Origin of the sequence: Azohydromonas australica DSM 1124 (assembly GCF_000430725.1) — a bacterium.
Taxonomy (GTDB): Bacteria; Pseudomonadota; Gammaproteobacteria; order Burkholderiales; family Burkholderiaceae_C; genus Azohydromonas; species Azohydromonas australica.
Genome location: NZ_KE387205.1, coordinates 107472 through 160138, shown reverse-complemented (window position 1 = coordinate 160138; position 52667 = coordinate 107472). Strand labels below are relative to the sequence as shown.

Sequence of the window (52667 nt, the reverse complement as noted above, 5' to 3'; positions counted from 1 at the left end):
CTGAGCAGGAGGAAAATTTTTGAACTTCCTCTTGAACGGCGCCTCATAGAGGAAGCTTGGCTGCTAACTGTGCAGCAGTTGGGGACTTTGAGCCAAGCGTTGAATCGGCTGCGGGCGTGATGCCTGCCTGGCCGTACCTGTGGTTGGCGGCGCTCATGCTTTGGATGATTGATGTGGCAACTGTTTGCGCTGATTGCCTGGTCCGTCCATGCATCAACGGATCAGCTTGGTATCCATGCTTGCTGAAGCGCTTGAGCCGTCAAGGAAAACAACGTAATGGACCTATATGGAAACTCTTGAGATATGGCTGGTATTCCTGACAGTGGTGCTGCTTGGCTGCACCGTCCACGCGTGGCGCTTGGGCAACGAAAAGCGTGACGTTGCTTTTCTGGGAGCCACCAGCGTCTTGTGCGGTGCCGGCGCCGCAGCCGTCGTGTTGCTGTGATGCGTGGCCACACGCGAGGGAACGCGCAACAGGCTCCTCTATGGAGCACGATGGTTTTGCCCGCCGGGCACGACGTGCGAGCTGATGTTGTGATATCCGGCATCGGAACCCGAAGCGCATTGCTTGGATGATCGATCGCTGACATGTCGACTCTGTAGAGGCGGCTTTCGGAAGCGATTTCATCGCTACGCGTACAGACGCGCTAATCGTGCATATGTCATATGGCGTTTAGTACGCAACTAAAGCGGCGCCACTGCCTTTTGACCCGCCTCAACGGGTCATGCAACAAGCACCATCAAGCGGCTGCACCTTGACGCGTACAGCACAGGAATTTCCGTGCATCCTGCTCGGTGCCAAAAACATGCGCGGCAGTGCCACGCTGCTGGAAAGCCCGGCCCAGCCTCGCTCGCAAGAACGCGCCTCCTGTGTACCGGGAAACGCTGCTGTAGTGCGCCTGCGCCACCTCGCGTGCCATGTCGACGTAGGCGTCCCATGCGTCAGGCGAAACGCTGAAGCCCTCGTAGTTCACGATGGCGGGAACCTTCTTGCCCAGTGGTGCCAGCCGCTCAAGCAGTGACGCACGGAGCTGCTCGACGTTTTCCAGATGGCGAACGACGCAGCCAGAGAAGTCTGCGAAGAAGATGTCCTGGACGGCATCAAAATAGAAGCGCGCCTCGGGCACCACCAGGAACGCGTCACGACGAGACTGCATGGGCTCAACCTTGTGGCCAATCCGGCTTTCGATGGCGAAAGAGCTGCCCACAGGGCAGGCCGGCCAGGATAACGGCATCGGCTCCCTTGGCTGGGGTCTTGCTGCCATTTCCGAGAAATGCGGTGTGTCTTGAAAGCGCTGCCACCCGGCCATGCGGCACAAGCAAGAGGCCGCGACCAATGCGTTACATGGTCATGGGCTGGCCGAATTGCTGGCGGCGTGATTTGCATCCATGCCTGCAGCCAGCCGACTGATCACGAGCCGGCCATCAATGAGCCTTGCCGCGGTGGGCCGTACGACAGTGTGGGGTCAAGACCATCCGGGTGCTTGTGCAACGGCCGCAGCGGGTGCAGCGGGCAGCGTCAATGGCTGGCAGCAGCGCCCGTGCAGGCCGCACGCGGCGCTGTGCGTCCACAAGGCGCGGGAGCGGCAGGGGCTTCAGGGAGGGTACTGCGCGAATCCATCGCATCGCTGGCTCGCCCCAGGCACGCGCGTGTCAGGCACTTCGTAGCACCACTGTTGCAGCCTGGGCCACCGCCGTATGCAACAAGCCGGGTACGGCAAGGTTCAGATTCAGTGCACCAGCGCGCTGTCGAAAATCTCGACAAGATCCCAGGCCTGGAGGGCTTCGGGCGGAGGCTGTTCAGTGACCGCGATGCCGATGCTGCTCACGCGCGTCATGACGCGCAACTCGCCAATGCCCATGCTCAGCACGATGTTGGCGACCAGGGCGCCGGGGACATCTTCAGGGTCCTGGTCTGTGAGGGCTGACAGCGGCACGAAGCAAGCGATGTCGAAGGTGCCGGGCGCTGCCGTGCTGGGCTCGGCGATGAAGCGCACCTTCTGGATGGGAACATCGCGACCGTGGACTTCCAGTGAGGTGAGCCCGCGTGCCATCGCCTTGGGCGTCGGCGGCGTGAAGGCGCACACCTGAATGCGCGGCGGCATCGCCGGCGCAGCGGCCACGAGTTGCTGCACCGTCTCGATGCCCTCGGGATCGTGGTTGCAGCTGACGGCGATGCGCAGCACGGCACCGTCCTCGGCCGGCACCAGGTCCACCTCGACCGTCAGCAGCGGGTCGATGTCGGCGGCGGCGTGGCGCAGTGTCTGCACGATCCGGTCAATGCGTTGGAGGCCTTGCCGAAGTCCGTGGCCGGTGGGCGTGGCGTCGAGCACCGCGCACAGCTGAGCGCTGTTGTTCAACACCGTTTGCCAGAAGTCGCGTGCCTTGTGCTGGTCCATGGGCTGTTGCCTTGAGGGTTTGGCGCCGAGCAGCAGGTTGCACGCCCGCGGCGGCCATGGTGCCGAACACCTTTCGCGCGCCCGGCGTGCGCCTGCACGGCTACCGGCTCGGGCGCACCCACTTCCGCAGCGAGGGCTGGACCGGGTATCGAGCGCACGGTGCCGAACATGACTTGAGCCGAAAACGTTATCCAGTGCGCCCAGTTCGGTACCGCCCATGCGGAATCCCCAGAGGACTGCCGCTGACCTTTGTGGAGTTGGTTCTGGATTGCTCATCCCTGGAAAGGTGAGTTTGTGGAGCGCAAACTCCATAAAGCTGTATATTCACACAGCACGGTCCACAAATTGATTCGTCATGGAAGAGAAGCAGTCGCGCGTCCGCTGGGACGACCAGGAACTGAGCCAACTGGCCGCCGTCATGGCGCCGCGCCTCCTGGCCGATCCTCAGCTCCATCCCCTGGACGCCGTACGCGCAGCCCAGGACTGCCTGGAGCCGCACCGCCGTCGGGAGCTGAAGGCGTGGTCGCTGGTGGAGGGCCGGCTGCAGCCCAAGCTGGATGAGGCCCTGGCCCGGCTGCGGGCGCTGCCGGCACAGCCTGCTGCTGAGGAGGGCCTGCTGCAGCCGAGCGACGCAGCGTCCGCGGCGGACAAGCCCGTTGATGTCCCTGGTACACCGTCGCTGCCTGCCGTGATCCTGGCAGCAGATGCAGCCGTCCCGGACGCCGGCAGCGCCGATGCCATGCCTGCCAAGGGGGCCGGTGACGAGGTCCTGGTGCACAGCAGCCAAGCGGATGTTGCGCAGCCGGCCACTGTTCAGGAGTCCGGGGACAGCCTGGACCTGTTCGGCCCGCCGGCCGCCCCACACGGTGCAGCGCCTGCGAGCGCCGTCGGTGCGCAGCCGGTGGCTGAACGCGTGAAGGTGAAGGCCTCTGCAGCGACCGGATCCAGTGGCGTCGTGCAGTCCGCTGCTGTGGGACCTGCGCCCGATCAACGCGGCGAGAGGGCACCGGCAGCAGCGTCCGTGACGCTGGATCCTCTCGTGATCGAGGCGGCCCTGGTCGCGGCACTGCAAAGTCCTGCGGTGGAGGAGGCGCTGGTCGAGCTGTTTTCCCGGACGCTGTCGAAGGCGCTCCTGCGCGCAACCGCCGGCGGCGACGCGGGCACGGTCCAGGCCCATCCGCCCCGGCAGGCGTCAGCTCGACGTGTGCTGCTGGCAGGTTTTCCCGAGCCGCAGCAAAAGGCGCTGGCGGACGCGCTCAGCGCCAGTTTCGAGGTGCGGTCGTGGAAGCCGACCAGCGGGGCTCAGCTTTTCCAGACGCTGGCCAGGCTGTGCAAGATCGTCGTCTTCCCGGAGGATGCTGACGAGGAGGTGGATGCGGGGCTCAAGGACATGGATGTGCGCGTGATCCGGCATGCCGGCAACACCAGCCGACTGATCGAGCGCATCGAGGAACTGAGCTGACCCGGCTTCCGAGCCTCGGGATGGTGGAAAGTCCCGCTGCCAGCGAACGACTGGCCTGGTTGGACGCGCTTCAGCATGGCGGCGTTTCGTCCCTCAAGGGCGCCTATCTCTATCGACTGCCGCGAGCACAGCCCGTAGCGCCATGACGTCCACGGGCTTGCTCAGGTGTCCGTGCATCCCGGCAGCCTGCGCCCTGGCGACATCGTTGGCGAAGGCCGCGCCCGTCACGGCCCAGATGGGCGTCGTGCCGGCCGGACCGGGCAGCTCACGAATGCGCCGCGCGGCCTGCAGTCCATCGACGTCCGGCATCTCGACGTCCATCAGCACAAGGTCGATCCCGCCCGCCACGACGCGCTTGACGGCCGCCAAGCCGTTATCCACGACTTCCACGAGCTGACCGTCCTGTTGCAGCAGCTCGCACAACACCTCGCGGTTCATGGCGATGTCGTCGACCACCAGCACCCGCAAGTGGCATGCAGGAGCGGCCGTTTCGGCAGCTGCAACTGCAGTGGACTGCGCAGCGGCCTTGGGGAAGGGGATGCACAGCTGCAAGGTGGTGCCCTGCCCGAGCGTCGAGTCAACGGTGATGTCGCCGCCCATGGCCTGCACCAGCCGGCGGCTGATCCACAGCCCCAGGCCCGTGCCGCCATAGCGGCGCGCGGTGGAGGCATCTGCCTGCTGGAACGGCTTGAAGAGATGGCCCTGCTGCTCGTCCGAGAGCCCGATGCCGGTATCGGACACCTTGATGTCGACCTCCGCCACGCCGCTGGCCGTCTCCAGGAGCGTGACGGCGAGTGCCACCCGGCCTTGCGCGGTGAACTTCACGGCGTTGGACAGCAGGTTGGACAGCACCTGCTGCAGCCGTGGGGCGTCACCCAGCAGCGTTGGCATCGGGACTTCGGGCAGCAAGACCTCCAAGCGCACGCCCTTGGCCGCGGCGGCTGGCGCAAACAGCCCGCGGCATGCGTCAACGACGTTTTCCAGCTGGAAGGGCAGGCGCTCGAGTTCCAGCCGGCCGGCCTCGATCTTGGAAAAGTCGAGCACGTCGTTGAGGATGCGCAGCAGGTTCTGTCCCGCCTGCTGGATGTGGGCCGCAAAGCGACGGTCGTCGTCGCGCTCCAGGCGCATCTCCAGCAGCTTTGCAAAGCCCAGGATGCCGTTGAGCGGCGTGCGCAGCTCATGGCTCATGGTGGCCAGGAAGCGATCCTTGGACAGGTTGGCGCGCTGTGCCTGGGTGCGCGCTTCGACAAGCTCCGTGATGTCGATGGCAAAGCCGTCGAAGATCCGCTCGGCAGCCGTGCCGCCTTCGCGCGGCACCATGGTGGCCTGCAGTGTCCGCCAGCAGCCGTCACCGCCGCGTACGCGGTACGTGTAGGTCAGCGCAGTACCGTCAACGACGGCGCGTGCCAGCAAGGGGCCGTTGTGCCTGGCGTCTTCCTCGTCGACGTTGTGCATCCACAGCACGCCGCTGCGGTCGGCCATCAGCTCGTGGCGGCTCACGCCCAGGTACTGATGGGCCGAATCGCTGAAGAAGCTGTAGCGGGCCTCGGCGCCACGCTGCACGCGCGTGAAGAGGAACCCCGGCATCGTGCGGCCCACGCTCTCGAAGCTGCCGCGCACCTCGTCCAGTGCGTCACGAAGCGCGGACTCCTTCTCGCGCAGTTGGGCCACCAGTTCGAGCACGGCCTCGTGGATCTGCACGAACTCCGCGGGCAGCAGCCGCGGTGGCGGCATGTCCTGGCCACGGGCGATGCCGCGCACGCGCGCCACGAACTGTCGCAGCGGCAGCAGGAACAGCGACGACAACACCCAGGCCAGTGCGGTGCCCACCACGACCGCAAAGGCAGCCGACCCCCATACCCAACCCAGGGACGTGGCATCGACCTGGGGCAGGGGCAAACGTACCAGGGTCACCCAGCCGAAGCCGGGATACGGTGCATGGCCATGGCTGGCGGCCCATGCCGTGACGTAGCGTTGGCCGTCCGGCCAGGCCAGCACGCGCCAGCCCTCCGGCGCCTCCAGCGCCAAGTGGTGCAGCGGCATCGGATCACCGGCGTTTCCGAGCGGGCCCAGGCGCTGGTGACCATCGCGTCCGGTGATGAAAAGCTGTCCTGCGCGTGCCGGTGCCGTTCCGGCGAACATCCGGATGCGCTCCTGCAGCCACGGCCAGGACAGGTGCACGGCCAGCACGCCAGCGGGCCTGCCGCCATCCTGCACCGGGACCGCGATGTCGATGAAGCGCCAGGGCTCGCCGGACTTCAGCGCCGGCAGCAGCGTAGCCAGCAGTCTGGCCTCGTGCACGTCGCCGAAGTGCAGACGCTGCTTCCCCGCGCTCCACCAGTCGCGCTGCGAGACGTCGACACCCACGAGGCGGCCATCGAGTGCCGCCAGGACCTGGCCATGGTCATCCGTGACACCGGCCCATGCATAGCTCGGCTCGGCATACATGTCGTTCATGAAGCCGCGCAGCAGCGACGGCTGCCTCAGCAGGCCCTGGCGCTCGATGAACCTGGCGTGCGTCTGCAACGCGCGGCCGAAACGGGAGAGGTCGGCGTCGATGGCGGCCGACACGCCCGAGGCCTGCTGCAAGGCCCGCACGCCCAGCTCTGCCTGGGCCTGGTGTCCGAGCTGGATGGTGCGCAGTGTCGCCACCACCGTGGCCAGTACCGCGCTCAGCAACAGGGACAGCAACGTGAGGATCGCCCGCAGCTTCAGGCTGCGGGGCGCGCCAGGCTCACTGACATCTGCTCGGGACAGGGAAGCAAGTACCGTGGAGCCGGGCATACGGGGCGTGCGACTTCGGCTCCGGACAGCCTCGTGGACCGCGCTGGCGACAGCAGCAAACGCCGGTGGAGCCTGCCGTGGTCCCGAGGCCGACCGTCGTCGTGGCCAGCAGAGTCAAAAATAGCGCCTTATTGTGCAGCGCGTCATGGGTGACCTCGGTAAGGGTTGGCCCACGCGCAACAGCCGCCGCGTCCAGTCATGCCCACCACGGGATCGCAAGCCGGGCGAAGCGGCGGGCGCAATGCGGTGTCCATTGATGCATCGCTGTCGATGCCGTACATGGCGCCTTGATGTCGGGCGCAGGGTCCATGTGCCAGCAGTAAAGGGCCGGGATCGCTGATTGCATGGCCTCGGACAAGGCGGCGGCGAATCCTTAGCCAGACTGCGCACCACCGGACCCGTCTGCGGTGCAAGCCCGCAAGATCGCCGGTAGGTAAGCCGCGCGGCTGGAGATTCATGGACAGAGGTGCCGAAGGCCGATCCACCGAACACCTAAACCGTCGTGATGCCTACCTTGAAGCCGCTCACGGGCAACGCGTCCGTAAACGTTCACCGGGCGCCTCTCATCCCGGCAGCGCGCTGCCGCATTGAAGAATCCATCTTTCGCAGGACCGGGCCCTTCCATGTTTCGTCGAATTTTCCTGAGCGCGGTTGCAGGCGGTGCAGCCACATGGGGCTGCCGTGCACTGGCGCAGGGCGCTGCGGTCAAGGGCGGCGTGACGCTGCTGGTGCCTTTCCTGCCTGGAGGCTCCTCCGACATGGTAGCGCGCACGCTGTCGGCCAAGTTCCAGGAACAGCTGGGCCAGCCCGTCGTTGTGACGCATGCCGCTGCCGCCGGTGGCGATATCGCCGCAGCGCAGCTCAAGCGCGCCCGGCCTGACGGCCGTACGCTGATGATCGCCTCCGCTGGCATGCTGGCCATAGCGCCCAACCTGCACGGGAGCACCACCTACGATCCCATGCGCGATTTCGACTACATCACGGTGGCGGTGCGGGTGGCCAACGTGCTGGTCGTGCCAGCTTCCTCACCGGTGAAGTCAGTATCCGGCTTGGTGGCTGTGCTGAAGGAGCACCCCGGTATGGTGGCCTTCGGTTCTTCGGGAAGGGGATCGTCGGACCACCTCACGGCGGAGCTGTTCTGGCTGCAGACGGGCACCAAGGGATTGCATATGCCCGACCGCGGTGGGAGGGCCGCCACCGAGGAGCTGCTTGGCGGCACCGTGCATGCGGCCTTCCAGAACGTCAACGTGGTGATCAACCACATTCGCAGCGGCAGGCTGCGGCCGCTGGCAGTGACTGGACATGCCCGCTCAGCGCTGCTGCCGGGTGTGCCGACCCTTGCGGAATGTGGTGTCCAAGGCGTGGAGGTTTATTCGTGGCAGGCAGTCGTCGCCCCGCGAGGGTTAGGTGACCCGGTGAAGAAGGCACTGCATGCTGCCCTGGCTGCCGCACTCAACGAAACAGCGGTGAGATCCCGCTTGGTCGAGCAGGGGTTTGAGATCGTGGCCAGTACACCAAGCCAGGCGGCAAGGCTCCAGGCCACGGAATATGCACGCTGGAAGCAGCTCATCAAGGCGCGAGGGATTTCAGCAAGCTGATGCAGCATGGCCCTGGCGCATGTCGGCAATCGGCGCTTATGTCAAACTGGGTTGCGCAAGCAACTAGAACGCCGCAAGTTTTGATGAATCGGCCCGCAACCTCGCAACGGACGCCGTCAAATTCAGGGATTTTGGCGTGTACAGCCCAAGAATCGGCGCACATCGTGCTCGCTGCCAAAAATATGCGGTGCGACGCCACGCTGATGAAAAGCCCGGCCAAGCCTGGCCCGAAAAAACGCGCCTCCTGTGTACCGGGAAACACTGCTGTAGTGGACCTGCGCCACCTCACGTGCCATGTCGACGTAGGCGTCCCATGCGTCAGGCGAGACGCTGAAGCTCTCGTAGTTTACGATGGCGGGGACCTTCTTCCCTAGTGGTGCGAGCCAGCTGAGAAGCAACGCCCGGATTTGCTCTACATCTCTCAGATGGCGCACGACGCAGCCTGAAAAATCCGCAAAGAAGACTTCCTGGTCAGGGTCGAAGCACAACCGCGGCTCAGGCGTCAGCAGAGACGAATGAAGATGAGATTGCATGGGCTCAACCATGAGGTTTGTCCGGCTCGGAACGCCAGAACCGCTTACGGGGAAGGCGGGCCAGGATACCGGCATCAGTCCATAGCGCCGCATGATTCCTATCATTCCCCAGTAACGCGCTTGCTGTCAGAAACGTCCAGTAAACGCAGATGCTTTCGCGCGTCGGCTGCACTCTCGAAGATGTGTGGCGCGACGCCCCGCTCCAGCAATGCTTCACCAAGCTTCGCACGCAGAAAAGCACTGGTCGTGTAGCGCGTGACGCGCGAGTAGTACCGGGAAGCCACGTCTTGCACCATGTCCGTGTACGCGTTAAGTGCGTCGGGCAGTACCAGGAAATTGTCGTAGTCCACAAGGGCTGGGACCTTGCTACCCAGTGGTGCAAGGCGTAGCTCCAGCGCGGTACGAAGGGCTTGCACATCGCTGGCACTACGTACTGTCAGCCCTTCGAAGTTGGCGAAGAGGACGCCCTGTTCCGGGTCGAACTCGAAGCGCTGTTCCAGTGGCAGCCGCAGCATCTGTTCGCGCAGTCCCATGGGCTGCGGCGCAAAGATGGACCCGTCCATGAGCTTCAGCTGCTGTGCGATGGCGGGCCGGAAGGCCATGCGCGCGAGGATGTCGCGCTCCAGGTCGATGCCCGGTGCGATCTCGGTCAGCTCCAACCCTTGCGGGGTGAGCCGGAACACACAACGCTCCGTCACGTACAGTGCTTCCTGTTCCCGCTGCAGCGCCACCGCGCCGCTGTAGGTGACGTGCTCGACGTGCTCCACGAACTTGGGCGTGCGGCCCTCGCTCCGAATGCGCAGTTGCTCATCCTCCACCGCCACCTCCAGCCCTGAAGCACTGAAGGTTCCGACGAAGACTACTTTCTTCGCGTTCTGGCTGATGTTGATGAAGCCGCCGGCGCCGGCCAGGCGCGGCCCGAACTTGCTGACGTTGAGGTTGCCTTGTGCATCGGCTTGCGCCAGGCCCAGGAAGGCCACGTCAAGCCCGCCGCCGTCGTAGAAGTCGAACTGGTAGGGCTGGTCGATGACGGCCTGCGTGTTCACCGCGGCGCCGAAGTCCAGCCCGCTGGCGGGCTGGCCGCCGATCACGCCGGGCTCGGCCGTGAGCGTGAGCAACTCCGTGATGCGTTCTTCCGCTGCCACCGCGGCGATGCCCTCGGGCATGCCTATCCCCAAGTTCACCACGCTGTTGGCGCGCAGCTCCTGCGCGGCGCGCCGGGCGATGAGTTTGCGCTCGTCCAGCGGCAGCGGCTGCTGGCCTTGCGCCAGCACGCGCATCTCGCCGCTGAAGCCCGGATGGTAGGGCGTGCGGAAGGTCTGCCAATGGTTCTCGGGCGCCGCCACCACCACGCAGTCCACCAGGATGCCGGGCACCTTGACCTGGCGCGGGTTGAGCGTGCCGCGCTCGGCGACGCGCTCCACTTGCGCGATGACGATGCCGCCGCTGTTGTGCGCCGCCGTGGCGATGGACAGCGACTCCAGCGTCAGCGCCTCGCGCTCCATCGTCAGGTTGCCGTCGGGGTCGGCGGTGGTGGCACGGATGATGGCGACGTGGATGGGAAAGGCCTTGTAGAACAGGCTTTCCGAGCCGCCCAGGTGTGCAAGCTCCACCAGCTCTTCGCTGGTGCGCTCGTTCATCCTGCCGCCGCCCAGGCGCGGATCGACGAAGGTGCCCAGGCCGACCTTGCTGAGATGGCCCGGGCGGCCGCCGGCGATGTCGCGGAACAGGCAGGAGATCACGCCCTGCGGCAGGTTGTAGGCCTCCACGCGGTTGTCCATCGCCAGCGCGCCCAGCTTGGGCACCAGGCCCCAGTGCCCGCCCACGACGCGCTTGAGCAGGCCCTCGTGCGCCAGATGGTTCAATCCCTTGTCCCGGCCGTCCCCCTGGCCGGCGGCATAGACCAGCGTCAGCTCGCGCGGCTGTGCCTCGTCCAGGAAGCGCCGCTCCAGCGTAATGGCAATCTCTTCGGCAAAACCGATTCCGACGAAGCCGGACGTGGCAACCGTGTCTCCTGAGCGGATGAGGCGCACGGCATCCGTAGCCGAGACGATCTTGCCGCCATCAGCGGCGAGAGCAGCACGAGGCAACTGCATGGTGATCTCCTGAAGTGTTCAGCGTGCGGTCCAGCCGCCGTCTACCGGCAGCGCCGAGCCTGTGATCGAGGCAGCAGCATCAGAGCAGAGGAAAAGCACCACCTGGGCAAGTTCGTCGAGGGAGACGAAGCGCTTGTTCGGCTGCGAGGCGAGGATCACATGGCGCACCACCTCCTCCTCGCTCATGCCATGCGCTTTGGCTTGGTCCTTGATCTGCCCATGCACAAGTGGCGTGAGCACGTAGCCTGGGCAGACCGCGTTGCAGGTGACCGCCGTCTCTGCAAGTTCCAGGGCCACCGTCTTGGTCAGCCCGATCACGCCATGTTTGGCCGCGACGTAGGCCGACTTGAAGGGCGAAGCCACCAGCCCGTGAGCGGACGCGACGTTGACGATGCGGCCCCGGTTGCGCTGCTTCATGCCGGGCAGCACGGCCTTGATAGCATGGAAGTTCGATGACAGGTTGATGCTGACGATCTGCTCCCACTTGTCGTCAGGAAACTCGTCCACCGGGGCAACAAACTGCACGCCGGCGTTGTTGATCAGGATGTCTACGTGGCCGAAATGTTCTTCGGCCTCTCGCACCATCCTGGCGATCTCTGCGGGGCGGCTCATGTCCGCGCCGCTGTAGGCCACCTGCACCCCGGTGGCCTCTGCAAGCTGGTGTTGCAAAGCGGCTATCGACGCCGGGTCGCCAAACCCGTTGAGCATCACGTCATGGCCGGCGTGGGCCAAAGCCTGCGCGATGGCCCAGCCGATGCCGCTGGTGGAGCCTGTCACAAGCGCTGAGTTGCGTTCAGTCATTGCTAGTCCTTCGGGAGCTGAGCGTTCTCATCGGAACGGCAGCCAAGTCGATGTGTGGGAGCGGACGCGGTACCGCTTCGGTACGGCACTGAGTCCGCGGGATGGGGCCGGCGTGCAGCGGGGAACGGGCCGAAGAAGCGCCTGGCCTGCGGGATATGGCGACGCACGGTGGTCATGGAGGAGGGCCGTACCGCGCTGCCGCCGATCGTGGCAACTCAGAAGGCCTTGCGCAGTCCGACCTGAATTGCACGTTTCTCCTGGATGGAGTCCTTCAGATCGCCGTTGGCCACCGAGGCGGCGGCGTACAGCGTGGTCTGCTTCGACAATCCGTAAGTGGCGCCGACGGCAAACTTGCCCAGGTCGGCACTGAGCGTGTCGCCGACGTTCGAATACTTGACGCGCGTGTACACCGCACCCAACGTCGTCGAACCGATGGGCACGGCGACGCCGACGATATAGCCCTTGAGCTCATCCAACGGGAACGCGCCCGTGGTCGAGTTGGCCGGCACGATGTTGTTGAATGAAGGTACGCCGGAATACGCCATGCCGATGGGCGTCAGTTCCTTGCTGAGTTGGTAGCCTGCAAAGACCTTCGCCATGCCGAAGTCGTAGTTGGCCGCAATGTTCAGAACCTTGTCATGAGTACCGGGGATAGAGCCGTTGCGGTTCTGGTCATAGGAAACCGCCACGTTGATCGGACCCTTGAAATAGCTGAGCTTCACGGCCTCGTAGCGGGGGACTACGCTGTTGGGCGTTGTGATGGTGTTGGCTTGACCTTCACTTGCGGCGACCATGGCCTGCGCACGGAAGCCTGCGAAGGTCGGCGAGATGTATTGCACTGCGTTATCGACGCGCGGCCCGTCTACGAAGAACGGCAGTTTCACGCTGCGGGCCGCGGGGTTGGTGCCCCCGGTACTGACCGGATAGGTGGGGGTGAGCACTGTGGTGCTGCCAAAGGGATTGTTGACGGCGTTCACTTCGTCATGCAAAGCGTACTGGCGGCCCAGCCGAAGCTCGCCCAAGGACGCCGACGCAAGAGAGACGAATGCTTGCCGGCCGAACAGGCGCGAGGCGATGCCCAGGTTCGACGTGCCTTGTGTCTGCGCGCCCGTGTCTGCGCCGAACCCGGACTCCAGTACCACGTTGGCCTTGAGCCCGCTGCCCAGATCCTCGGATACGCGAAGGCCCCAGCGCGAACCCGGGCCGTAGGCCACTCCGTCCAGCAGTTCGGTGACGCTGTTGCCGCCGACACGCGAACCGCCCTTGGTGTTGATGACTGACAGGTCAACCAAACCGTACAGCGTGACTGACGACTGGGCCGAAGCAGTGGTGGCAAATGCAGCCATGACGGTGATGGCAATCAAGGACTTCTTCATTTCGTCTCTCCAAGGTCCACAAGTGGTGTGATGTGTTCCCTCGGTGGCCCGATGCCAGGCGAGGGATGGCTTCTGGCTTGTCAACAAGCCCGAATGGTTGGGCTGATGCAGTGATGGCCTCTGCACCGGCCACGGATGCGCCGCGTCAGGGGTGTGGGTCCGACAGGACCCGAGCTGGCTGGTCTCTTCAAGCGCACAGGCGTGCGGGTGCGCAGGTGCGTTGCGACGCCGCGCTCCTGTTATGCGTCTGGTGCCTGCGTGGCTGTCACTGCGGCCACGACGGCCGTGCCTCAGCTATGTGCTTGGCGACAAGGCCCAGCCGGCTGGAGACCGTGAGCGCGCAGACGAGCACAGGCGCGCGGCTAAGGCGCGACTCATCCAGGTCTGGTGCTCTTGGGTAGTCTTCAGCCCGGCCACGGCCGCGGCGCGTCAGCTACGCAGCTTCGACAAAGCCAAGCCGGCGGGACACCTCGAGCGCGCAGGCGCGCAGAGGCGTTGCCACCTTCCCGTTCCAGTCGTTGTCGAAAGTGGCTTCCGGTCCCATCGCCGTGATGCCGAGCACCATGTTTCCGGCGGAATCGAACACTGGGGCCGAGAAGGCATTGATGCCGGGAATGGGCTGACCGATGGTGCGGGAGATTCCGCGCCGACGTGTTTCGGCAACGGCCTCGTCGACCTCGGCCCGGGTGAGCTGCAAGGGACCGCCGATGCGTCCGCTTTGACGCGCAACGTCTTCCACGATGAGGCGTTCGACCACCTTGGGCGGCAGGAACGCGGCAAACAGCCGCCCAGTGGCCGTGTGGGCCAGTGACATGACGGTGCCGGTGCGCAGGTTCACGTGCAGCGGGTGGATGGGCTCCTCCAGCCTCACGATGGTGGGGCCCAGGTTGCCCCATACCGCGATGGCAATGCTCTGTTCGGTCTCCGCGGCCAGGCCTTCGATCAAGGGCGAAGCCTCCTTCACAGGGTCGAGGCGTTGCAGCCGTGACAGACCGAGCTGAAGCGCCAGCGGGCCCAGTTCGTAGCACCCCGAGGCGTCCTGCGTCACGAAGCCGACCTTGAGGAAGGTCACCAGGTAGGGATGGGCCTTGCCGGCCGACATCCCCGCTGCCTTGGCAATGTCTTTCAACGGCATCGGCGCCACATGGCGCGCCAGCGCCACGAGCAACTGCGTGCCGATCTCGAACGACTGGATGCCGCGGCGCTCCTTCTCTTCCATGCCTGCTTTCAGGGTGACCTGGGACGTCGGAAGTATATCGGCTAGGGTTTCTACTGACATGATCGTACGCATTCGACGATTACAGAAGCCATAAGACTATCAGATGCATTTGACTATGTCGAAGCATATGCCTAGACTTCGCTCCATTGCTTTCATGGAGTCCGGTGATGGATGAACAGAAATTCGATTGCGATGTGCTGGTAGTCGGAACCGGCGCATCGGGCATGGCGACTGCGGTCACTGCGGCTTCGCAAGGCCTGAAGGTCCTGGTCGTCGAGAAAGAGGCCATGTACGGCGGAACGACGGCGCGCTCGGGCGGCTGGCTTTGGATTCCGGGCACCCGGCTGGCGACGGAGCAGGGCATTCAGGAGCCGCAGGGCGCAGCGCGCGCCTACTTGCAGCACGAGGCCACGACGCACTTCGATCCGGAGCGCGTTGATGCCTTCCTGGCCAACGGCCCCAAGGCCATCGACTTCTTCACGAAGCAGACCTGCGTGCAGTTCGACATGCCGCCGGTCTTTCCGGACTACCACGCCGAAGCAGTGGGCGGTCAGCCCGGCGGGCGGTCGATGGTCACGCGCCCGTTCGATGGCCGAGAGCTCGGCCCGCGCATCAAGCAACTGGCACCGCCGCTGCCCGAGCTCACCGTCTTCGGGATGATGTTGGGCTCCGGCAAGGAGATCTGGCACTTCATGCGCGCCTTCAAGTCGCTGGAGTCCTTCGCCTACGTCACCAAGCGCCTGAGCCGGCACATGCTCGATGTGCTGCGCTATGGCCGCGGCATGACGCTGACCAACGGCAACGCCCTGGCCGGCCGTCTGGCCAAGGCAGCCATGGACCACAACATCCCCGTGTGGCTGTCCTCACCGGTGCACAAGCTCGTGGTCGAGGGCGACGAGGTGGTTGGCGCCATCGTGGAGCGCGAGGGCCGACGCACTCGAATCAATGCGCGAGTCGGCGTGGTCCTGGCCTGCGGCGGTTTCCCGCATGACATCCAGCGACGCAAGGCATTGTTCCCGCATGCCCCCACCGGCCGGGAGCACTACACGCCCTCGCCGGAAGCCAATACCGGTGACGGGCTGCGCATGGGCGAAGCCGTTGGCGGCTGGGTCGATCCGACGATTCCGCATGCCGCTGCTTGGGTGCCCACTTCCGTCACGACGCGCAAGGACGGCACCAAGGGCGTGATGCCGCACTTCATTGACCGTGCCAAGCCCGGTGTCATTGCGGTCACGCGCCATGGCAAGCGCTTTACCAACGAAGCCAACTCGTACCACGATTTCGTGCAGGACCTGGTCAAGGCCACGAAGGGCGACAAGGAGATCTTTGCGTGGGAAATCTGCGATCACGCGACGCTGCGCCAGTACGGCATGGGCTGCGTGGCTCCGTTCCCGCTGCCCATCGGCCGCCATCTGCGCACGGGCTACCTGATCAAGGGCAACACGGTCGCTGAGCTGGCCAAGAAGATTGGCGTGGACCCCCAGACGTTCCAAAGCACCGTCGACGTCTTCAACGAGCACGCTCGTACTGGTGACGACCCCGCGTTCGGCAAGGGCAGCAAGGCCTACAACCGCTACCAGGGCGACGCTCAAAACCAGCCCAACCCGTGCGTGAGGCCGCTGGAAACCGGCCCCTTCTATGCCATCAAGCTGGTCGTCGGTGACATCGGCACGTTCGCCGGCTTGGCGACCGATGCACAGACCCGAGTGCTTGACGGCGACAAGAAGCCGGTCAGGGGCCTGTATGCCGTTGGCAACGATGCCGCCAGCATCATGGGTGGCAACTACCCCGGCGCCGGCATCACGCTCGGTCCGGCATTGACCTTCGGGTATGTGGCCGGTATGGCATTGGCGCAGGCAGCCAAGTCGATTTCCGCACCCGTGGGCCATTCTCAACAACTTCAGCGCGTGGCGTGACCATGAGCCAATTCGATCAAATCGTTCCGCGAATTCTTGTTGACCGCCTGGCCTTCATCACGGGGGCTGGTCAGGGCAACGGGCGAGAAATCGCCATTGGTCTTGCCCAGGCCGGTGCCCGTGTCATCGCCACGGACATGAACGAGCAGGCCGTGAACGAAACGGCGCAGGCAATACGCGACCAGGGCGGCACCGCGTGGTCCTTCGCGCTGAACGTCACGCAGCCCGATGCCTGTGAGGCGCTGGCGCAGCGAATCGCCAATGAGATCGGGCAGGTCGATCTGCTCGTCAACAACGCCGGGATCATCATCCGCGAAGGCAGTGACAGCCCGCGCGCGGCCAGCAACTGGCAGCGCACGATGGACGTGAACGTGAATGGCACATTCAACGTCACCCAAGCGTTCCTGGTCGCACTTCGAGCGACGCGCGGCACGGTGCTGAACGTGGCTTCCATCGCCGCTTATGCGGGTCAAGGTGGCAGCCTGGGCTACTCGCCGTCCAAGGGCGCGATCAAGATGTACACGCAGTCGCTCGCGGCCGAACTCGCCAAGGACGGCGTGCGTGTCAACGCGCTGGCTCCCGGCGTGATCGAGACGCCCATGACCGCTGCGACGCGCGAGAACCCCGAGCGGATGGAAAAGTTCATGAGCCGCATCCCAATGGGGCGGGTGGGGCAACCGGGCGAGCTCATCGGCCCCGTGATCTTCCTGTGTTCGCGGATGTCGGAATACGTGACGGGCGTCACCCTGGCCGTAGACGGCGGCTTCCTGGCCATCTGAGCCGCAAGACGACCACAACCTGTGCCGCCGCAGGCGGCAAACAAGCCTTGAAGGAGACAAGCATGAAATTCAATCGCATTTACCAGGCAGCCGTCGCAGTGGCCGCCGCCGTCGGTGCAATGGCCGCCCAGGCCCAGGACATCAAGCTCGGCTACAACGGTGACCTTTCCGCCTCGCCGTCCGCACAGAGCGGTCAGGCGGCCGTGCTGGGCATGCAGGCCGCCATTGAAGACGTCAATGCCGCCGGCGGCGTGCTGGGCAAGAAGCTCACGCTGGTAGTGCGGGACGACACGTCGCAGCCGCCCAAGTCCATCCAGAACATGAGCGACCTGATCGACAACGAAAAGGTTGTCGCCGTGTTCGGGCCGACCAACTCGGGCAATGCGATGGCGTGGAAGCACATCCCGAACCAGAAGAAGGTTCCCGTGATCGGCAACGTCGCCTCCGGTACCGACATCACCAAGCCGATGAGCCCGAGTGCCGACAACTACATGTTCCGCGTGTCCATGGTTGACCGCGAGCAGGTGGCTGCGCTGATGGCCTACGTCAAGAAGAACCCCACTTCCAAAAAAGTGGGCCTGATGGCGGAAACCACCGGCTACGGACAGGGCGGCCTGAAGGACATGGAGGATCTGGCCAAGGTCCAGGGCATCACGCCCGCGGCGGTGGAGCGCTTCGGCGTTGGCGACACCGACGTGACGTCGCAGCTCAACAAGATGAAGGCCGCCGGGGTTGACACGATCGTCGTGTGGGCGCAGGGCACACCCATCGCGCAGGTCATGCGCAGCATGGAGAAGATCAACTACTTCCCCACCACGCTGAGCTCCTGGGCTGCTGACAACGTCACGTTCTTTGACGCAGCCGGCAAGACGCTCGCCGAGAAGCCGTTGTTCATGCGCACGGTCAGTGAGCACCGCACGCCGGGCCAGCAAAAGCTGTTCGATCGCATCGGCTCCAAGCTCAAGGCCCCGAGCGCGTTCTCCTTCGCGCTGCACGGCTATGACTCCGTGCTGGTCGCGGCCCAAGCCATCAAGCAAGCAGGCAAGACCGATGGTCCGGCGCTGAAGGCAGCGCTCGAGGATCTGCAGGCACCCGTGAACGGGCTGCTCAAGACCTACACCAAGCCGTTCTCCAAGACGCAGCACGAGGCGCTCACCGCCAAGGACTTCGTCTGGATCAAGTGGAAGGACGGCAAGCTCAGCCCGTACAGCGACCCCATCATCACCGGCCTCACGGCTGTCGACATCAAGCAGTAATTCATTGGACCGAACGGCGGGCGTTCAGACCCTGCTGCGGTCTTAACGGAGACAGATCATGTCCGAGGCATTACTCCAGGCCCTCCTCAGCGGCCTGGCCGTTGGTGGCGCATACGCCCTTGTTGCACTGGGCTTCAGCATCACGTTCACGACCACGAAGACGTTGAACTTCTCGCATGGCGAGTTCGTGTCAGCGGGAGCCTTCATCGGCATGAGCGTGCTCTTCCTTGCGTTGGGCAAGCCGCTGAGCTCCACGTCCTTCGGCTCAGACGTACCAGGCAGCGGCGGCCAGCTGCTGGCCCTGCTCGTGACGCTGGTCGTCATGGGCGCACTGGGCTGGCTGCTCTACAGACTTGGCGTGCGGCCCTTCGCGGGCCGGCCCGGGATGGCTTGGGTCATGAGCACGCTGGGTTTCGGCGTGATCCTGCAAAGCGTCGGGCTGGCAGTTTGGGGACCGAAGCCGGTTGTCGTGCCGGCACCTGTGGGCGACGAGGTCATGCGCATTGCTGGCGTGGGCGTGCGTCCGCAGGAACTGCTGATGCTTGGGGTGGCCGTGGTCATCATGGTGGTCTTCGACCGCGTGATGCGCACCACCATGCTGGGCAAGGCCATGCGTGCCGTGGCCTTCAGTCCCTCCAACGCCAGCCTGATGGGCATCAACGTCAACCTGGTGATGGTCGGCGCCTTTGTCTTTAGCTCCGCACTGGCTGGACTCTCCGGCTTCTTGCTGGCCCCTATTGCGCAGGCATCTTTGTTCATGGGCCTGTCCGTCGGTCTCAAGGGCTTCTCGGGCGCCATGATCGGTGGCCTGAGCAATCCTCGCGGTTGCGTCATCGGCGGCTTCATCCTCGGGGTCCTCGAGTCGATGGTGAACCTTTGGCAAGCACAGTGGCGTGAAGTCGTGATCTTCGTGCTGGTCATTCTCGTCCTCGCCTTCCGGCCCAACGGGCTGTTCGGCACCAAGCTCGTGGAGAAGGTATGACTTCCGCGCGTCACGTTATCGGCGTTGTCGTGGTCGCTGGCGCCCTGATCGGGCTCACCGGCCAGATCGGCAACGACTACTACCTGCGCATCGCCTTCACGATGTGCACCTACTACCTCTGTGCGGCCGGGATGAACGTGCTCGTCGGCTTCTCAGGCCAGAAGTCGCTGGGCCAGGCCGGGCTTTTTGCGGCCGGTGCCTACGCGGCGGCGCTGCTGTCCACGCACACCGATATCAGCCCCTGGCTGCTGCTGCCGCTGGCCGCGGTGGCGGCCGCCGCCTGCGGCGTGCTCATTGCCCTGCCGTCGCTGCGCGTCAAGGGGCCTTACCTTGCCATGGTCACGCTCGCCTTTGGCGTGGTGATCGAAAAGCTGGTGAGCGAATGGACCGAGGTGTTCGGCGGTGCCCAGGGCCTGTACGGCGTCAAGTCACTGACATGGCAGGGCGAGCCGCTGACCACGTTGCAGTGGGTGTGGTTTTCCATCGGTCTGTCCGCTGTCGTCCATATCCTGCTGCGCAACGTGCTTACCGGCCGCTTCGGGCGTGCATTGCTGTCGCTGCAGGCCGATGAGATTGCGTCGTCCTCGGTAGGCGTGCGTGTCTATCGCGCCAAGGTGATGGCGTTCGTGATCGCCGCCGTGACCTGCGGCATCGCCGGCGCCATGGTGGCCCAGCAGAACCAGTACATCAACTCCGACTTCGTCACCTTCCACCTGTCCATCTTCATCCTGTTGCTGGTGCTGCTGGGCGGGTCAGGCTCGTTGATGGGACCCTTGGTGGGCGCCGTGGTGCTCACGGCAATCGACGCGCTGCTGTCACGCTGGCCGGCTGTCCAGCACTTCGTCTACGGCGCGCTGCTGCTGTTTGCGCTGTACGTGATGCCCAGAGGCGTCACGGGGGTGTTCTCGAAGTGGTTCCGCCGGGATCCCCTGCGCAGCCCGGGTACGGACCGCAGCAGCGTTGCCAACCTGCGCCTGTGCGAGGGTGGGCATGGTGATCTGCTGGAAGTCAAGGGGGTGACCAAGTCGTACGGCGGCGTCAAGCCCGCCCAGGACGTCTCCTTCAAGCTGCGCCGCGGCCACATCCACGCCCTGATCGGTCCGAACGGTGCCGGCAAGAGCACGATGATCAACATGATCACCGGTGTCGTGACGCCGGATGCGGGCTCGATCGTCTTCGCCGGGCAGGAAACCACCCGGCAGCCGGTGCACGCCATCTGCGCGCTGGGCATGGGCCGGACCTTCCAGAACCTGCGCCTGTTCGGGGATCTCTCGGTGCTCGACAACGTGCTGCTGGGTCGCCACACCCGCATGAAGAACGGCTTCTGGGCCTCGCTGTTCGCACTGCCGTCGGCTCGCAAGCAGGAGGCGATGGCACGCGACTACGCGATGAAGATCCTCACGCTGGTGGGCCTGGCAGAGCTGGCTTACCAGCCGGCCGGCAGCCTGCCGTACGGACTGCAGCGGCGTGCCGAGCTGGCGCGTGCCCTGGCGACGCAGCCGCAGCTGTTGCTGCTGGACGAGCCGGCAGCGGGTCTGAATCCGCAGGAAACCGCTGAGCTGGGCAAGCTGCTGTGCGATATCGGCAAGCGCGGCGTGAGCATCCTCATGGTCGAACACCACATGGACTTGGTCATGTCCGTTTCGGATCACGTCATCGTGCTGGACTACGGCGTCAAGATCGCCGAAGGCAAGCCCGCCGACGTTCAAGACAACCCGCGTGTGATCGAAGCCTATCTCGGCGCTGCCGATGAACCGGCGGCCTGCGCCGCCTGACCGCAGGAGCAAACCATGCTGAAACTCAACTCCGTGCGCATTGCCTACGGTGCCATCGAAGCGGTCAAGGGCGTGAGCCTGCAAATCCGCCAAGGCGAAGTTGTGACGATCATTGGTGCCAACGGGGCAGGCAAGACGTCGCTGCTCAAGGGCATCGCCGGGCTGGAACCGCTGGCCGGAGGGACCATCACGTTCGACGGCCAGGACTGCAGCAAGTTGCCGGCGCATCGCCGGGTGGGGATGGGCATCGCCCTGTCGCCCGAAGGACGGGGCGTGTTTGCCGACCAGACGGTGCGCGACAACCTGCTGCTGGGAGCCTACGCCGTCAAGGGACGCGATCCCAAGCGCACCGAAGAGCTGATGGAGCGCGAGTACCGTCGCTTTCCACGGCTGCGCGAGCGCCAGAACCAGTACGCGGGCACCTTGTCCGGCGGCGAGCAGCAGATGCTGGCGATGTCACGCGCGCTGATGAGCGAGCCCAAGATGTTGCTGCTTGACGAGCCTTCGCTGGGGCTGGCACCGCTAATCATCAAGGACATCTTCAAGGCAATCCAGCAGCTGCGCGACGCCGGGCTCACCATTCTGCTGGTCGAGCAGATGGCCATGCAGGCGCTCGGCGTCGCGGATCGTGCCTACGTCCTGGAGACCGGTCGCGTGACACTCGAAGGCACCGGCAAGCAGTTGCTGGATGATCCCAAGGTCCGCGCGGCCTATCTCGGCACGCATTGAATGGCCGTGTCACTACCACGAGGAACTGCTATGACGGGCCACGAGCTGCCGCTCCTGTTCCAGCCGCTGTCCCTTCGGTCGCTGCGGCTGAAGAACCGGATCGTGATCTCTCCCATGATGCAGCACGCCGCCGACAACGGGGCGGCGACCACCTGGCACTTGGTTCATCTGGGCAAGTTCGTGCTGGGCGGCGCCGCGCTGGTGTTCACCGAGAGCACCGCAGTAGCGCCAGAAGGGCGCATCGGCAAGGCGGATCTGGGTCTCTGGTCGGACGCCCATGTGGCGCCGCTCAAGGAAATCGTTGACTTCGCGCACCAGCAGGGCGCGGCCATCGGCGTGCAGCTCGGACATGCCGGCCGCAAGGCGGGAAGCTACCCGCTGTGGGAAGGCGGGGCGGCCTTGACGCTGGAGGAAATGGCACAGGTCGATCCGACCTGGCAACGGTATGGGCCCAGTGCGATCCCGGCTGGCCCTGGCTGGTCCACGCCCATCGAGATGGACCATGCCGCCATTCGCCAAGTCGTGCAGGACTTCGTGTCGGCTGCCCAGCGGGCCGAGCGCGCTGGCTTTGACGCGGTGGAGTTGCACTTCGGCCATGGCTACCTGGTGGCCAGCTTCCTGTCGCCGCATTCGAACCAGCGTACCGACGAGTTCGGCGGCAGCCGCACCGGCCGCATGGCGCTGGCCTTGCAAATCGCCACGGCCGTGCGTGCCACGTGGCCAGCGGCGAAGCCGCTGTTCTGCCGCATCTCCACGGTCGATGGCTCCATCGGCGGTTGGGACGTCGAGGACTCCGTCGCGCTGGCTCACGAGCTCAAGCTCGTCGGCGTCGATGTCATCGACTGTTCCTCCGGCGGCCTGACGGAGCAAACCCGGGCGTTGCCGGTGCCGCGTGGCCTGGGCTTCCAGGTCGGTTTCGCCGAGCGAATCCGCTCGGAGGCCGCAGTCATGACACAGGCCGTCGGGATGATCGTCGAGCCTGAGCAGGCCGAAGCGATTCTCCAGGCGGGCCAGGCCGATCTCATTGCCCTGGGGCGCGAGGCTCTGTTCGACCCCTATTGGCCGCTGCACGCACGCGAAACCCTCGCGCCCGATCCCGCGTTCAGCGACTGGCCGATGCGTCATGGCGTGTGGCTCGCCAAGCGCCAGCCGGCATTGCAGAAGGCGCTGGCAGAGCGCTTCGAATAAACCCCACCGCAGCGTTGGCTCGTGGGCGGTCCAACGTCCCCATTGCTTTCATTCACAGGAGTCATTCCATGAACGCACCCAAGAAGTTTGCTTCTCAAGCCGACCTCGAAGAAAAGAAGGTCAGCTTCACACAGTTGTCCGAGCATGCCTGGGCCTACACGGCCGAAGGCGACCCGAACACCGGGATCATCATTGGCGACGACGCGGTGCTGGTCGCTGACACCCAGGCCACGCCGGCGATGGCGGCCGACGTGATCCGCCGCATCCGCGAAGTGACGGACAAGCCCATCAAGTACGTCGTGCTCACGCATTACCACGCCGTGCGCGTGCTGGGTGCCTCGGCCTACGAGCCGCAGCAGATCCTGGCCAGCCAGGACACCTACGACCTGATTGTCGAGCGTGGCGAGCAGGACAAGGCCAGCGAGATCGGCCGCTTCCCGCGCCTGTTCCGCAACGTGGAGACGGTGCCTGCCGGGCTGACCTGGCCTACGATGACCTTCACGGGGAAGATGACGCTGTGGCTGGGCAAGCTCGAAGTGCAGCTGCTGCAGCTCGGCCGCGGCCACACCAAGGGCGACACCGTCGTGTGGCTGCCCCAGGAGCGCACGCTGCTCTCGGGCGACCTGGTGGAGTTCAATGCCACGCCGTACGCGGGGGACGCCTACTTCAAGGACTGGCCGCAGACGCTGGAAAACGTCGCGGCGTTGAAGCCCAAGGCGTTGGTGCCCGGACGGGGTCCCGCTCTGATCGGTGAGGAGCAGGTTGCCGCCGGCTTGACCGAGACGGCCAGCTTCATCGCTGATGTGCGCCGCAGTGTCGAGGAAGGCGTGGCCGCCGGCAAAGACCTCAAGGCGGTCTACAAGGACACCTTCGCCAAGCTCAAGCCCAAGTACGGCCAGTGGGTGATCTTCGACCACTGCATGCCGTTCGACGTGACGCGCTGCTATGACGAAGTCACGCAGTACCCGGATCCGCGCGTGTGGACGGCCCAGCGCGACGTGGAGATGTGGGAAGCGCTCGAGTCCTGATCGACAGGTTCCCCGTCACCCACCAGCCGACGGGCGGCGCAGGGCGCCGACCCGGCGGCTGCTCACACCCCAGGAGATTCTCCATGCTGATTCAGAACGTTCACCACGTCGCCTACCGCTGCAAGGACGCCAAGGAAACCGTCGAGTGGTACGGCAAGCACCTTGACATGAAATTCGTGCTCGCCATCGCCGAGAACGAAGTGCCCTCGACCAAGGCGCCTGATCCCTACATGCACGTCTTCCTGGACGCAGGCAACGGCAACATCCTGGCCTTCTTCGAGCTGCCCAGCCAACCTCCGATGGACCGTGACCGCAACACGCCCAGCTGGGTACAGCACCTGGCGCTGCAGGTGGATTCCATCGACACCCTGATCGCCACGAAGGCTCGGCTGGAGGCTGCCGGCATCGAGGTCGTCGGTCCGACCGACCACACCATTTTCAAGTCGATCTATTTCTTCGACCCCAACGGCCACCGCCTGGAGCTGGCCGCCGACTGCGGAACGCCCGAGATGATGCGCAAGCTCGACGAGGTGAAGTGGGACATGCTCGAAGAGTGGAGCAAGACCAAGCGGGCTCCGCAGCACGCCGCCTGGATGCATGATGGCAGCGCTGGCGCCTGAGGAACGCGGCGATGGTGCAACTCAACGAAACCCACGATCCGGCCCTTCGCAGCTGGGTCGACTCGGCCAACTACCCGGATACTGACTTCCCGATCCAGAACCTGCCCTTTGCCGTCTTCCGTCGCAAAGGCAGTTCGGAAGCTTTTCGCGGTGGGGTGGCCATTGGGGACCAGATCGTCGACTTGGCGGCCGTGTCCGCGGCCGGCCTGTTCGATGGCGCTGCCGGTGAGGCGGTGGCCGCTGCAGCACAGGGCAAGCTCAACGCGCTGATGGCACTGGGCCAGCCCGCCTGGCGCGCGCTGCGGCTGGCGCTGTCGCGCGCGCTACGCGATGGCGCGGCCCAGCAGCCGCGGTTGCAGGCTTGCCTGGTGCCGCAGGTCGAAGCCCAGTACGACGTGCCCGCGCGCATCGGCGACTACACGGACTTCTACACCTCCGTGCACCATGCCACCAACATCGGGCGTCTGTTCCGTCCGGACAACCCGCTGATGCCCAACTACAAGTGGGTACCTATCGGCTACCACGGCCGCTCCTCCAGCATCGCCGTCTCGGGCCAGGTCTTCCGACGCCCGGTGGGCCAGACACTGCCCGCGGGCGCCACACAGCCGGTGACGGGCCCCAGCCAGCGCCTGGACATCGAGCTGGAGCTGGGCATCTTCATCGGCAGCGGCAACTCGCTGGGCGAGCCGGTGGCTATTGAACAGGCCGAAGACCATGTCTTTGGCATCTGCCTGCTCAACGACTGGAGCGCACGCGACATCCAGGCCTGGGAGTACCAGCCGCTGGGGCCCTTCATGTCCAAGAACTTTGCCACCACGATCTCCCCTTGGATCGTCACGCTCGACGCCCTTGCGCCGTACCGCGTGCCCTTCCAGCGCCCCGAGGGTGATCCGCAACCGCTGCCCTACCTGGATTCCGAGGCCAACCGTCGCGAGGGCTCGCTCGACATCCAGCTGCAGGTGGACCTGCTCACGCCGCGCCTGCGCGAAGCGGGCAGTGTCGCCACCATCTGCCGCACCAGCTACCGGCACGCGTACTGGACCGTGGCGCAGATGGTGGCCCACCACACGGTCAACGGCTGCAACCTGCAGCCGGGCGACCTGTTTGGAAGCGGCACGCTGTCGGGCCCGACGCTAGACCAGGCCGGTGCGCTGATCGAGCTCACTTCCGGGGGCAAGCAGCCGCTGCAGCTGCCTGACGGAGAAACGCGCACCTTCCTGCAGGACGGTGACAGCGTCATCATCCGCGGCTGGTGCAAGAAGCCCGGCGCAGCGCGCATTGGTTTCGGTCAATGCATGGGTACGGTCACGGCGCCATGAAACAGCCCGTGCGCGTGAGCGAAGCCGCCGCGATGGTGCCGCAAGGAACCACCGTCAGAGGTGGCGGCTTCATGGGCGTCAGCAATCCGCACCGGATCATCGATGAACTCGTCCGCCAGGATCGTGGCGGGCTCGCGCTATACCGGTCACCGACGGGGTCCGCGCGCGTCAAGCGCTGCACTCGTCCCGTCACGTCCGTGCGCCGCGTGGACCTGCTGGTAACGGAGCTGCCCTTCATTCAGCCTACGCCGGACGGGCTGATCCTGAGGGAAGCGGCACCTGGCGCGACTGTGCAGCAGGTGATGGACGCCACGGATGTCGATCTGACGCTGGACGCGGCACTGCGTCAGCCCTGAGGCAGTGACTCCAATGAGCGACACCACGGCCGTTTCCCGCCGCCTTCGCTGTGCCGGCATAGCTGCCTTCGGCGCCATGGCCGCCATGCGGGCGTGCGATGCAATGCTGCTGACGCTCGCTGGTGAGTTCGGCCGCAGTGTGGGCGATGCCTCGCATGTGATTTCGGTATTCGCGATCAGCTATGGCTTGCTGCAGGTCTTCTACGGCCCGCTTGGCGACCGCATTGGCAAGCTGCGGGTGGTGGCTTTTGCGTCCGCCGCTTGTGCGGCAAGTTCCATCGTGGTGGCCATGGCGCCAACGCTGGACGCGCTGGTGATCGGTCGTGCCCTTATGGGAGGAGCTGCAGCCGGTGTCATCCCGCTGACGATGGCATGGGTGGGCGACAACGTGCCCTACGAGCAGCGCCAGGAAACCTTGGCCAAGCTGCTTGGCGCCACCGTCAGCGGCATGATCGCCGGCCAGTGGCTTGGGGCCTGGATCACGGAGACGCTGGGCTGGCGGCAGGCCTTCTGGGCCTTGACCGTGGTATTCGCCGCGGCAGCCTGGTGGCTGCGCACCGAACTCACCGGACACCGTGATGACGTCCATGGGCCGTCAGAGCTTGCGCCCGGCAGGCCCACGCAAGCGCCAGGGCTCACGAATCCGTTGACGCTGCTGCGCAATGCACGGGTGCGCTGGGTTCTTGGAGTGACAGCCCTGGAGGGCGCGCTGGTGTTCGGTTCACTGGCATTCATCCCCAGCCATCTGTCCCAGCATTTCGCCTTGAGCACGTCGTCCGCGGGCGCGGTGCTGGCACTGTACGGGGTAGGGGGCTTGGTCTACAGCCGCTGCGCGAAGCGCTTGCTTCGGTGGATGGGCGAGCGCGGCCTCGCAACCGCCGGGGGCACGCTCCTTGGCATCGCATTGCTGACTTTGTCGTGGGCCCGCCACTGGCTTCTGGCCTTGCCTGCTTGCCTGCTGGCAGGCATGGCTTTCTACATGCTGCACTCGACGCTGCAGACGCAGGCGACCCAGATGGCGCCGGCGCGTCGCGGTGCCGCTGTGTCGCTGTTCTCCTGTGCCTTGTTCTTCGGCCAGTCCATCGGGGTGGTCGTGACTGCGATGGCGGTGGACCAGGACTGGACCCGCTGGTGTTTCTCGGTGGCGGCCATTGCACTGGTGGTCCTGGGCAGCGTTGTCGGGCGCGGCGTCGCATCCCGCATCGCACAGGCGGTACAAGCGCCATGACATCGGCCCGCTTGCATGCCCGCACTCACTTGGCGCTGTTCGCGACGGCCATGATGTGGGGGCTGAACGTCACGGCAGTGAAGCTGCTGACGCACGACGTTGACGTGATGCTCGTGGCCAGTGTGCGAACGGTGCTTGCCGCATTGGCCTTGACTGCCCTGGTGATGTTCGACCCGGCTTCGCCCCCCCGGTGGACGTTGCGCCTTGCCGTGTTCGGCGTCGCAGGCGCGCTGCTCATGGTCTATGCCAACCAGGGCTTGTTCGCTGCAGCCATGTTGCGCACTTCTGCGACCAACGCGGCGCTGATCATGGCGCTTGCCCCGTTCATTTCCGCGTTTCTGGAAAGCCTGCTTTTTCACAAGCCGCTCGGCGGCAGGCAACTGGGTGGGATAGCCATCGCGCTGGCCGGTGTCGCGGTTGTTGTTTTGATGGCGCGTGGTGCCTCCTGGACCGAGATCTCTTCAGGTGACTTGCTGATGCTGTGCGCGGTCTGCGCCTTTGCCGCCGGTGGTGCGACGGTGCAGCGGCTGTCACGCTGCGCCAGCCCGATGGTCATCACCTGGTTTGTGCATGTCGTGGGCGCCGTGCTGTTGATGTTCCATGCGCTTGCCGCAACGCCCAACGCCGTGGCATCGATCTTGTCACTGAACGGCTGGCAATGGACACTGATGCTGTACTCCGGTGTCATGGCCACCGCATTGGGTGCAGTGGCGTGGGGCCGCGGCATCGCCGCACTGGGCGTGGGCCGCACAGCGAACTACCTGTCGTGGGTCCCCATCTTCGGCGTGGGTTTCGGCGCCTTGCTGCTGGGCGAACCGTTGAACTGGTGGCATGCGTTGGGACTGGCCGCCGTCCTGGCAGGAAGCGTGCTGGCCGCCCGGGCAGCCGGTCAGGATACCTGTTCCTCGCTCGGCGTCTGCACTTAAAGAACCTCCCATGTGCACAGGGTGCACATGGCCGCGCTTACCGCTTTTCCTTCCACAGCAGGAGTACTGCCATGATCGTTCGTATGGGTCTGCTCAACAAGAAGCCCGAGTGGTCGCTCGCCGACTTCCACCGCCACTGGTCACAAACGCATGGCCCAATTGCAGCTCGGCTGCCGGGCTTGCTGCGCTATCACCAGCACCATGTCGTCGATTCGCTGCAACGTGGCATCAGCTACAAGCGCGGGCCGGAGCAACTTGACGGTTTCTCCGAACTGGTTTTCCAAAGCGAGGACGCCATGCGCGCTGCGTTTGCATCGGATGTGGCACCGTCACTGGCCCAAGACGAGGCAAAGTTCCTGGGCCGCCTGCGCATTCTCACGCTGGATCAGCGCGAAGTCATTGCGCCTCCCACTGGCGAGCGCTTGATCAAGCGCATGTCGCTGCTGCGCCGCCACGCAGACGTCGACGAGGCAACATTCGAGAGGGAATGGCGAGTGGAGCATGCGCGCCTGGTGAAGCTCACGCCCGGCGTGCGCGGCTACAGGCAGAACCTGGTGGTTGGTCGCGAAGCGGTGAAGGGGACTCCTTGCGGCTATGACGACCTTCCGATCGACGGGGTCGTCGAGTTGTGGTTCACCAGCACCGACGAGTTGAATCAGGCATTTGCCTCACCGCAAGGCGTGACGTTGATGAACCATGCCACGGCGTTCATCGATGAAATCACGACGTTCATGGTCGAGACCCACGTCGTGGTGTAAAGGCATTCAATTGTTCGTGCTCTCTTTCGCCACAACCTTCGTTGTAGTGGGCGGCGGCACGAACCCTCTGAATGTCTGACTGATGATGACCCGAAGATGCCCTGTTTTCAAAGGGCATCGTTAACTTGAATTTGTCGTGCTTGCTGTCTCGGCACGACTATCAACTGTTTGGCTCAACGGTAAAGAAAATATGTTGACGCTCTACACTTATTTTCGTAGTTCTGCCTCTTTCAGGGTACGCATTGCTTTGGCGCTGAAGGGCCTTTCTTATGAATCGGTTCCGGTCCACTTGCTTCATGATGGTGGTGAACAGCATGGAAGCGATTTCTCGGCCCTGAATCCCACTGAACTGGTGCCGGTGCTGCGTGACGATGCGCAGATTCTGGCGCAGTCGCTGTCCATCATTGAATACCTCGACGAGCGCTACCCGGAGCACCGCTTGTTGCCAGGTGATTTTGCTGGACGCGCACGCGTGCGTGCCATTGCACAAACAATTGCCTGCGAGATTCACCCGCTCAATAACCTGCGTGTGCTGCAGTATCTTGAGCGCACGCTGGGCGTGGACAGCGCCTCTCGACAGGATTGGTATGCACATTGGCTAACGCTAGGCTTTGCAGCGCTGGAGCGCATGCTGGCCAAGAGCCCCGAAACAGGTCAATTCTGTCATGGAGACCATCCGACGCTGGCTGACTGCTGCCTGGTTCCCCAGGTGTACAACGCGCGCCGGTTCAACATTCCGATGGCCGACTATCCGACGCTGTGCCGTATCAATGACCACTGCATGCAGTTGGCGGCTTTCCAGCAATCTTCACCGGAGTGTCAACCCGACGCAACTTGAGGCTCGAATATCGTGCATCCGGTGCGTCAACGCATCGTGATGTTGCGCAACCCGCAGTGGCTTGGATAAGAACTTCATGTGCAAGTCAACGCGGGAAACGGGTCGAAAACGCATAAGAAAGGAGACCTAATGGATGGCATGGACTTGTTGGTAATCCGCACCGCTTGTGAATGGAGCGATGCAGGTCACCGTTGCTGGCTTGCGACGGTGGTTGAGACCTATGGCTCGGCGCCACGCCCCTTGGGCTCCATGGCAGTTCTGTGCGAAGACGGGCGGGTGGCGGGATCCGTTTCGGGTGGATGTGTCGAGGACGACTTGATGGACTGGCTGCACCGAGACGCCGTCCATGTGCACACGGCTCAGGCATTCGTTTATGGCCATGATGCTCAGGAGAGGGCGCGCTTGCGTCTGCCATGTGGCGGACATTTGCGAATCTGGCTGGAACCCGTGCCGCGACGCGAGTTGGCGACGCTACTTGCCGGCATCGAAGCGGGGACGCTGATGCGGCGGGAAATTAAAATGGACCTCGGCACCTCGCGTGTCGCAAGGGCGGTATCGGGAGACGTGACAGCGTCGTCGGGACAGTGTTTTTACCAACTGCTCGGGCCCGTGCGCAGGCTTTTTCTGATCGGAGCCAGTGAGGTGTCGCGATACCTCGCGCCCATTGCTCGCACAATGGACTATCGCGTCACAGTTATCGATCCCCGGTCAGAATACGCCGACACTTGGCCACATCCCGACTGTGAAGTCGTGCGCGATATGCCCGACGACGCATTGTCCGCGCGCATGCTCGACGCGCACACGGCCGTGATTGCCTTGACCCATGACCCCAAGCTCGACGATTTGGCTTTGATGGAAGCCCTGAAGTCCGCAGCCTTCTACGTTGGGGCTATGGGGTCCGTACGGACCACGAAGGCGCGCAAAGAGCGCCTTGCGATGTTCGAACTCACAGCGCAGGAAATCGACAGGCTGCACGGCCCGGTCGGCATGGACATTGGCGCTCGTACGCCACCTGAAATCGCCGTTTCCGTGGCAGCAGACTTGGTTCGCGTTGCTCGTGAGGCGCAGACGCTGGTGCGTCGAAGGGGTAACGCGCAAATGGAAGGAAGTTGTTCAACCCTGGAATAACTGCTTGCACCTCTTGATCTGATCCGTAGCCAAACCGGCTGACGCCGTTTGGTAGGCGGCTGCAAGGTCTCCAAGAATGTGCTGCTGGTTTCCAGGGCTGGCACGAAGGACGCTGGATTCGGAGTAAGGCACAAAGTTAAAGATATGCCAAACCACATTTCAACGGGTGTGTAGTCATGAAAATGCCAAAGATTTCTGTCCTGGACTTGGTGCGCGTTTCGCAGGGATCCACTCCTGCGCAAGCATTGTCCGACACGCTGGAGCGCGCTCAGCGAGCCGAACGGTTGGGTTACACGCGCTACTGGATCGCGGAGCACCACAATATTGCAGGTATCGCGAGTTCGGCGACCTCGATCATCATCGGGCGCTTGGCGGCCGGGACCTCGAGCATCCGCGTCGGGTCGGGCGGCATCATGCTTCCCAACCATCCATCGCTTGTCGTCGCCGAGCAGTTCGGAACGCTGGAATCGCTGTTCCCGGGAAGGATCGACCTGGGCCTCGGGCGAGCGCCAGGAACCGATCAAAGGACTGCAATGGCGCTGCGCCGTGATTCGTTCGCCGGCGATTCCTTCATCGAAGAGGTCAAGGAAGTGCGAGCGTTGTTCGAGCCGGTAGAGCCCGGACAGGCCGTTCAAGCCATTCCGGGTGCTGGTCTTCGCGTGCCTCTGTGGATCCTGGGATCGAGCACCTACGGAGCGCAAGTCGCCGCAGCGCTCGGCCTGCCGTATTCGTTCGCTTCGCACTTCGCGCCCGAGATGCTCTTTGATGCGATCCAGTTGTACCGAGATCGATTCCAACCGTCGGCGCAACTGGACAGACCCTACGTGATGGTCGGAGTCAACGTCGTCGCGTCCAACAGCGATCAAGAAGCACAACGGCAATTCACCTCGCTGCAGCAGGCGTTTTTGCAGATACTTAGAAACGAGCGAGGCTTGCTGCCACCCCCCGTCGACACTACGGACCTGAGTTGCAGCAGCGCGGAGCGCGCGCAGGTCAACAGAATGCTGGCTTGCTCGCTGGTCGGATCAGAAGCTGTTATCAGAGAAGGATTGAGATCGCTGGCGAGCCAAACAGGGGCCGACGAGGTGATTGCCGTATCCCCCATGTTTGACCAGGCCGCGGGTCTGCGTTCGCTGGAGATCCTTGCGGAGGCAGCGGAGCTGAGTGGTCCTCCTTGCCGATAGCAGCGCTGATTTTGTCCCGTCTACATGAGTAGAACTGGACAAGATGCGTTGTCAACCAAGCTGAAGACGAAAAATCAGGGTTTGTCGCATTGATAGCGATGGCTGCAGCGATGGATACTGCGGAACCGGCGTGGCAGGCATCGATCCACGTCCCCCCTTGACAGCATTGGCATTGTGTTTTGGGTGATGGACACACACTTCTGTACTTCGTCTCTTCGTGAGCGCGACCGCTACGCGTATTGGCACGACGTGATCTGCCGTCTGTATGCGCGTGCCACTGCACATCGAAGTGACACGAGCCTGCCGTTCATTGCTGATTTCCAGCGCAAGCTGTTCGGCACCGTGGCGCTCAGCGACATCCGTTGTGAAGCACTGCGCTATGACCGGCGACGTGACGACATCCAGCGGGATCCGAATGAGGACTTTCTTCTGACGCTGATGCTGGACGGGCAAGCCCAACTGGAGCAAGGCGGCCGCGTGGCAGTACAGCGACCGGGTGACCTCGTTCTGTACGACGCTGCAAGGAACTTCGTCTATGACTTCACGCAGCGCTACCGCATCCTTCTTGTTCGCATTCCCCGACGCACGCTGTTGAGCCGCTTGCCGGACGCGGAGCGGATGACGGCCGTGACCGTGGGTGAGGGCTCGTGCCTGGGTTCGCTTGCCGCGGGCTTGATGCGCTCCGCGAATGCACTGGACGTGCAAGAAAACACGGGGCCTTTGGCAAAGGTGGGCGCCTCGTTGCTGGAGATGGTTTCAGCTGCATTTGAGACCGAAGTCGCAGGACGGCGAGACCTGCTGGATCGGCAAGCGGCCCTGCTGCAGCGCGCGAAGGCCTACCTGCGGGCGCATCTGGATGACCCGAATCTTGAAGTCGAATCCATAGCGTACGCGCTCAACGTGTCTCCCAGCACATTGAGCAGGGCCTTTGCTTCCGAAGGCACGACCGTTATCCGATGGCTTTGGAGGCAACGGCTCGAGGCCAGCCATGCTGCGCTGTGCGAGGGCCGTGCGACCAAGGTGCTGGACATCGCGCTGGGATGCGGCTTCGCCAGCGGTTCGCACTTCAGCCGGATGTTCAAGGACGCCTATGGCGTTCTGCCTCATTCGCTGCTTCGCTCGCCAAGCCGAGTTAAGTAGCGAGGTGGGGGTGCAGGCGGCGGATGCTGTGCGGCGTCTACGCCGCGAAGATTTGCCTATGCCATCGACTGCGCGCGGGTCGCACTCCTGATCTGCTGAAGTTCTACTGCCGTCGGACAGTTGTGCGCCTGTCGTTGGGCGGCGCCGAGACAGAATTCAATCAATAAACATCGATCCTGCGCTGAACACGTGTCGCATTGACCGCCAAGCGACGTGTTTCAGCACAGGATTGCGAGGCTGTTGCATGAAAAGAAATTCAATGAAGCTTGGCACCAAGCTGGGATTGGCATTCGCGATTCTGGTCTTGCTGACCGTAGCAGTGGGGAGCTTCGCCCTGCACCAGATTTCCGGCGTGAACGCCCGTACACAGGAACTGGCAAACAGGTGGCTGCCTAGCGTCAAGGCGCTTGGCGAAGTCAGTGCTGCTGCCAACCAATTGCGTTTCCAGGAAGCCGATCACGTCATCTCTGGGGACGCCGCAGAAATGGCCCAGCTGGAGAACCAGATCTATCAAGGGATGGCAGCCTTTTTCGACAGGCAGCAAGCCTATGAAAAGCTGCTTGATTCTGACGAAGAGCGCTCGGGCTACGAGGAGTTCAAGAAGCACCGCGACGCCTATCTGGCGCTGCAGAACAGGCTGATCGAGCTCTCGCGCGGCGGCGACGGCCAAAGGGATGAAACCAAGGCTTTCTACCGTGGCGAATCGCGCACGGCCTTCACCGCGATGCTGGCGGCGCTCGACAATCTCGTGGAAGCAAGCAACCAGGCGTCCGATGCCTCTGCGGCCGCGGCGCGCAAGAGCTTCGAGTCGGCGCTCCTGTGGACCGGCATGCTCATCGGTGCCGCCGTCGTGCTGGCCGCGGTACTGGCATTCATCATCGTTCGCGGTGTCATCCAGCAACTCGGCGGCGAGCCAGAGGATGCGGCCGTGTTGGCCCGGCGGGTGGCCGGTGGTGACCTCAGCATGCCCATCTCGCTGCGGCGTGGGGATAACGACAGTCTGCTGGCTGGGCTCAAGCGGATGCAGGACGGTTTGGTGACCCTCGTGGCCGCCGTGCGTTCCAATGCGCAAGGGGTGGCCGCAGCCTCTTTGCAAATCGCTCAGGGCAACAACGATCTGTCGGGGCGGACTGAAGAACAAGCTTCTGCCTTGGAGCAGACGGCGGCCTCGATGAAGAAATTGGCGGCAACGGTCAGGCAAAACGCTGATAACGCCGCGCAGGCGAATCAACTGGCAGTGGAGGCATCCCAGGTTGTGATGCAGGGTGGCGAGGTCGTGAGCCAGGTCGTCGAGTCCATGAAGAACATTGACGCAAGCTCGCGGAAAATCGGCGAGATCATCGCAGTGATCGACAACCTCGCCTTTCAGACCAACATCCTTGCGCTCAACGCCGCTGTCGAGGCAGCGCGGGCAGGCGAGCAAGGACGGGGGTTTTCGGTCGTCGCCGGCGAGGTGCGCAGCCTGGCGCGGCGCAGCTCGGAGGCGGCCAAAGAGATCAGGGAACTGATCCAGGGCAGCATGGAGCGGGTGGAGCAGGGTACCGCACTGGTCAACCGAGCCGGGGCGGCGATGAATGATGTGGTGGAGTCCATCCGCCGTGTCACGAACATCGTGGGAGAGATCAGCGCAGCCAGCGCCGAGCAGAGCTCGGGCGTCGCACACATCGGTGAGGTCGTTATCGAGATGGACAAGGCCACGCAGCAGAACGCGGCGTTGGTGGAGGAAAGCGCTGCAGCGGCCCAGGGTCTGAATTCGCAAGCCCAGCAACTGGTAGGCACCGTATCGGTTTTCAAGCTCGCGTAGAAGGGCGCTGCCGCCGCCCGGGCCGAAGGCGGCGGGCGGAAGCCACGATGCGTGCGAGTCTGGTATGGCACCCGTACCTCTTGGCCTTGCAGAGTGTCATGGAAGCGGCTCGTTCCGTATGCCGCGTGGGTCAGGCTCGCAAACTGGACACGCCGACGCAGTAGGTGCTGCCAGCGGCGGCCAGCCCTCTGCAGACGTACGAGGCGCGCGCCCTGGGTCGCCGTAGCACAAGCGCCTCAGAGGCCTTGCTACATTACCGAGCGGCTTACCAAGAGCAGTTTTCCGGATGGCGCAGGTTATGACTGCGTACGCAGCTGCTGGCGATGCTGCCGGTCAGCCACCGGGCAGACTGGGCACTGTCCGAGCTACGAGCAAAGCGTTCTCGGTGTCGACGCATACCACTTGCTCGAAGGTGCAGACCGGTAGCTGGTTCAACCAGTTCATCCGTGGCGCCATGGCCGCGGTGCGCCCTACGTCCTATTCCGCGCGATGCGCGGGAAAGCTGTGAAAACGAGGCTTTTCCAATGGGCAACGAGCCGTCTGCTGCGCGCGACTGATCCCTCCTGGTCGCATTAGTGAAAGGGTGTTCTGATGTTTCCAGGTGGCTTGTGCGCCTCCTGCCGTGGGGCCGTCCATCAGTGTCGCGCGACAGTACATCGAGCAGCAACAGCCAGCAGACTGAAAACGCCAGCGGCGCGGCCCGGCATCCCCGGGCTGCCTTCATGCCACGCCCGTGTTATGCCTCCGTCCCACATTGCGCCGTCCGGTAGCCTCATACGGGCAGTCGCCCATGCTGCGCGACAAAACTGCGTGGGAAAGAGGCAGTGAAGTAGCGCGAAACGCGACAGCTGGACGTGCGGCAGGGGCTCTGCGCGTTTCGCCTGACGCAGGAGTCCCGTCGGCGCCCGCGGTAGTGCCCGTGGGATAGGTACCCCCCGTGCGCTATTTGCTGCCGGCCCGTGCCCGGAGCAAGGCCGAGGCGCACTCGCGTCATGTGAGTACGGCAACGGTCCAACAGTGGCCGGCGCAAGGGCCGGCAACCGCAGGTGCGGCTGAGCGCATTGAAAAGCAAGGGCCTTGACAGCTCCAGTCAATCGCCTTGACTGCCCCAGGCGCGTTTGGAGTGATGTCAGTTCCTAAAGTAGACCGCACTCGGATTTGCGGCCATCAACCTGATCTGCTGGCCTCTACGGGGTGACGTCCCGGTCGGCCGCTGGTGACGCAATACCTTCAATACATAGAGCCAAAAGGAGACAAGCAACCATGCGTTCTTGGACATCACGCGGTATCAACACGCTATGCGCGGTCGCTGCCGCAGCCTTGGTCGGTTGCGCGCAGACCGCGGGACCGGGCGGTGTGGCAACGACTGCCGCTGACGTCGAGGTCAGCACCTATGGCTTGGACAACAGCCAGCAACGCTACTCGCCGCTGGCCACGATCAACCGGGACAACGTCAAGAGCCTTGTGCCGGCCTGGTCGCTCAGTCTGGACAGCTCCGCCAATACGTCGACTCAGCCGCTGGTCATTGACGGCACGATGTACGTCGCCACGTACAACGCCACGGTAGCCATCGATGCGGTGACGGGCCGGCAAAAGTGGAAGGTCATGCTCGACCTGCCGGCCGACGCCGGCGCCATGGTGTGCTGCGGCTCTCATGCGCGAGGCATGGCTTATCGCGACGGCGTGTTGTACCGCCCGTCGCTGGATGCGCACTTGATGGCTATCAGCGCGGCGGATGGCCGGGTGCTGTGGCGTACCAAGGTGGCGGACTACAAGCAGGGCTTCTCGATCACCAGCGCACCGCTGCTGGTGGGCGATGTGGTGATCACGGGGATGTCCGGCGCGGAGTTCAATACTCGTGGATTCTTGCGTGGCTACGACGCCAAGACTGGTAAAGCACTGTGGACGCGCTACACCACGCCGTCGCCCGGGGAAAAGGGCTTCGAGACGTGGAACGGCAGCGACAAGTGGAAAACCGGTGGGGCCAGCACTTGGATCACCGGCAGCTACGATCCCGAGCTTGACCTGGTCTATTGGGGCACGGGTAACGGCTCGCCATTCAACCCGGTGCAGCGAGCCAACGGAGGTGATTCGCTGTACATCTGCTCGGTGCTTGCCATCCGCCCCAAGACCGGCGAGATCGTCTGGCATTACCAGTTCTCGCCTGGAGACGCCTTTGACTATGACGCCGTGGCCGAAATGGTGCTGGGCGACATGGACGTCGATGGCAAGCGCACCAAAGTGCTGATGAATGCCAACCGCAACGGCTTCTTCTACGTGCTGGATCGCAGCAACGGCAAGCTGCTCGCGGCGAGCCTCTACGGCAAGACGGTGAACTGGGCGACGGGCATCGACAAGGCCACCGGTCGGCCGATCGAGAGCGATATCACGCGGCGCTTCAAGTCGCAGGCGGTCATGGGCGAGCACGAGGTCGTGTTCCCGTCCTGGGCCGGCGTGAAGAACTGGATGCCGATCGCCTTCGACCCGAACCGCAAGCTGGCCTACGTCAACGGGATCAACTTCGGCATGAAGATCAAGAACATCCGCGACGAGCCCAAGCTCCCGGCGATCTTTCTGGCAGTCGATATCGGCGGTTATGCGGAGCCCGAGGATGGCAATCGCGGCTTCATGGCTGCAGTCGAGCCCATGACTGGCAAGCATGTCTGGGACGTACCGTTGAAGGTTCCCCACTGGGCCGGCATGCTGGCCACGGGTGGTGGGCTCCTGTTCACTGGCAGTCTGACCGGTGAATTCCTGGCCTATGACTCGGACACCGGCCGGCAGCTGTGGAAGTTCCAGACCGGCTCCGGCATCACCGGCCTGCCGATCACCTGGCAGAAGGACGGCAAGCAGTACGTGACGGTGACGAACGGCGCAGCGTCGATCTACGCCGGTGCGGGAGGCGACCCGGCGCTGCCCTCGGTTCCGGCCGGTGGCTCCGTCTGGACATTCGCCTTGCAGTGACTCAAGGAGGCAAGCCATGAAGTACACGGTGATCTCTTTGCTTCGGGCCATGGTCCCATGGGCCATGGTGTGTGCCGCCGCTACGGTGTCCGTATCGGCCGCGGCGGCTCCCGTACAGCCGCACTCCGCTGAAAAGCAGGCCGACAACCTGGTGGACCCCAACGCCGAGCCGGCACAGCCCGGTGCCGCGCCGGTTGCGTCCAATGTGGACGTCGATCTGTCCCTGGCCGACAAGGGGCACGGCATGTACAAGTCCTTCTGCCAGAAGTGCCACGGTCTTGACATGGTGACGCCCGGGGGCGGCTTCTTTGACTTGCGGACATTCCCGCTCGACGACAAGCCGAGATTCATCAACTCGGTGACCAACGGCAAGCGGGCCATGCCGGCTTGGGGCGCCGTCCTCAAGCCGGGCGACATCGATGCGCTCTGGGCCTACGTCGCGAGTTACCAGATCAACCGCAACTCCAGCTCCAATGGGAAGACTGCACAATGACCACCTTGGACATCAACGGCCGTCGTGAAGCGACGGAGTTGCCCGAAGACACTCCGCTGCTGTGGGTCTTGCGCGACGACCTCGGGCACACAGGCACTAAGTTCGGCTGTGGCCAAGCGCTCTGTGGCGCTTGCACCGTGCATCTCGATGGGCAACCGATCCGCTCCTGCATGACGCCCATCTCGGCTGCCGTGGGCAAGCGCGTGACGACCATCGAGGCCGTGGGAGCCGATCCCGTCGGCCGAGCCGTCCAGGCCGCATGGGTTGAGCTCGGCGTGGCCCAGTGTGGCTATTGCCAAGCCGGGCAGATCATGTCTGCCACGGCGCTGCTCAAGCAAAATCCCAGGCCCTCCGATGCGCAGATCGATGAGGCGATGGCCGGCAACATCTGTCGGTGCGGCACCTACACGCGCATCAATGCAGCGATCAAGAAGGCCAGCTCGACATTGTCCGCAGGAGCCAAGTCATGACGCCGTATCCCAGCATGCAGGACACCATTGAGCCCGCGGCGCTGAGCCGGCGATCGTGGCTCAAGAGCTTGGCCGGCGGCCTGGTGCTGTCCGTCAGCCCGGCAGGTCTGGTCCGTCTGGCCCAGGCCGAGGAACCCAAGCGCTACGGCCGTGATTCCATGCCCGGGGGCGTGGTAGACAACCCGCTCGTCTTCGTGTCGATCACGCCTGACGGCATCGTGACAATCGTCGCTCATCGTGCGGAGATGGGAACCGGCATCCGTACGAGCCTGCCGATGGTCGTGGCCGACGAGATGGAAGCCGACTGGGCACGCGTTCGCATCGTGCAGGCCGATGGCGACGAGGGCCGCTATGGCAGCCAAAACGTCGACGGCTCGCGCAGCATGAGGCACTTCCTGGACCCCATGCGCCGCGTCGGTGCCTCGGCGCGCGCAATGCTGGAAGCCGCCGCAGCGGCGCGATGGAAGGTTCCGGTCCAACAGGTGCAGGCGGTGCAGCACGAGGTCGTGCACAAGCCGACCGGACGACGCCTGGGCTACGGTGCGCTGGCCGTTGAAGCGCAGAAGCAACCAGTCCCCCAGCCGGCACAACTTCACCTGAAGGATCCGAGCCGCTTTCGCTACATCGGAAAAGGCAAGGTGATGCCGTACGACGGCGCCGACATCGCCACCGGCCGCGCGCGGTTCGGCATCGATACCCGGCTGCCGGGCATGGTCTACGCGGTGATGGCGCGCCCTCCGGTGTACGGCGGCAAGCTCCAATCCTTTGATGCGAGCGAGGCGATGAAGGTGCCCGGCGTCATCAAGGTGCTGGAGTTGCCCGGGTATCCGGGAGCACCGCTGTTCAATCCGCTGGGCGGCGTGGCGGTGGTGGCGCGCAACACTTGGGCCGCGATCAAAGGTCGGGAGGCGCTGAAGCTGCAGTGGGATGACGGCCCCAACTCGGGCTATGACTCCACTGCGTTCAAGGCCACGCTGCAGACAGCAGTCCGGCAACCAGCCAAGGCCCTGCGCAACGACGGCGACGCCGTCACGGCATGGAGCAACTCGCCCGAGGACCGGCACGTCTGGGCCGAGTACTATGTTCCCCACCTCGCACATGCGTCGATGGAGCCGCCAGTGGCGACCGCGCGCTTCGTGGATGGCAAGTGCGAGATCTGGGCGCCGGTTCAGGCGCCGCAAGGCGCGGTGGACAGCGTGGCCAAGCACCTGGGCCTGACACCGCAGGAAGTGACCGTCCACGTCACGCTGCTTGGAGGCGGGTTCGGACGCAAGTCCATGCCGGACTTTGTGTCGGAGGCCGCGCTGGTGTCCAAGATAATGGGCGGTGTACCGGTCAAGCTGCAGTGGACGCGCGACGATGACCTGCAGCACGATTACCTGCATACCGTGTCGATGGAGCGCGTGGAAAGCGTCGTTGACGACCAGGGCAAGCCAACGGCTTGGATGCATCGCACTGCCGCACCGTCGATCGTGTCCACCTTCGCCGTCGGCGGCAAGGGACAGGCGGACTTCGAGACCGGCATGACGGCCATCAATGTGCCGTTCGTCGTTCCCAATGTCCGGATCGAGTCTGCGGATATCGATGCGCATTCGCGCATCGGCTGGTTCCGCTCCGTGTCGAACATCCCGCATGCCTTTGCCGTGCAGAGCTTTGTTGCCGAACTGGCTGCCAAAGCTGGGCGTGACCCGCGAGATTACTTGCTAGAGCTGATCGGTCCACCACGGCGCATCAATCCGGAAACGCTCGCGGACAAGTGGAACTACACGGAGTCACCGGAGGTTTATCCCATCGACACCGGTCGCATGCGGCGCGTGGTGGAGGAGGCCACCAAGGCTGCAGGTTGGGGGCGCAAGCTGCCGCCGGGACACGGACTTGGCGTCGCGGTGGCGTACAGCTTCGTCACGTACACGGCCGCCGTCGTGGAGGTCGAGGTCAGCGACAAGGGCGAGGTCCGCATCCCGCGGGTCGACATGGCGGTCGACTGTGGTCCTCAGGTGAATCCAGAGCGCATCCGTGCGCAAGTCGAAGGCGGGTGCGTCATGGGACTTGGGCTGGCTTTGCTGGGCGAAATCACGTTCAAGAACGGCCGCGTCGAGCAAAGCAACTTCCATGACTACGAAGTGGCCCGCTCGGTGGCTGCACCACGTGCCATCCACGTGCATCTTGTCGGCAACGACTTCTCTGTGCCCCCAGGAGGGGTTGGAGAGCCGCCGGTGCCCCCAATGGCGCCCGCGCTTTGCAACGCGATCTTTGCAGCCACAGGCAGACGCATCAGGCAGTTGCCGATCCGAGACCAACTCACCCGCACCTGATCCGCTTCAGGGCCAGCCGCTGCAAAGCAGGACAGCTCCAAATGCTGTCTCTGCTCTTGGCCCGCGGCCCTGAGCCGATTGCCAGCAGTCGGCCACGACTGTCCCTGGTATGGGACGGCTTTATGCAGTTCGCCCACGTTGCTCCAGCAAGTCCAGCGAGGCTATTGCAGACGACGCCGTTGCACAAAAACGGGCGGAGTGACTTGGATGTGCCACGGGTATGAGCATCGGCCTGGTGCTGCATACCTGTTGCATGTCCTTCAAGACCCTGAAAAGTTTTTAATCGATCTCCCTAGAGAACTATTTTGCTGTGCGCCACCGCACAGTCTGGAAAATCTGCATTCAACCTGATCCAGTTTCAGCTGGCCGTTAAAGACGGCCGGTTGCCCTGTCGCATCCCACGGACGCAATTACCCGCAGCGCGGACTGCGCGCCATGCAACGCGTTTGGATTTTTACTCCTGCCCGATTCATGGCAGGCCCTTTCGTAGACCAAGGAGACAAATGATATGAATAAAAAACTAGCGGCGAGTATTCGCACGGCGTCTGCAGTTGCCATGTTCGCGTGTGGCGCTGCCCATGCTTTGGACTGGAACGGATACCTGCGTGCCGGCCCCGGCGAGAAAGGCAGCACTGGGGACCGGCAGAGTTGCTTCAGTGCGCAAGGTGGCGACAACACCTTCGGTCATGGCGGTGTGGGGCGCCTTGGAAACGAGTGCGAAACCTATGGCGAGTTCACCCTTAGTCAGGGCGGGAAGGCTGGCGGCATTGACTTCAAGACCATCCTGATGACCAACTTTTACCGACCTGGTTCGGACATCGGTGCAGAGAAGCTCGGTGTCAATCAGGCCTGGGTTCAGGCTTCGGGCTTTGATTTCGCACCTGATGTGTCGTTTTGGGCGGGCAAGCGGTTCGGCAATCGCGCTTTCGTCTATTTCGATGACTATTTCCCTATCAACATGACGGGTACGGGCGCTGGCGTGGATGGCATCAAGATCGGCGACGCTGCGCTGGGACTTGCCGTTTTCCGCGACGGGGACGACACGCCTAATCCCGGTACTCGATTGAATGCCGATCTGGGCGGTATCAACACGAATCCTGGTGGCAAACTGCGGATCACTGGCGTGGCCACGTCCTTCAGTGGTCCCGGTGGAAGCAGCGGTGCGGGACTGAGTCTCCAGCACGATCAAGCAGGTGTTCTGGGTGGCGTCAACACTCTCTGGCTCCAGTACGCCAAAGGCTCCGCGGAGGCAAATATGAATTTTGCCCCCGGTAACAGCACCTCGGATCGCAAGGCTTGGCGGATCGTGGAAAGCATGTTGTGGGGTAAAGGTCCGCTGACCGGACAGCTCATGCTGCGCTACGGCCAGTATGGTCCGGACAACGCCCGAGTTGACTTCAGCTCCATCGGCGGCCGTGTTGCATATGCCTTTACCCGCAACTTCAAGCTGCAGGCTGAACTGGGTACGGGCGTGAACAAGCCCGAGGGCGGCGCCTCGCAGCGACTGACGAAATTCACTGTGGCACCGACGTTGACCACGGGGCCTGACTGGCTGGACCGGCCGGAGCTTCGCCTTTATGTCTCCCGGTTCGACTGGAATGGAGCCTATGCAGCGGCAAATGCGCAAAAGCGCACCAGCAAGACCGCGGCCGGCGTGCAGGTCGAAATCTGGTTCTGACCTGAAGAGGCGCAAGCTTTGCGCCATATGACAGAACAAAAAGGCCCGCTTCACGGGCCTTTAATTATTCGTTTGCGGCTTTCGCACTAAACGTCTGCCGTTGCGTTAGGAACCTCCTCGTGTCACCGAATGCGGCCCAAGGCCTCGTGCAACTTGTCCAGGAATTGCCATACATCGATAGGCTTGGTCCAATAGTCATCGAATCCCGCCGCCAAGGCGCGTTCGATGGTGTTGTTCATGGCGTCTCCAGACAGCACGATACAGAGAGTATGGCGCGTTGCTGCATGTGCTCTCAGCCGCTGCAATAGCTCGTGGCCGTTCATGTCGGGCAGATGCATCTCAGTAAGGATTAAGTCCGGGTGCAGTTGCAGGCAAAGTTCCAGCCCGGATCCGCCATCGGTCGCCTGGTACAGCGTGTGATGGCCTTTCAGGTCCATGAGATACCGCAGCAACAACGCATTGGCACGGTCAGATTCGATATGCACCAAGGTGAAGCCGGTTGGCGCAGGCCTTGCTTTTCCCCGCGAACAATCGCTTGTGCCGATGCCTGCTCCGTCGTGGAATTTTTCCTTGTTATGGGGCGCCTGTATGACAAGGGATTCCATGGCATGGCATATGACATGCAGCGCAGACCACGCACCTGCGTTGCGGGGTGCGTTCAAAGTGCGTGGCCGCACAGATAATGTTAGTCGGCTGACGTTCGAGCAGTCACCGTTCGAGCCGATTACTTCGGAAGAACCAAGCCTTTTGCTGGGTCGCCTCCGCCGATGCTGCGGGTAGGCCAGACAATGTCGAGCTTGGACCGGTTGATGTACCACTTGCCATCAATGCGGGAATATTCGTCGGCATAGGAAGCGAGCAGCAGTAAAGGGTTTTCCTTGGGTTCCCGCTCGGTGGCAAAGTCGATCAGATAACAACGCCCCAATGCGCTATTCGATCCGGTGATTTCCACCCATTGATTCACCATGGGGTGCATGAACGGATAGCTCCCAAGATTCTTTTTGTCATAATCTGTGAATGCGGCGGCCAAGCCCGTGCGGATCTCGTCGCGTCCACGCCATACCCCAAGGCCTGCATCGATGACAGCGTCAGGCGTGAACAGGCTGGCCAAGCCTTCTAGGTTTTTCGTGTCGAGGTAGTGGGCGTAGAGGACGCGAAGCTTCTTGATGTTCTCAATCGTCACCACGTCATCGACGTTCAGGGGCGTTCGTACGGCGTCCATGGTCTTGGTGGAGACCTTTGGCAGTTCCTGTGCCTGTGCCGAAACAATCGACGCGGCGACAAGTGCACCAAGAAGCAGCTTACGGGGCATGGTCATGAGTAGTCCTTGAATAAACGGCGATAGAGGTGGGGCTAGCCAAGCTCCCATGAGGAAAAGGCCGAGTCCGTGTAGTGGCAGACCGGTCATCAAACAGATCGCATTGAATGCATCCTTCCTTCAATTTCTCCCTCGATAAGTGGAAAGACGTCACGGGGCCGAAGTTGGATTTTCGGCGCCTTATGATTCTTGGGCGTGCGTAGACATGCGATTTCAAAAGATATAAGCAACCTCGGTCAGTGGGTGTGTCGTTATGGCAATCGGACGCGTCGATCCATCAGTGCCGACGACATAAGGAAACCGTGGCGCGTATAGACGCGCCCGGTCGACTGGAGTGAGAAGAAATCAGGAATCAAGCCAAGCGTCGGCGGCTGTGCTGCCTCAACAATTTTCGTGGCTTGTGGAGAATCAACCGAGATTGATGGCGACCGACTTCAGCTCCGTGTAAAGCTCAATACCGGGCTTACCCATTTCGCGACCCCAGCCCGACTGCTTGAAGCCGCCAAACGGAAATGCTGCATCAATGCTGTGGTGCGCGTTGATCCAAATGACGCCAGCCCGGATACGGGCAGCCAGTTGATGTGCACGCTTTACGTCATTGGTCCAGATGCTGGCGCCCAATCCATAGGTCGTATTGTTTGCTTCACGGGCCAGGGCGTCCAAGTTCTCACCCGAGATTTTCATGGCTGCAATGACTGGACCGAAGATCTCGTCGCGGTAGACCGACATGCCAGGCCGCACGCCGGTCAGCAGAGTCGGCTGCATGAAATAGCCTCGGTCACCATGCTGCTGGCCGCCCACCACCAGCTGCGCGCCTTCGTCAAGACCGGTTTGCAGCATGCGACTCACGCGCGAGAACTGCCGCGCGGAGATCAATGGACCGAGTTGAGACGCCGGATCCAGCCCATGCCCCAGCTTGAGCGACGACGCGTACTGCGCCACACCATCGATCACCCGGTCGTACACGTCTTCGTGGATGTACAGGCGTGAGCCGGCCGTACAGGCTTGGCCTGCGTTCAGCAGCACGGCCTGAGCCACGCCCGGGATCACGTTCGCCAGGTCGGCATCTGGGAATACGAACACGGGGCTCTTGCCGCCGAGTTCCAGGCTGACACGCTTGAGGTTCTGCGCGGCGGCTCGAACGATGGCCTTGCCGGTTTCCGTGCTACCGGTGAACGCGATCTTGTCGATGTCTGGATGGGCCACCAGCGCCGCGCCTGCGTCCCCGCCACCGGTGATCACGTTCACTACACCGTCCGGCACGCCGGCTTCGCGGCACAGCTCGGCCAGGCGCAGGGCGGTCAGCGGCGTATCCTCCGCCGGCTTGAGCACCACAGTGCAGCCCGCGGCCAAGGCCGGCGCCAGCTTCCACGCCGCCATCAGAAAGGGTACGTTCCATGGAATGATCTGGCCGACCACACCAACGGGCTCGCGCACCGTGTAGGCGTGCCATTCGCCGGGCATGTTGACCGGGATGGTGTCGCCATTGAGCTTGTTCGGCCAGCCGGCGTAGTAGCGGAAGTGATCTGCCGCCAAACGCACCCAGAAGTCCTTGACCACGGCGAAGGGTGCGCCTTCGTCGAGAACCTCCAGCTCCGCCAGCTCTTGGGCATGAACGTCGATGAGCTCACCGATCTTCCAGACAATCCTGCTGCGCTCGTTGGTGGACAACCTGCGCCATTCACCACCGTCAAAGGCCTTGCGCGCTGCCCTGACGGCTGCATCCACATCCTGCACGTTGCCTTCGGCCATCACCGAGATCTGTTGGCCTGTCGCAGGGTCAAGCACGGGGCGTGTGGCTCCCGATGAAGCGTCAACCCATCGACCGTCGATGTAGAGGCGGTGCGAGCGTTGCAGGAACCGCTGCGTGGTCTCCAGGATGCCGGCATGCGGACTGGCGTGATCGAATGATTCAGACATCGGGCTTCCTTCAGTGGCGGCGGTGTACTGAACACGCGCCGTATCGCCGCAACCGCGCAACGCCTGCACTGACGGCCGGCCGGTCAGCCCAGGGCGCCACGCTCTATTGGCGCTGGAAATGTAGGAAGCGAAACGCCGTGGTGATCGTCTGGAACGGTCAAGCGGACCGACTGCAACCACCAAGTTGGTGAGTACGCGGGCAGGGTTGTGGAGCGCCAGCCGATGTTCCCAAGGCTGGATCGAGCGAGTTCTAATGCAGTCGGACTGCTCGTCTTCGTAGCGGGAGCGGTTGCAACTGCGCCGTGTACAGGGGCATCGCGCTGTCCATCAAGGCACGTTTGTGCCATCGTTTCCCATGAGAATGTCGTTTGGCAAAGCAGCGGGAATACGAATGTTCATCAGTCCGGCAATTTCATCGCTGGCTTGAGCGACACTTTTCCCTTATCCGTTTGCCCCTGCGCGGATGTGTGAAGCATTAACAACACGGTTGCTAACATCTAATGCGTTCTCGCTTGAGGTAAAGCAATGAATGGAGAAAAGTTGGCTGTTGGCGAAGCAGAGACTAATGCGGTGCTGCGAAAAATTTCTGGGCGCCTGCTGCCTATACTGTTCGTGTCGTACTTCTTTGCATTTTTGGATCGCATCAATGTCGGGTACGCACAACTGCAGATGAAAGCGGAACTTGGATTTTCAGACGCTGTGTATGGTCTGGGAGCAGGAATATTTTTCATAAGCTACCTGCTGTTCGAAGTGCCGAGCAACCTGTGGCTGCAACGCATTGGCGCCCGCTTGACTCTGCTGCGGATCATGCTCCTCTGGGGGGTGACATCCGCTGCGACGATGCTTGTGCGCACACCCACTGAGTTCTACATCGTCCGATTCCTCCTCGGCGCCTTCGAGGCGGGCTTTTTCCCCGGCATCATCCTCTACCTCACGTACTGGTTCCCCAGCACGTACCGTGCTTCCGTGACCGGCAAATTCATGTTTGCAGTTCCGATGGCCGGCATGGTTGGCGGGCCAGTTTCAGGGCTGATCATGGGATCGATGCAAGGCGTCGCTGGCCTGTCTGGATGGGAGTGGTTGTTCGTGATCGAGGCATTGCCAACGCTGGTGCTCGGTGTGATCTGCTTCGTGTATCTGGATAACAAGCCGGCTGATGCCGACTGGCTGACTCAGCGCGAGAAGGATGTTGTTCAAGCGGCCCTGGACAGAGACCACGCGGGCGAGGCAGAGATGCATGGGACGAAAAATTCGTCCATCACTGCTGCGCTGTTCGACGCGCGCGTCTGGCTTCTTGCGCTGATCTATTTCGCCACGGCCTGCGCCAACTACACCTACACGTTCTGGATTCCGACCATCATCAAGAGCTTGGGCGTATCGGATGTAGCCAGCATTGGATGGCTCTCCGCGATTCCGTATGCATTTGCTGCTGCAGGTGTACTGGTTATTACCGCGAGTTCGGACCGGCTCAAAGAACGCCGCTGGCATGTGGGCGGGACGCTCATCCTCGCTGCCATCGGGTTGGCGTTCTCGACGACCCTTCAGTCCTCGCTGACCCTGAGCCTTCTGGTGCTCTCGGCTGTGGCATTCGTGCAGTTTGGCGCCGCCATTACCTTCTGGGCCATCCCGCCGACCTACCTGAGCCGAGAGACCGCGGCCGTCGGCATTGGCTTGGTCAGCTCGATCGGTGTGGTGGGTGGCTTTGTCAGCCCGGCGCTGCTCGGCTACATCAAGAATGAGACCGGTAGCTTGGCCTACGGTATCTATTTCATTGCAGCTGTGATGGTGGTCGGTGGACTGCTTACCCTCTATGCGCTGCCCAAACAGGCGACGAGGGTCGTAAGGGCGGATTGACGCGCATTCAAGGCGGCACCTGTGAATAGCTGAGCAACCGTGCCGCCGGCTATGCACAAAGCCAGGCAGATGATATGGTCAGAAGGCGTACCGCAGCGTTGCATCAGCGCAGGAACGCCATGTACTGGATAAAAAAGTTGCGCTGTCAATAAAAGCTGACATAAACACAATTACATGACTCTGCAGGTGGAAGGGCGCCTGCATGCTGTCGCGCGTCAATCGAACTTACGAGAAGCTGGGTACGCAGGCAGCCTAAAAAAGAAAAGAGTTCAACGTAAACTCAATTGCGGCGCACAACGCGCCGTAATGGAGTAGCGGCGTCGCTGGTGGTCGACCCAGAGGCGGATACTACAGGGAACAAGGGAGCAAACGCCCACCCTGACCGCCCCTCGCAGTCGTCCTATGGTCATGGTGTGCGACGTGGAGCCTGGGCTTTCCCGACAGCACGTGCCAACACAGTTGGGCTCGCGACCCAGGACTCGACTTCCCAACGCCTGGTACGTCTGCCGGGGGCAGGTCACTTGCTCAGAACAAAACGCCGACCGATGTCTTCGGGCTTTCCATGCGCGGCATGCGTCTCCACTCGGCGAAGACTTCGTGACTTCTTATCCAGAGCATTGGCGGTGGTGATGAACCGGCACATGAATACAACGGCGCCCACACTGAGTCATGGCAAGCAGGTGGATAAGGATCCACCGAGATAAACATGGTCTTGAAGGAGATTTCCATGGGTGCGCTACGTCTGAGCCGCGAGGAAACCCGCTTTGAGTTGCGTTTTGAGTCGCTTCGCGATGCCACTAACGCATGCTCGTTTCCTTGCGACGAAGCAGGTCATGTTGACATGGACGATATGGCCGAAGGAACGCTCAACTGCTACCTGTTTGCACGAGCCGTCATCGGGCATGAGTTCGCCAGACCACGCGTGTGCCTGGTTGCCGCCGCCTGAGTGGACCGACAGACGTCCACTGAACTTAGCCGGGGTCAATCATGAACAAGTCCAACGCTGCCCTCACAAACCCGATCGACAAGTTGCGCATTGCCGTCGTCAGCGCTTCCTGGCACCGTGACATCGTCGAGCGCGCGCATGAGGGCATCACTGCCGAACTGAGCCGCCAGGGCCTCGACGTGGCGGCCACACTCACGCACATCTCGGTGGCGGGCGCCTTCGAGATCCCGCTGCATGCCCAGATCTTGGCTGAGAGCTGTGCCTTCGACGCCGTCATTGCCTGCGCCCTGATCGTCAACGGCGGCATCTACCGCCACGAGTTCGTCACCAGCGCGGTCATTGACGGCCTCATGCGCGTGCAGCTTGACAGCGGCGTGCCCGTGCTTTCCGCCGTGCTCACGCCGCGCGACTTCCACGACCACGAGGAACACCGCAGCTTCTTCGCCGCGCACTTCGTGAAGAAGGGCGAGGAGGTGGCCAGCGCCTGCCTAGCAGCGGTGCGCAGCTTGCGCCAGCTGCGCACGTTCATGCGCTGACGGCGGGGGTGCCCGTGAAATCCGACGCTCCCGCGCTGCCGCCGCCGGTGGAGGCCGGGCCCAGCGTCCGGTTGCCCACGCTGCACGGTGAATTCGAGCTTCAGACCTGGACCGATCCCCGCGCCAGCGTGGAGCATCTGACCATCCGCATGGGCGAGCTCGCCGGCGCCAAAGGGGTGCTGGTGCGCGTGCACTCCGAGTGCCTGACCGGCGACCTGCTGGGCTCGCTGCGCTGTGACTGTGGCCCTCAGCTGCAGCTGGCGCTGCAGCGTATCGCGGAGGCTGGCCGTGGCGCGGTGGTCTACATGCGCGGCCAGGAAGGCCGCGGCATCGACCTGGCGCAAAAACTGAGCGCTTACGCGCTGCAGGACCAGGACCTGGACACGGTGGACGCCAACTTGGCGCTGGGGCACCCCGTGGACGCGCGGCGCTACGAGGCGGCCACGGCCATTCTCAAGGCGCTGTGCGCGACCTCGATCCGGCTCATGAGCACCAACCCGCTGAAGCTGCTGGCGCTGCGCGAACAGGGCATCACGGTGGTGGAGCGTGAGCTGCACGCCGCCGGAAGCCATCCGGAAAACGCCGGCTACCTCGCCACCAAGCGCGAACGGCTGGGGCACCTGCTGTCCGGAGAACCTGCCCTCCTGGCACGATCGACGCCGTACAGGCGCAACCGCTCGCCAGCAGATGGGCTCGGAGAGAGGGCGGCTTGAGGGACAGGCCAGCCGTTGCCGACAGGCCCGCCACCAAATCGCCTCTGTCGCCGGTTTGCACAGGGCAAGCGAGCGCTGCTCTATTCGGACTCGGCGAGCCTGCGCGAACGGCTTGAGAGGCCGGCATGGGTAGACGGCCTTGGCACTCAGAATGAGGACAATGCCGTGGGCTGGCTGCCCTTGAACACGTAGACGCTGACCGGCGACGACTTCAGGTCGTGTTTTGCGGTGAACGAGTACTCGGCGGCCACGCCCTTGTAGCTGCCCTTGGCGATCTGGTCGGCAACCTTGCCCGGGTCGGTGGAGCCGGCCTTTTGCATGGCGTCCGCGATCAGCATGGCCGCGTCGTAGAAGTTCGCCGCGTAGGTCAACGGGTCGCGCTGGTAGGCGGCCTTGTACTTGGCAATGAAGGCCCGGCCAGCCTCGGACTTTTCGATGAGCCCGCCTGCTCGCATGCAGATCACCCTGCCGTCGGCCACCCCACCGCTGAGCCGGCTGGTTTCCGTGTCGCAGATGGCGTCGCCGCCCAGCAGCTTGGCCTGCAGCCCCAAGGCCACCATCTGGCGCAGCAGGGGACCGCTCTGGGCCGAGTAGCCGCCGTAGACGACGGCGTCAGGCTTGGCGCCTCGGATGGCGGTCAGGATGGCCGTGAAGTCGGTGGCCTTGTCGGTGGTGAATTCCTGCTTGACGATGTTGAGGCCTTGGCGCTTGGCCTCGGCCACGAATTCGGCCACGAGCCCCTGGCCATAGGCGGTGCGGTCATCGACCACGGCGACGTTCTTGACCTTCATCTCCTTGGCGGCATAGACCGCCATGGCGGTGCCCACCTGTACATCGTTGCCGCCGACGCGGAACAAGCGCGGATAGCCCAGTTCGGTGAGCTTGGGGTTGGAGCCCACGGTCAGCATCACCATGCCGGCCTCGTTGTAGATGCGCCCGGCAGGTATGGCGACGCCCGAGTTGTAGGGGCCCACGACATAACGGACCTTCGCATCGGCCAGCTTCTGCGCCACGGCCACACCTTGGCGCGGGTCGCCCGCGTCGTCCTCGGCCACGACATCGAAGCTCACCTTCTGGCCACCGACCTGAACTCCCTTGGCATTGAGCTCCTTGACTGCCAAAAGCAGGCCGTCACGGTTGTCTGTACCGCTGGAAGCTTGCGGACCGGACAGCGGGCTGCTGAAGCCGATCTTCACGACTTCCTGTGCATCGGCTGCCAGGGACGCTGCGCTTAGAAGTGCGGGCACGAGGACGGCGGCCCACAGCCGCGTATTGAGAGCGACGTGTTTCATGAGAATTTCCTTCTGGTCACGAACAGGCGCGCCAGCTCGGGCGTGGCGCGCACCCATGCAGGCAGGCTGCAAGGGCAGGGAGCCGATGCCCCGATGGCCTACCGGGCTCCCGAAAAAAGGCTCAGGGGTACAGGCCGCGCTCTTCACGGGCCGACAGGATCCGCTCGCAAGCCACGGCAAATGTGGCCGTGCGCAGGGTGATGCGGTGCTTGTCGGCCATGTGCCAGATGTGTCGCAGCGAGTCGGTCATGATCTTGTCCAGCCGCACGTTGATCTCGTCCTCGGTCCAGAAGAAGCTGGAGAAGTCCTGCACCCACTCGAAGTAGCTCACCGTTACGCCGCCAGCGTTGCAGATTACGTCCGGCACCACCAGCACGCCGCGATCGGCCAGCACGTCATCGCCTTCGGGCAGCGTCGGTCCGTTGGCGCCTTCGAGCACCAGCCGGGCGTTGATGCGCTGTGCGCGACCGCTGTCGATCTGGCCTTCCAGCGCGGCAGGGATGAGGATGTCGCACTGCACGTCCCAGAAGAGATCGTTGTCGATGAGCTCCGCGCTACGGAAGCCGCGCACGCCGCCGTGGCGCGCGACGTGCTCGCTGAGCTTGGCCGGGTCCAGGCCGGCGCCATTGACGATGGTCCCGCTGTGGTCTTGCACGGCGACGATGCGAGCGCCAGCCTCGGCGAACAGCTGCGCCGCCACCGAGCCCACGTTGCCGAAGCCTTGCACGGCCACGCGCGCGCCGTCCAGCGGCAAATTGATGCGCCGCGCCGCCTCGCGCCCGGTGACGAAGACGCCGCGGCCCGTGGCCTTCACGCGGCCCAGCGAGCCGCCGAGGTGGATCGGCTTGCCGGTGACCACGCCGGTGGCGGTGGCGCCGGTGTTCATGGAGTAGGTGTCCATCATCCAGGCCATGACCTGGGCGTTGGTGTTGACGTCCGGCGCCGG

At 63.5% G+C, this 52667-nt stretch carries 44 protein-coding genes; 31 read left to right on the top strand and 13 right to left on the bottom strand.

The window, feature by feature from the left end; genetic code table 11:
* Positions 1-286: 286 nt before the first annotated feature.
* The gene (locus H537_RS53360) at positions 287-445 is read left to right on the top strand and encodes a hypothetical protein (RefSeq protein WP_156901789.1); all 159 of its coding nucleotides are present in this window, start codon (positions 287-289) and stop codon (positions 443-445) included.
* Between the two features lie 295 nt (positions 446-740).
* Here H537_RS53360 and H537_RS0124655 read toward each other — a convergent pair whose 3' ends face one another.
* Both H537_RS0124655 and H537_RS0124650 read right to left on the bottom strand, forming a co-directional pair.
* Entirely contained in the window at positions 741-1157 is a 417-nt protein-coding gene (locus H537_RS0124655; protein ID WP_156901919.1) for a hypothetical protein, read from the bottom strand.
* A gap of 573 nt (positions 1158-1730) precedes the next feature.
* On the bottom strand, positions 1731-2399 hold the full coding sequence (locus tag H537_RS0124650; protein ID WP_028999973.1) for a hypothetical protein: 669 nt from the start codon (positions 2397-2399) through the stop codon (positions 1731-1733).
* Between the two features lie 529 nt (positions 2400-2928).
* Here H537_RS0124650 and H537_RS0124645 point away from each other — a divergent pair.
* Positions 2929-3861 (top strand): hypothetical protein, encoded by a 933-nt coding sequence (locus H537_RS0124645; protein ID WP_156901918.1) that lies wholly within the window; start codon positions 2929-2931, stop codon positions 3859-3861.
* Positions 3862-3954: 93 nt separating this feature from the next.
* Here the strand turns inward: H537_RS0124645 and H537_RS49670 are convergent, their stop codons facing one another.
* Positions 3955-6552 carry an ATP-binding protein gene (locus tag H537_RS49670; RefSeq protein WP_051243214.1) on the bottom strand — a complete coding sequence of 866 codons (2598 nt, stop codon included), beginning with the start codon at positions 6550-6552 and terminating at the stop codon, positions 3955-3957.
* 716 nt (positions 6553-7268) lie between these two features.
* Here H537_RS49670 and H537_RS45355 point away from each other — a divergent pair.
* Positions 7269-8243: a Bug family tripartite tricarboxylate transporter substrate binding protein gene (locus tag H537_RS45355; protein ID WP_043459944.1), complete on the top strand. Its 975-nt coding sequence runs from the start codon at positions 7269-7271 to the stop codon at positions 8241-8243.
* 122 nt (positions 8244-8365) lie between these two features.
* Here the strand turns inward: H537_RS45355 and H537_RS53355 are convergent, their stop codons facing one another.
* The 5 genes from H537_RS53355 to H537_RS0124615 form a co-directional block, all read right to left on the bottom strand.
* A complete protein-coding gene (locus H537_RS53355; RefSeq protein WP_156901917.1) occupies positions 8366-8788 on the bottom strand; it encodes a hypothetical protein in 423 nt (140 codons plus the stop codon).
* An 89-nt stretch (positions 8789-8877) separates the two neighbouring features.
* Positions 8878-10872: an acyl CoA:acetate/3-ketoacid CoA transferase gene (locus tag H537_RS45350; RefSeq protein WP_043459943.1), complete on the bottom strand. Its 1995-nt coding sequence runs from the start codon at positions 10870-10872 to the stop codon at positions 8878-8880.
* An 18-nt stretch (positions 10873-10890) separates the two neighbouring features.
* Complete coding sequence (locus H537_RS0124625; protein WP_028999971.1) at positions 10891-11673, bottom strand: 3-hydroxybutyrate dehydrogenase; 783 nt, start codon at positions 11671-11673, stop codon at positions 10891-10893.
* Between the two features lie 215 nt (positions 11674-11888).
* A complete protein-coding gene (locus H537_RS0124620; protein ID WP_028999970.1) occupies positions 11889-13049 on the bottom strand; it encodes a porin in 1161 nt (386 codons plus the stop codon).
* Between the two features lie 433 nt (positions 13050-13482).
* Complete coding sequence (locus tag H537_RS0124615) at positions 13483-14268, bottom strand: IclR family transcriptional regulator (protein WP_043459942.1); 786 nt, start codon at positions 14266-14268, stop codon at positions 13483-13485.
* 167 nt (positions 14269-14435) lie between these two features.
* On the opposite strand from H537_RS0124615, the gene H537_RS45345 reads away from it, so the two are divergent.
* The 24 genes from H537_RS45345 to H537_RS45310 all read left to right on the top strand — a co-directional run bounded on the left by H537_RS45345 (position 14436) and on the right by H537_RS45310 (position 43142).
* Positions 14436-16184, top strand: a complete 1749-nt coding sequence (locus tag H537_RS45345; protein ID WP_051243213.1) for an FAD-dependent oxidoreductase — start codon at positions 14436-14438, stop codon at positions 16182-16184.
* Between the two features lie 2 nt (positions 16185-16186).
* Positions 16187-16963 (top strand): SDR family NAD(P)-dependent oxidoreductase, encoded by a 777-nt coding sequence (locus H537_RS0124605; protein WP_028999968.1) that lies wholly within the window; start codon positions 16187-16189, stop codon positions 16961-16963.
* Positions 16894-18219, top strand: a complete 1326-nt coding sequence (locus H537_RS0124600) for an ABC transporter substrate-binding protein (protein WP_238446783.1) — start codon at positions 16894-16896, stop codon at positions 18217-18219. The genes H537_RS0124605 and H537_RS0124600 overlap by 70 nt, the downstream gene beginning before the upstream one ends.
* A 58-nt stretch (positions 18220-18277) precedes the next feature.
* Complete coding sequence (locus H537_RS0124595) at positions 18278-19201, top strand: branched-chain amino acid ABC transporter permease (RefSeq protein ID WP_028999966.1); 924 nt, start codon at positions 18278-18280, stop codon at positions 19199-19201.
* On the top strand, positions 19198-20976 hold the full coding sequence (locus tag H537_RS0124590) for a branched-chain amino acid ABC transporter ATP-binding protein/permease (protein WP_028999965.1): 1779 nt from the start codon (positions 19198-19200) through the stop codon (positions 20974-20976). Before H537_RS0124595 ends, H537_RS0124590 begins: the two co-directional genes overlap by 4 nt.
* A gap of 15 nt (positions 20977-20991) precedes the next feature.
* Complete coding sequence (locus tag H537_RS0124585) at positions 20992-21705, top strand: ABC transporter ATP-binding protein (RefSeq protein WP_028999964.1); 714 nt, start codon at positions 20992-20994, stop codon at positions 21703-21705.
* Positions 21706-22893 carry an NADH:flavin oxidoreductase/NADH oxidase gene (locus tag H537_RS0124580; RefSeq protein WP_310733028.1) on the top strand — a complete coding sequence of 396 codons (1188 nt, stop codon included), beginning with the start codon at positions 21706-21708 and terminating at the stop codon, positions 22891-22893. It begins immediately after the preceding gene.
* Positions 22894-22961: 68 nt separating this feature from the next.
* Positions 22962-23921 carry an MBL fold metallo-hydrolase gene (locus H537_RS0124575; RefSeq protein WP_028999962.1) on the top strand — a complete coding sequence of 320 codons (960 nt, stop codon included), beginning with the start codon at positions 22962-22964 and terminating at the stop codon, positions 23919-23921.
* An 83-nt stretch (positions 23922-24004) separates the two neighbouring features.
* Positions 24005-24541 carry a VOC family protein gene (locus H537_RS0124570; RefSeq protein WP_028999961.1) on the top strand — a complete coding sequence of 179 codons (537 nt, stop codon included), beginning with the start codon at positions 24005-24007 and terminating at the stop codon, positions 24539-24541.
* Between the two features lie 11 nt (positions 24542-24552).
* Complete coding sequence (fahA, locus tag H537_RS0124565; protein ID WP_211235068.1) at positions 24553-25860, top strand: fumarylacetoacetase; 1308 nt, start codon at positions 24553-24555, stop codon at positions 25858-25860.
* Positions 25857-26216, top strand: coding sequence for a hypothetical protein (locus tag H537_RS45340; RefSeq protein ID WP_156901916.1), 360 nt, complete (start codon positions 25857-25859; stop codon positions 26214-26216). The genes fahA and H537_RS45340 overlap by 4 nt, the downstream gene beginning before the upstream one ends.
* A 13-nt stretch (positions 26217-26229) precedes the next feature.
* The gene (locus tag H537_RS0124555) at positions 26230-27444 is read left to right on the top strand and encodes an MFS transporter (RefSeq protein ID WP_028999959.1); all 1215 of its coding nucleotides are present in this window, start codon (positions 26230-26232) and stop codon (positions 27442-27444) included.
* Entirely contained in the window at positions 27441-28370 is a 930-nt protein-coding gene (locus H537_RS45335) for a DMT family transporter (protein WP_051243211.1), read from the top strand. The genes H537_RS0124555 and H537_RS45335 overlap by 4 nt, the downstream gene beginning before the upstream one ends.
* A gap of 71 nt (positions 28371-28441) precedes the next feature.
* Positions 28442-29128, top strand: coding sequence for an EthD family reductase (locus H537_RS0124545; RefSeq protein WP_028999958.1), 687 nt, complete (start codon positions 28442-28444; stop codon positions 29126-29128).
* Between the two features lie 190 nt (positions 29129-29318).
* Positions 29319-29966: a maleylacetoacetate isomerase gene (maiA, locus tag H537_RS51490; RefSeq protein ID WP_084150925.1), complete on the top strand. Its 648-nt coding sequence runs from the start codon at positions 29319-29321 to the stop codon at positions 29964-29966.
* Between the two features lie 129 nt (positions 29967-30095).
* Complete coding sequence (locus H537_RS49665; RefSeq protein ID WP_084150924.1) at positions 30096-31094, top strand: XdhC family protein; 999 nt, start codon at positions 30096-30098, stop codon at positions 31092-31094.
* 182 nt (positions 31095-31276) lie between these two features.
* Positions 31277-32278 carry an LLM class flavin-dependent oxidoreductase gene (locus H537_RS0124535; protein WP_028999957.1) on the top strand — a complete coding sequence of 334 codons (1002 nt, stop codon included), beginning with the start codon at positions 31277-31279 and terminating at the stop codon, positions 32276-32278.
* A 186-nt stretch (positions 32279-32464) separates the two neighbouring features.
* On the top strand, positions 32465-33418 hold the full coding sequence (locus tag H537_RS45325; RefSeq protein ID WP_051243209.1) for an AraC-like ligand-binding domain-containing protein: 954 nt from the start codon (positions 32465-32467) through the stop codon (positions 33416-33418).
* A gap of 259 nt (positions 33419-33677) precedes the next feature.
* On the top strand, positions 33678-35222 hold the full coding sequence (locus H537_RS56570) for a methyl-accepting chemotaxis protein (RefSeq protein WP_043460034.1): 1545 nt from the start codon (positions 33678-33680) through the stop codon (positions 35220-35222).
* A 1263-nt stretch (positions 35223-36485) separates the two neighbouring features.
* Complete coding sequence (locus H537_RS0124520; RefSeq protein WP_028999956.1) at positions 36486-38186, top strand: PQQ-dependent dehydrogenase, methanol/ethanol family; 1701 nt, start codon at positions 36486-36488, stop codon at positions 38184-38186.
* A gap of 16 nt (positions 38187-38202) precedes the next feature.
* The gene (locus H537_RS49660) at positions 38203-38679 is read left to right on the top strand and encodes a c-type cytochrome (protein WP_051243208.1); all 477 of its coding nucleotides are present in this window, start codon (positions 38203-38205) and stop codon (positions 38677-38679) included.
* A complete protein-coding gene (locus tag H537_RS0124510; protein ID WP_028999955.1) occupies positions 38676-39149 on the top strand; it encodes a (2Fe-2S)-binding protein in 474 nt (157 codons plus the stop codon). Before H537_RS49660 ends, H537_RS0124510 begins: the two co-directional genes overlap by 4 nt.
* Positions 39146-41464: a xanthine dehydrogenase family protein molybdopterin-binding subunit gene (locus H537_RS0124505; RefSeq protein WP_028999954.1), complete on the top strand. Its 2319-nt coding sequence runs from the start codon at positions 39146-39148 to the stop codon at positions 41462-41464. Before H537_RS0124510 ends, H537_RS0124505 begins: the two co-directional genes overlap by 4 nt.
* A 508-nt stretch (positions 41465-41972) precedes the next feature.
* Entirely contained in the window at positions 41973-43142 is a 1170-nt protein-coding gene (locus tag H537_RS45310; protein ID WP_084150922.1) for a carbohydrate porin, read from the top strand.
* Between the two features lie 122 nt (positions 43143-43264).
* On the opposite strand, the gene H537_RS0124495 is transcribed toward H537_RS45310, so the two are convergent.
* The 3 genes from H537_RS0124495 to H537_RS0124485 form a co-directional block, all read right to left on the bottom strand.
* The gene (locus H537_RS0124495) at positions 43265-43747 is read right to left on the bottom strand and encodes a response regulator (RefSeq protein WP_084150921.1); all 483 of its coding nucleotides are present in this window, start codon (positions 43745-43747) and stop codon (positions 43265-43267) included.
* Between the two features lie 119 nt (positions 43748-43866).
* Complete coding sequence (locus H537_RS0124490; protein ID WP_238446782.1) at positions 43867-44460, bottom strand: nuclear transport factor 2 family protein; 594 nt, start codon at positions 44458-44460, stop codon at positions 43867-43869.
* Between the two features lie 408 nt (positions 44461-44868).
* Complete coding sequence (locus tag H537_RS0124485; protein WP_028999950.1) at positions 44869-46380, bottom strand: aldehyde dehydrogenase family protein; 1512 nt, start codon at positions 46378-46380, stop codon at positions 44869-44871.
* A gap of 525 nt (positions 46381-46905) precedes the next feature.
* Here H537_RS0124485 and H537_RS0124480 point away from each other — a divergent pair.
* From H537_RS0124480 to ribA, 4 genes are all read left to right on the top strand, one after another.
* Positions 46906-48234, top strand: coding sequence for an MFS transporter (locus H537_RS0124480; RefSeq protein WP_028999949.1), 1329 nt, complete (start codon positions 46906-46908; stop codon positions 48232-48234).
* Between the two features lie 706 nt (positions 48235-48940).
* On the top strand, positions 48941-49180 hold the full coding sequence (locus H537_RS51485; protein WP_238446781.1) for a hypothetical protein: 240 nt from the start codon (positions 48941-48943) through the stop codon (positions 49178-49180).
* Between the two features lie 41 nt (positions 49181-49221).
* The gene (locus tag H537_RS0124475; RefSeq protein WP_051243206.1) at positions 49222-49716 is read left to right on the top strand and encodes a 6,7-dimethyl-8-ribityllumazine synthase; all 495 of its coding nucleotides are present in this window, start codon (positions 49222-49224) and stop codon (positions 49714-49716) included.
* A gap of 14 nt (positions 49717-49730) precedes the next feature.
* Positions 49731-50429, top strand: a complete 699-nt coding sequence (gene ribA / locus H537_RS45305) for a GTP cyclohydrolase II (RefSeq protein WP_084150951.1) — start codon at positions 49731-49733, stop codon at positions 50427-50429.
* Between the two features lie 146 nt (positions 50430-50575).
* On the opposite strand, the gene H537_RS0124465 is transcribed toward ribA, so the two are convergent.
* Positions 50576-51721 carry a branched-chain amino acid ABC transporter substrate-binding protein gene (locus H537_RS0124465; protein ID WP_051243205.1) on the bottom strand — a complete coding sequence of 382 codons (1146 nt, stop codon included), beginning with the start codon at positions 51719-51721 and terminating at the stop codon, positions 50576-50578.
* A 121-nt stretch (positions 51722-51842) separates the two neighbouring features.
* A partial coding sequence (locus H537_RS45300; RefSeq protein ID WP_043459941.1) for a Glu/Leu/Phe/Val family dehydrogenase occupies positions 51843-52667 on the bottom strand: 825 nt, incomplete at its 5' end.

Coding starts and splice junctions, on each gene's coding strand:
- H537_RS53355 (WP_156901917.1), bottom strand. CDS start 8,788: ATGGTTGAGCCCATGCAATCTCATCTTCATTCGTCTCTGCTGACGCCT.
- H537_RS0124625 (WP_028999971.1), bottom strand. CDS start 11,673: ATGACTGAACGCAACTCAGCGCTTGTGACAGGCTCCACCAGCGGCATC.
- H537_RS0124465 (WP_051243205.1), bottom strand. CDS start 51,721: ATGAAACACGTCGCTCTCAATACGCGGCTGTGGGCCGCCGTCCTCGTG.
- H537_RS0124475 (WP_051243206.1), top strand. CDS start 49,222: ATGAACAAGTCCAACGCTGCCCTCACAAACCCGATCGACAAGTTGCGC.
- H537_RS0124520 (WP_028999956.1), top strand. CDS start 36,486: ATGCGTTCTTGGACATCACGCGGTATCAACACGCTATGCGCGGTCGCT.
- H537_RS0124535 (WP_028999957.1), top strand. CDS start 31,277: ATGCCAAAGATTTCTGTCCTGGACTTGGTGCGCGTTTCGCAGGGATCC.
- H537_RS0124575 (WP_028999962.1), top strand. CDS start 22,962: ATGAACGCACCCAAGAAGTTTGCTTCTCAAGCCGACCTCGAAGAAAAG.
- H537_RS0124510 (WP_028999955.1), top strand. CDS start 38,676: ATGACCACCTTGGACATCAACGGCCGTCGTGAAGCGACGGAGTTGCCC.
- H537_RS0124485 (WP_028999950.1), bottom strand. CDS start 46,380: ATGTCTGAATCATTCGATCACGCCAGTCCGCATGCCGGCATCCTGGAG.
- H537_RS53360 (WP_156901789.1), top strand. CDS start 287: ATGGAAACTCTTGAGATATGGCTGGTATTCCTGACAGTGGTGCTGCTT.
- fahA (WP_211235068.1), top strand. CDS start 24,553: ATGGTGCAACTCAACGAAACCCACGATCCGGCCCTTCGCAGCTGGGTC.
- H537_RS0124650 (WP_028999973.1), bottom strand. CDS start 2,399: ATGGACCAGCACAAGGCACGCGACTTCTGGCAAACGGTGTTGAACAAC.
- H537_RS0124585 (WP_028999964.1), top strand. CDS start 20,992: ATGCTGAAACTCAACTCCGTGCGCATTGCCTACGGTGCCATCGAAGCG.
- H537_RS45350 (WP_043459943.1), bottom strand. CDS start 10,872: ATGCAGTTGCCTCGTGCTGCTCTCGCCGCTGATGGCGGCAAGATCGTC.
- H537_RS0124590 (WP_028999965.1), top strand. CDS start 19,198: ATGACTTCCGCGCGTCACGTTATCGGCGTTGTCGTGGTCGCTGGCGCC.
- H537_RS51485 (WP_238446781.1), top strand. CDS start 48,941: ATGGTCTTGAAGGAGATTTCCATGGGTGCGCTACGTCTGAGCCGCGAG.
- H537_RS0124555 (WP_028999959.1), top strand. CDS start 26,230: ATGAGCGACACCACGGCCGTTTCCCGCCGCCTTCGCTGTGCCGGCATA.
- maiA (WP_084150925.1), top strand. CDS start 29,319: ATGTTGACGCTCTACACTTATTTTCGTAGTTCTGCCTCTTTCAGGGTA.
- H537_RS0124505 (WP_028999954.1), top strand. CDS start 39,146: ATGACGCCGTATCCCAGCATGCAGGACACCATTGAGCCCGCGGCGCTG.
- H537_RS0124595 (WP_028999966.1), top strand. CDS start 18,278: ATGTCCGAGGCATTACTCCAGGCCCTCCTCAGCGGCCTGGCCGTTGGT.
- H537_RS0124620 (WP_028999970.1), bottom strand. CDS start 13,049: ATGAAGAAGTCCTTGATTGCCATCACCGTCATGGCTGCATTTGCCACC.
- H537_RS0124580 (WP_310733028.1), top strand. CDS start 21,706: ATGGCCGTGTCACTACCACGAGGAACTGCTATGACGGGCCACGAGCTG.
- H537_RS0124570 (WP_028999961.1), top strand. CDS start 24,005: ATGCTGATTCAGAACGTTCACCACGTCGCCTACCGCTGCAAGGACGCC.
- H537_RS49665 (WP_084150924.1), top strand. CDS start 30,096: ATGGATGGCATGGACTTGTTGGTAATCCGCACCGCTTGTGAATGGAGC.
- H537_RS56570 (WP_043460034.1), top strand. CDS start 33,678: ATGAAGCTTGGCACCAAGCTGGGATTGGCATTCGCGATTCTGGTCTTG.
- H537_RS45345 (WP_051243213.1), top strand. CDS start 14,436: ATGGATGAACAGAAATTCGATTGCGATGTGCTGGTAGTCGGAACCGGC.
- H537_RS0124605 (WP_028999968.1), top strand. CDS start 16,187: ATGAGCCAATTCGATCAAATCGTTCCGCGAATTCTTGTTGACCGCCTG.
- H537_RS0124480 (WP_028999949.1), top strand. CDS start 46,906: ATGAATGGAGAAAAGTTGGCTGTTGGCGAAGCAGAGACTAATGCGGTG.
- H537_RS49660 (WP_051243208.1), top strand. CDS start 38,203: ATGAAGTACACGGTGATCTCTTTGCTTCGGGCCATGGTCCCATGGGCC.
- H537_RS45355 (WP_043459944.1), top strand. CDS start 7,269: ATGTTTCGTCGAATTTTCCTGAGCGCGGTTGCAGGCGGTGCAGCCACA.
- H537_RS45335 (WP_051243211.1), top strand. CDS start 27,441: ATGACATCGGCCCGCTTGCATGCCCGCACTCACTTGGCGCTGTTCGCG.
- H537_RS0124655 (WP_156901919.1), bottom strand. CDS start 1,157: ATGCAGTCTCGTCGTGACGCGTTCCTGGTGGTGCCCGAGGCGCGCTTC.
- H537_RS0124545 (WP_028999958.1), top strand. CDS start 28,442: ATGATCGTTCGTATGGGTCTGCTCAACAAGAAGCCCGAGTGGTCGCTC.
- H537_RS0124615 (WP_043459942.1), bottom strand. CDS start 14,268: ATGGAAGAGAAGGAGCGCCGCGGCATCCAGTCGTTCGAGATCGGCACG.
- H537_RS45310 (WP_084150922.1), top strand. CDS start 41,973: ATGAATAAAAAACTAGCGGCGAGTATTCGCACGGCGTCTGCAGTTGCC.
- H537_RS45325 (WP_051243209.1), top strand. CDS start 32,465: ATGGACACACACTTCTGTACTTCGTCTCTTCGTGAGCGCGACCGCTAC.
- H537_RS0124495 (WP_084150921.1), bottom strand. CDS start 43,747: ATGGAATCCCTTGTCATACAGGCGCCCCATAACAAGGAAAAATTCCAC.
- H537_RS45340 (WP_156901916.1), top strand. CDS start 25,857: ATGAAACAGCCCGTGCGCGTGAGCGAAGCCGCCGCGATGGTGCCGCAA.
- H537_RS0124490 (WP_238446782.1), bottom strand. CDS start 44,460: ATGACCATGCCCCGTAAGCTGCTTCTTGGTGCACTTGTCGCCGCGTCG.